Genomic DNA, 56,973 nt, shown 5'->3' with positions numbered 1-56,973 from the left:
CGCGCATGAGATCGGCTTCGGCGGCACGGTGGAAGCCGTGACCATCAGCGAGGCCCGCGTGAAGCATGTGTGGAAGCCGAGCGAGACGGTGCAGGCTGTGGCCTATGACACGCCCATCGTCGGCTGGCGCGGCGCGCATGTGAACACGCTGCGGCTGTGGTCGGCGCGCGCCGTCGATCCGCTGCGCCTCGATGCCTTCAACTCCGGCGACCATGTCGGCGCGCTGGCCAACAAGGTGAAGGCGGAGAGCATCTCCAAGCTGCTCTACCCGTCGGATGAAAGTGCATCGGGCCAGGAGCTGCGGCTGCGGCAGGAATACTTCTTCTCCTCCGCCGCGCTACAGGACCTGATCCGCCGGCATCTGCGCGTCTATGGCGACCTGAGATCCCTGCCTGACCGCGTCTCCATCCAGTTGAACGACACGCACCCCGCCATCGTGGTGGCGGAGCTGCTGCGCATCCTGGTCGACCTGCACGACATCCCCTGGGACGAGGCCTGGCCGATCACCCAGAAGACGATCAGCTACACCAACCACACCTTGCTGCCGGAGGCGCTGGAATCCTGGCCGGTGCCGCTGATGGAACGGCTGCTGCCGCGCCACATGCAGCTGATCTACCTGGTCAACGCCTTCCACCTGGACAGCGTGCGGCTGAAGCACCCGAATGACGGGCGGCTGCTCTCCTCCGTCTCGCTCATTGAGGAAGGGCATGGCCGCCGCGTCCGGATGGGGCACTTGGCGGTGGTCGGCTCCCACAAGGTGAATGGCGTCTCCGCCCTGCATTCGGACCTGCTGAAGCAGACGGTCTTCGCCGATTTTCACCGGCTGTTCCCGGACCGGCTGACCAACAAGACCAACGGCATCACCTTCCGGCGCTGGCTGCAGCAATGCAATCCGGGCCTGACATCGCTGCTGGTGGAGGCCATCGGGCCGGAGGTGCTGGACCGGCCGGAAGCGCTGGCCAAGCTGAAGCCGCTGGCCGGCGACAAGGCGTTCCAGGAGAAATTCGCCGCGGTGAAGCGCGCCAACAAGATGGCGCTGGCCGACCTGGTGAAGGATCGGTTCCAGCTTCGGCTCGACCCCGACGCCATCTTCGACGTGCAGATCAAGCGCATCCACGAATACAAGCGCCAGCTGCTGAACGTGCTGGAAGCCGTCGCGCTGTATGACGAGATCCGCAGCCAGCCGACGCGGGACTGGGCGCCGCGGGTGAAGATCTTCTCGGGCAAGGCGGCCAGCAGCTACCACCGCGCCAAGCTCATCATCAAGCTGGCGCATGACGTCGCGCGCGTGGTGAACAGCGACCCCACCGTGCGCAACCTGCTGAAGATCGTCTTCCTGCCGAACTACAACGTCTCCCTGGCCGAGGTGATCGTGCCGGCCGCCGACCTGTCGGAGCAGATCAGCACGGCGGGGATGGAGGCGTCCGGCACCGGCAACATGAAGTTCGCGCTCAACGGCGCGCTGACCATCGGCACGCTGGACGGCGCCAATGTCGAGATCAAGGAACATGTCGGCGACGACAACATCTTCATCTTCGGCCTGACGACGCCGGAAGTGGAGCAGCGCCGGCGGGAGGGCTGGCAGGGCCAGCGCGCGGTCGAACAGTCCCGCCGCCTGCAGGAGGCGCTGGAGCAGATCGAGGCCGGCGTCTTCTCCCCCGACGATCCCGGGCGGTACCGCGAACTGGTCGGCAACCTCCGCGGCAGCGACTACTTCATGGTGACGGCGGATTTCGACAGCTACTTCGACGCGCAGCGCGCCGTCGCGGAACGCTGGCGCAACCCCGCCGCCTGGTGGACATCGGCGGTGATCAACACCGCCAGCATGGGGTGGTTCTCCTCCGACCGCACCATCGCCGAATATGCGCAGGAGATCTGGAACGTGCCGGTGAAGCGATGAGCATGAAGCGGTGAGGGGTTGAGCATGGAGCCGTGGCGCGCACCGCAGGACGCGGTGGAGGCCCTGCTGGCCGCACGCCACGGCGACCCCTTCGCCATCCTTGGCCCCCATACGGCACCGGGCGGGATCGTCCTCCGCGCCCTGGTGCCGGATATCGAGGACCTGGCCGTGCTGCCCTGGGATGGGGGCGATGCCATCCCCCTGCCCCGCCGCCAGGGCGCCTTCTTCGAGGGGCTGCTGCCGGGCCGGGCGCCACCCTTCGGCTATCGCCTCCGCGCGCGGCACGAAGGGCGGGTCTGGGCCTTCGACGATCCCTACCGCTTCGGGGAGACGCTGGGGCCGCTCGATGACCATCTGGTGGTGGAAGGCACGCACCGCCGTGTGCACCGGCGGCTCGGCGCGCATGTGACGGTGCATGAGGGGGCGGAGGGTACGCGCTTCGCTGTCTGGGCGCCGAACGCCGCGCGGGTTTCCGTCGTCGGCGCCTTCAACGCCTGGGACGGCCGCTGCCATCCCATGCGCAAGCGCGTGGATAGCGGGCTGTGGGAGCTGTTCATCCCCGGCATCGGCGCCGGCGTAGCCTACAAATACGAGATCCTGGCGAAGGATGGCCAGGTGCTGCCGCTGAAGGCGGACCCGCTGGGCCGCGCGGCGGAGCTGCGCCCCTCCACCGCCTCCCTCGTGCCGCGCAACGATGACTTCCCCTGGGATGACGAGGATTTCGTGAAGGCGCGGGCCGTCACGCAATCCCGCCGCGCGGCGATCTCGATCTATGAGGTGCATGCGCCATCCTGGCGGCGGCACCCGGATGGGCGGTTCTATTCCTGGGACGAGCTGATCGGGACGCTGATCCCGCACGTCGCCTGGATGGGCTTCACGCATATCGAGCTGATGCCGGTGATGGAGCATCCCCTCGATGAAAGCTGGGGCTACCAGCCGATCGGGCTGCATGCGCCGACCGCGCGGCTCGGCGACCCCGCGGGCCTCAAGCGCTTCGTCGCCGCCTGCCACGCGCAGGGGATCGGCGTACTGCTGGACTGGGTGCCGGCGCATTTCCCGAAGGATGTGCACGGGCTTTCGCGCTTCGACGGGCAGACGCTGTATGAGGACCCGGACCCGCTGCGCGGCTTCCACAAGGCCTGGGGCACGGCGGTGTTCGACTATGGGCGGAAGGAAGTCGCGGCCTTCCTCGCCTCCAACGCGCTCTACTGGATGGAGGAGTTCCACGCCGACGGGCTTCGCGTCGATGCCGTCTCCACCATGGTGCATCTCGACCACGGGCGCGCCCCGGGGGAGTGGCGCCCCAACGCCGAAGGCGGCACCGAGAACCATGAGGCCGTGGCGTTCCTCCGCCAGGTGAACGCGCTGGTGGAGGAGGAACATCCCGGCGCGGTGATGGTGGCGGAGGAGGCGACCTCCTGGCCCGGCGTGTCGCGCCCCACGGGGGAAGGCGGCCTCGGCTTCCGCTTCAAGTGGAACATGGGGTGGATGAACGACACGCTGCGGTACCTGGCGATCGATCCCATCCACCGCCGCTGGCACCATGACCTCATCACCTTCGGGATGATGTACGCCTTCACCGAGGATTTCGTGCTGCCGCTGAGCCATGACGAGGTGGTGCACGGCAAGGGATCGCTGCTGGGACGCCTGCCCGGCGACGACTGGCAGCGATTCGCGACCTTGCGCGCCTACTACGCAATGATGTGGGCGCATCCCGGCAAGAAGCTGCTCTTCATGGGCGGCGAGATCGCGCAATGGCGCGAATGGTCGGAGGCGCGAGAGATCGACTGGTGGCTGCTGCAATACGCCCCCCACCAGGGCGTGCAGACCCTGGTCCGCGACCTCAACCTTCTGTACCGGTCGACACCAGCCCTGCACGCCAGGGATGCGGAGCCCGAGGGATTTCGCTGGATCAATGCGGATGACGAGGCGCGATCGATCTTTTCCTGGCTCCGCTTCGACGGAGAGGGTGGCGCACCGGTGGCAATGATCTGCAACATGACGCCGGTGCCGCATGCCGGCATCCGCTTCGGCCTGCCGCGCGCGGGCGCCTGGCGTGAAGTGCTGAACACCGATGCCGCCGTCTATGGCGGGTCAGGTGTCGGCAATATGGGGGGCGTGGTGGCGGAACGCGGGGCCTTCCAGGGCTTTCCCGCTTCCGCCACGGTGACGGTGCCGCCGCTCGGCACCATCTGGCTAATGGCGGAGGGTCCGGAGCCCGCGGAAGAGGCGCCGGCGGACGAGAAGGGGGAGAGCGATGCCGACTAGCAGGACCCAGGCGAGTGCGCCCCTGGCGCGGACGGCGATGGCCTTCGTGCTGGCGGGCGGACGGGGCTCGCGCCTCATGGAACTCACGGACCGGCGCGCCAAGCCCGCGGTCTATTTCGGCGGCAAGTCGCGGATCATCGACTTCGCGCTCTCCAACGCCATGAATTCCGGCATCCGGCGCCTGGCGGTGGCCACGCAGTACAAGGCGCACAGCCTGATCCGCCACCTCCAGCGCGGCTGGAACTTCCTGCGGCCGGAGCGGAACGAGACCTTCGACATCCTGCCCGCCAGCCAGCGTGGCGATGGCGCGAACTGGTACCTCGGCACCGCCGACGCCGTGTACCAGAACATCGACATCATCGAGGATCTGGCGCCGCGCCACATGGTGATCCTGGCCGGCGACCACATCTACAAGCAGGATTACGAACACATGCTGCAGCAGCATGTGGAATCCGGCGCCGACGTGACGGTCGGCTGCATCGCGGTGCCGCGCCTGGATGCGCGCGGCTTCGGCGTGATGCATGTGGACCCGGATGGCCGCATCGTCGCCTTCATGGAGAAGCCCAAGGACCCGCCCGGCATTCCGGGGCGGGAGGACCTGGCCCTCGCCTCCATGGGCATCTACGTGTTCGAGACGAAGTTCCTGTTCGACCAGTTGCGGCGCGATGCGGCGGACCCGCAGTCGCAGCGTGATTTCGGGCATGACATCATCCCGTACCTGGTGAAGCACGGGAAAGCCGTGGCGCATCGGTTCGAGCGGTCCTGCGTGCGGTCCCGCGCGGAATCGAAGCCCTATTGGCGCGATGTCGGCACGGTCGATGCCTATTGGGAGGCGAATATCGACCTCACCGACGTGGTGCCGGAACTCGACCTCTATGACCGGGACTGGCCCATCTGGACCTATGCGGAGGTCACGCCGCCGGCGAAGTTCGTGCATGACCTGGACGGACGCCGTGGCGAGGCGATCGCCTCGCTGGTGTCGGGCGGCTGCATCGTCTCCGGCGCCATGGCGCGAAAGTCGCTGATGTTCACGGGCGTGCACCTGCACAGCTTCGCCAAGATCGATGGCGCGGTGATCCTGCCCTATGTCGATGTCGGGCGCGGCGCGCGGCTGACCAATGTCGTGGTGGACCGCGGCGTGAAGATCCCCGAGGGCATGGTCGTCGGCGAGGATCCGGTGGAGGACGCGAAGCGCTTCCGCCGCACGGAAAAGGGCATCTGCCTCATCACCCAGGCGATGCTGGACCGCATCGCGCCGTGAGCGACCACGGGCGCAGGGACAGTGATGCGGGCGCCCGGCATTTGAGGGCATAGAATGAAGGTTCTCTCCGTCGCGTCGGAATGCGTGCCGCTGGTGAAGACCGGTGGGCTGGCCGATGTCGCCGGCGCGCTGCCGGCGGCGCTGGCGGCGGAGGGGGTGAAGGTCACGACCCTGTTGCCGGGCTATCCCGCCGTGATGGCGGCGCTGGGCGGCGGGCGGGCCCTGCGGCGGATCGATGACCTCTTCGGCGGCCCCGCGCGGTTGCAGCGCGGGGAGGCCGCGGGCCTCGACATCATCGCCATCGACGCGCCGCATCTCTTCGCCAGGCCGGGCAACCCGTATCTCGCGCCGCATGGCGGGGAATGGGGCGACAACGGCATCCGCTTCGCCGCCCTCGGCGCCATGGCGGCGCTGCTGGCGACGGGCGGCGTGCGCAACGTGGCCTTCGATGTCGTCCATGCGCATGACTGGCAGGCGGGGCTCGCGCCAGCCTATCTCCGCTTCGGCGCGAAGCGCGTGCCCTCCGTCTTCACCGTCCACAACCTGGCCTTCCAGGGGAAATTCCCGCTCGACCTCTTCCCGCGCCTCGGCCTGCCGCCGCAGGCGCTGTCGGTGGAGGGGCTGGAGTATTTCGGCACCGTCGGTTTTCTCAAATCGGGCCTCTGGTACGCGGACCGCATCACCACCGTCTCCCCCAGCTATGCCGCGGAGATCCGCACGCCGGAGGCCGGCATGGGGCTGGACGGGCTGCTGCGCGGCCGCGCGGGCGCGGTCTCCGGCATCCTGAACGGCATCGACACGGTGGAGTGGGACCCGGCGAAGGACCGCCACCTCGTCGCGAATTTTTCCGCCGAGGCGCTGGAAGGGCGGGCCGCCAACAAGGCGGCGCTGCAACGGCGGCTCGGGCTCGCGGAAGACCCGGACGCGCTGCTGATGGGCTTCGTGGGAAGGCTGACCTGGCAGAAGGGCGTGGACCTGATCCTGGGCGCCATCCCCGCCATCCTCGGATGCGGCGCGCAGCTCGCGCTGCTCGGCAGCGGGGAACGGGGCATCGAGGATGGCGCGCGGGGCGCGGCCTGGGCGCATCCCGGCCGGATCGGCGCCGAGATCGGCTATGATGAGGGCCTGGCCCGGCTGATCTATGGCGGCGCCGATGTCGTGCTGGTGCCGAGCCGGTTCGAGCCCTGCGGCCTCGCCCAGCTCTGCGCGCTGCGCTACGGCGCGGTGCCGCTGGTGGCCCATGTCGGCGGGCTGTCCGACACCGTCGTCGATGCGAATGAGATGGCGCTGGCGCAGGGCGTGGGCACGGGCGTGCATTTCTCCCCGGTGCAGCGGGAGATGCTGGAAGCCGCGGTGTGGCGCATGGCCGGGCTGTGGCGGGACCGCGACGGCTTCGCCCGGCTGCAGGCGAATGCGCTGGCCACCGATGTGTCCTGGACCCGATCCGCGAAGCGCTACGCCACGCTGTATCGCGACGCCATCGCCGATGCAGGCTGAGGCCAGCGCGGGTTTTCACGAGCCGCTCGGCGCGACGCCCGACGCGACGGGGGCGAATTTCGCCTATCCCGCGCCGGGGGCGGAGGCGGTGTTCGTCTGCGTCTTCGACGATGCCGACAGGGAAATCGCACGCATCCGCCTGCCGGGCCGGACCGGCGATGTGCATCACGGCCATGTCGCCGGGATCACCCCCGGCACACGCTACGGCCTGCGGGTGGAGGGGCCGTTCCAGCCCTGGCATGGCCATCGGTTCAACCCGCGAAAACTGCTCGTCGATCCCTGGGCGGTGGCGCTGGACCGGCGCTTCGCGCTGCACCCCGCCCTGTTCGACACGGCGGAGACGCCGGACGATGCAGACAGCGCGCCCTTCATGCCGAAGGCGGTGCTGACGGCGCCGTTGCCGCCCCTCCGCCGCCGCGCGCCGCGCGGGCCGCAGGTGATCTACGAATTGCATGTGAAGGGCTTCACCGCCGTCCATCCCGGCGTGCCGGGCCCGATCCGCGGCACCTTCGCGGGGCTCGGCCATCCCGCCGCCATCGAGCACCTGCGCGGCCTCGGCGTGACCTGCGTGGAGGTGATGCCGGCGGCGGCCTGGATCGATGAGAGGCATTTGCCGCCGCTGGGGCTGACCAACCACTGGGGCTACAACCCGGTGGCGCTGCTGGCGCCCGATCCGAAGCTGGCGCCGGGCGGCATGGCGGAGGTCCGCGCCGCCGTCGCGGCCTTGCAGGCGGCGGGCATCGCGGTGGTGCTGGATGTGGTGCTGAACCACAGCGGGGAAGGCGATCACCTCGGCCCCACTCTGTCGCTGAAGGGGCTGGGGAACGCGGCCTTCCACCGGCTGCGCGGCGATGACCCGCGACGCTACGTGGATGATGCGGGCTGCGGGAACGCGCTGGCGCTGGACCGGCCCTGGGGGCTGCGCCTGGCGATGGATGCGCTGCGGCACTGGGCGCAGCAGGCGGGGCTGGATGGCTTCCGCCTGGACCTGGCGACGACGCTGGCGCGGCGGGAGCATGGCTTCGATGCCGATGCGCCGATGATCCAGGCCATGCGCCAGGACCCCGTGCTGCGCGACCTGCTGATCATCGCGGAGCCCTGGGACATCGGCCGGGACGGCTATCAACTCGGGCGTTTTCCCCCGGGCTGGGGCGAATGGAACGATCGCTTCCGTGACGATGTGCGCCGCTTCTGGCGCGGCGATGGCGGCATGGTGGGGCGGCTTGCGACGCGCATCGCCGGTTCCGCCGATGCGTTCCGCGGGCGGTCTCTGGCGGACAGCGTCAACTTCGTGACGGCGCATGATGGCTTCACGCTGCGCGACCTCGTCAGCTTCACCGCCAAGCGCAACCACGGGAATGGCGAGGACAACCGCGACGGCACCGACGACAACAAATCCTGGAACGGTGGCGCGGAGGGGCCGAGCGATGACGCCGGCATCATCGCGCGCCGCCAGGCCGATGCGCGGGCGCTGCTGGCGACGCTGCTGCTGGCGCGCGGCATGCCGATGCTGGCGATGGGGGATGAGGCCGGGCGCAGCCAGGGCGGCAACAACAACGCCTATGCGCAGGACAACGCGACGACCTGGTTCGACTGGGCTGGCGCGGATGCGGGGCTGATCGACTTCACCCGGCGGCTGGTGGCGGCGCGGATCGCCCATCCCGCGCTGCATGACGGCGCGGCGCTGACCGGGGCGGCGGATGCGGATGGCGTGCCGGATGTCGCCTGGCTGCGGCCGGATGGCGCGCCGATGGATCGCTGGAATGACGGCGATTGCCGCGCGCTGGTCGCGGTGCTGCACAGCTGGGGCGATCGTTGCCTGGTGGCGCTGAATGCCGGCGACGCCGTGCCGCTCGCCCTGCCGCCTCCCCGCCCCGGCCATGCGTGGCGCCTGCTGGCCGACAGCAGCGCGCCGGCGGCGACATCCCTGCCCGGGGTGCTGCCGGCCCGCGCCGTGCTGCTGCTGGCGGAGGAAGCGCGCCGCGCCCCCGCCCCCGGCGACGACCCCGCGCTGCTGGCGCGGCTGGCCCGCGCGGCGGGCATCGCTCCGGTCTGGCACGAGATTTCGGGCCAGCGGCATGAGGTGCCGGCGGAGACGCTCCGCGCGCTGCTCCAGGCCATGGGCCTGCCCGCGGGCAGCACGGCGGAGCGGCGCGACAGCCTGGCGCGGCTCTCCGCGGCGCGGGCGCTGCCGGCTTCCGTCACCCTGCGCGCCGGCGACACGCTGCCGATGGCGCTGGCACACCGCCCGGTGATGCTCCGCATCGCCTGCGAGGATGGCAGCGAGCATCGCGTGGCGGTGCCGCCGGAGGCCGGGGAGACGCGGCGCCTGACGCGCCCCGATGGCTCCGCCGCCGCGGACCGCCTGGTGGCGCTGCCGCCGCTGCCGGAAGGGCGGCATGTCCTGTTCGATGAGGCCGCGCCGGATCGGCGCTGCCTGCTGACCGTGGCACCCGCGCGCTGCTTCCTGCCGCCGCTGCTGGACCGGCCGCGCTTCGGCATCGCCGCCCAGATCTATGCGCTGCGCGGCGCGGCAGACCAGGGGATCGGGGATTTCAGCGCGGTGGCGGAACTGGCGCGGGTGGCGCGGGACCAGGGGGCGGCGCTGCTGGGCCTCAGCCCGCCGCACGCGCTCTCGCCCATCGATCGCAGCCGGGCCAGCCCCTACCACCCCAGCGACCGCCGCTTCCTCGACCCGATCTTTATCAGTGTCTCCGCATTGCCGGGCGGCCACGCGCTGGGCGGGCTGGCGGCGGGTGCCAGCGTGGATCACGCGGCGGTCTGGACCGCCAAGCGCGCCGTGCTGCGCGCGGCCTGGGAAGCCGGGCCGCGCGGCGACCTGCCCGCGCCGGGCAGCGCGCTGGCGCGGTTCTGCACCTACGTCGCCATCGCGGAACAGCAGGGCCACACCGATGCGCGGCGCTGGCCCGCCGGGCTCAGCCATGGCGATGACAGCGGCATCGCGGATTTCGCCGCGCGCCACGCCGATGCCGTGGGCTTCGCCGCCTTCTGCCAGCGCCTGGCGGATGAGCAACTGGCGGAAGCCGGGCGCGCCGGGGCCGGGCTCTACCGCGACCTCGCCGTGGGGGCCGCACCGGACGGGGCGGAGATCTGGTCCGGCGATGCGCGCTTCCTGCCCGGCTTCTCCGTCGGCGCGCCGCCCGATCCCTTCAGCGCGGAGGGGCAGGTCTGGGCCCTGCCACCGCCCGATCCGCGCCACGCGATGGAAACCGGCCACGCCGCCTTCGCCGGGCTGATCCGGGCCAATATGCGCCACGCCGCGGCGCTGCGGGTGGACCATGTGCTCGGCCTGCGGCGCCTGTTCCTGGTGCCGGAGGGTGCCCGCGGGTCGGAGGGCGCCTACCTCGCCTATCCCTTCGCCGACATGCTCGGCCAGCTCGCCTTGGAAAGCACCCGCGCGCGCTGCCTGGTGGTGGGGGAGGACCTCGGCACGGTGCCGGAGGGGATCGGCCAGGCGCTGCAATCCGCCGATGTGCTGTCCTACCGCGTGCTGTGGTTCGAGAAGGAGGGCGCGCGCTTCAAGCCCCCCGCGCACTACCCGCCGCGCGCCGCCGCCTGCGTCGCGACGCATGATCTGGCAACGCTGGCGGGTTTCTGGACCGGCGCGGACCTCGATGAACGGGAAGGCCTGGGGCTGCTCGCCGATCCGGAGGCGGAGCGCGCGGCCCGCGCAGCAGACCGCGCCGCGCTCTGCACGCTGCTGGCGGCGGAGGCGCTGCTGCCGGCGGGCGCGGGGCCGGATGGCCCGATGGATGATGCCCTGGCCGCCGCGATCCACGCGCTGGTGGCGCGCACGCCTTCCGCCCTGATGCTGGTGCAGGCGGAGGATCTGGCCGGCGAGAGCATTGCCGTGAACCTGCCCGGCACCGACCGCGAACGCCCGAACTGGCGCCGCCGCCTGCCCGTGCCCGTCGCGCAGCTGGCGGCGCTGCCGCGCGCGCAGTCGATCCTTGCAACCCTGCGCGGCGCCCGCCCCGGCTAGGCCCCGCCTCACCCCCGTTGCACACTGCCGGAATCACGGGGGAGGGATCGCGCGATGTCGGCCGAAGGTCAGGAACGTTTCCAGACGCTGCATGAACTGGTGAAGGGCGCGAAGATCCGCCTCAACGCCAATATCTGGGACTACCTCGTCGGCGCGACCGAGACCGAGACGACGATGCAGCGCAACCGCGCCTCGCTCGATGCCTGGGCCTTCCGGCCACGGGTGCTGCGGGATGTCAGCACGGTGGACTGTACCGGCGATTTCCTCGGCAAGCGGCGCATCCGGCTGCCGGTGGCGCTCGCGCCTGTGGGCTCGCTCGACAGCTTCGATCCGGGTGGCGCCGCGACGGCGGGGCGGGCGGCTTCGGCCTTCGGGGTGCCGATCATCGTCAGCAGCGTGACGGAGCCGGGGCTGGAGGGCTCCGCCGCCGCGAACCCGGACGGGCCGAAGATCTTCCAGCTCTATGTCCGCGGCGGGCCGGACTTCATCGACAGCCACATCAAGCGGGCGATGGACAGCGGCTACGATGCCTTCGCCATCACGGTCGACACCGCCCATTACAGCCGCCGCGAACGCGACATCGCCAAGCGCTTCGTCAAGCACTGGCGGGCGCGAAGCGAGGGGATGAACCACCAGGCCGCCCTGTCCTGGGCCGATATCGCGCGCGTCCGCGCCGCCCATCCGAACGTCAAGCTGATCCTCAAGGGCATCGGCACCGCGGAGGATGCGGTGATGGCCGTCGAGCACGGGATCGATGTCGTCTACGTCTCCAACCACGGCGGCCGGCAGCTGGACCATGGGCGCGGGTCGCTGGCCGTGCTGCCGGAGGTGGTGGAGGCCGTGGGCGGCCGCGCGCGAGTGTGGATGGATGGCGGCATCAGCCGGGGCACGGATCTGGTGAAGGCCATCATCCTCGGCGCCGAACTGGTCGGCATCGGGCGGCTCTACTGCTACGGCCTGGCGGCGGCGGGGCAGGATGGCGTGCGGCGCGTGCTGGAACTGCTGGAGGATGAGGTGCAAACCTGCCTCGGCCTGCTCGGCGCCGCCAGCTTCGCGCAGGCGGATCGATCCATGCTGCATCCGGTGGCGCCGGTCACGATGCCGCATGTGCATTCCGCCTTCCCCCTGCTGGCGGAGCCGCATCGGGGGTATTGAACCGGGCGACCTTGCGGGGGGCGGCGCCGGGGTGGAATAGTCCGTGGCGCACAACCGGAGGCGGCCTCCCCGCTGCTGGCGCCTTGCGCCACCGCCTGCCCGCGACGACACCGAGGATCCGTGCGCCCCCATCGCCCCTCTGCCCCTGCCGCCGGTCGCTGCCTGGTCGTCGCCGCGCTTCTGCTGCTGCCGCTGGCGGCGGAGGCGCAGCAGCGCCCGGCCCGCCCCGCGCCGCGCCCGCCGGTCGCCACCCAGCCCCTGCCGGCGCCCCTTCCCGTGGCGCCGCCGCCGCTGGAACGCCGCATCGGGCTGGATGAACTCGGGCTGGAGGCCGGTCTCGCCTTCGGCACCGCGGGGCGGGAAGTGGCCTTCGCCATGCCGCGGGACATGCCGGGCCTGGCCGCCCGCGCCAGCCTGGGCTTCGACCTCGTCGCCCCCTTCGCCGGCCGCCAGGCGGTCGAGGTCTGGGCCAATGGACGGGTGCTGGCCAGCCGCGCCTTCGCGGAAGGCGAGACGCGCCTGACCATCGACCTGCCCATCCCGGCGGAGGACCTGGCGCGGGACGGCGCGGCGCTGCGCCTCGGCCTGCGGCTGGTGGACCAGGCCGGCGGCGCGCTGGCGACCTTGCGGGCGGACAGCCACCTGGCGCTGCTGCTGCCGGACGGCATGGCACCCTCCGTCGCCACCCTGTTCCGCCTGCTGCCGCGGCAGACCCAGGTGCTGACCCGTCCCGGCCCGCTGCCGGCGACGGAAGCCGCGGCGGCGCTGCGCATCGGCCTGGCGCTCGCGGGGTCGGGGCGGGAGGTGCGGATCGGCTCCGGCGCGCCGCCTGTCATCGAACGCGGGCCGGCGGGACAACGGCTCTGGACCACCGGCGCGGTGGTGGTGGGGCTCGGCCCTTCCGGCGCGGCGGTGCTGGACCTGGACGGAATGCCGGCGCTGGCGCTGGGCGGGCCGCAGCCCGAACGCGCGGCGGGGCTGCTGGACGGGCCGTGGCGGGATGCGGCGGCGGCGCCGACCCTCGGCGTGCGGGATGCCCGCGCGCCGGAGGAAGCGACGGCCGCCCTGCCCTTCGCCGCCCTGCCCTTCGCCGCGCTGCGCGGCGCCACGCTGCCGCAGGAAGGCGCGGCACCGGGCTGGGCGCTGGAATTCGCGCTGCGGGACCTGCCGGGGGGCGGGATGCCCTCCTCCATCGACCTCGCCTTCATGCGCACCCCCGACACCGCCGGGCGCAGCATCGCGACGGCGGTGCTGAACGACACGATGCTGGGCAGCGCGGCGCTGGCGGAGGGCAGCCCGGCCCGCATCAGCCTTCCCATCCCGCCCGCCCTGCTGCGGCTCGACAACCGGCTGGTGGTGACGCTGCAGCGCCCGGGGCCGGGCGGCGTGGCGCAGTTGCTGCCGGACAGCCTGCTCCGGCTTTCCCCCGCGCCACCTTCGCGCGACTTCCTCGGCCTGCCCAGCCGCTTCGCCGGCGGGGTGGAGGTGATCCTGGACGCACCGGAGGGGGGACCGGTGGCGGAGACGCTGAACCCCGTGCTGTGGCTGCTGCGCGGCCTGGTGCCCGCCGCCGCGCCCATCACCGTCTCGGTGCGGGAGGGCACGGCCCCCCCGCGCCCCACAGGCCCCTTCATCGCCATCACGGCGGAACCGCCGGCGGGCAGCCAGCCCGCGCTGCGCTTCGATGCGGGGCGGCTGACCCTGTCGGACCGGGACGGCAGGCCCCTGCTGGACCTGGAAGGCGCGCAGCGCATGATCGCCGCCCAATCGGTGGTGGCGGAGGGGGACCGCCCGGGCCTCTGGCTGCGGCTGCCGACGCTGATGCCCGCGCTGCCCGCCGCGGCGCCGCGGCTGGAACGGGGCGATGTGGCGCTGCTGGATGGGCAGGGCGTGGCCCTCGCCTGGTCCAGCGCCGCGCCCGTGCCGGAAGTCCGGCTGGCCTATGCCGAGGCGCCCAACCCCGCCGCCCCTGCCCCCGCCGCCCCTGCCCCCGCGATGCCGGGGACAGCCCAGGCCGAACGCTCCGCCATCCTGGTCTGGCGGCCCTATGTGCTGGCCGTGCTCTGGGTGCTGGGCTTCGCCCTGGTGGTCCATGCCTTCCTCCATCCACGGCGGGAGGCCGAGGCTTGATCCGTCCCACCCCGGCGCAGGTGGTCTTCATCCACCTGCCAAAGACCGGCGGCTTCGCCCTGCACGCCGCCCTGGCCAGGGCGCTGCCGCCCGACCGCGTGCTGCGCATCGGCGATGAGGTGGAGCACGCCGCCTTCCTCGCCATGGCGCCGGACCAGGTGGCGGGCCAGGCGCTGGTCAGCGGCCATGTCACGGTGAACGAGGCGCTGGAACGCGCCCGGCCCGATGCCCGCTTCGTCACCCTGCTGCGGGACCCCGTGGCGCGCCTGCTCTCCGCCTTCAACTACATGGCCACCTGGCGGGACCACCCGCTGCATGCCGAATTCCGTGACCGGGGGTTCGCCGAATTCATCCGGGAATCGGCCCAGGCCCTGCCCGCGGAAGCCTGCCGGCAACTGACCGGCGCCGGGACGGCGAAGGAGGCGATCCCGATCCTGGAGGGCTGCTACGCCCTGGTCGGCACCACGGCGCGGGTCGATGACGTATCCGCCCTTCTGCATCGCTGGCTGGGCGTGGCGCCGGGCCGGGTGGAGCGGGAGAACGTGACCGCCGGCCAGGGCCGCATCAACCTGGACAGCAGCACCTGCGAATTGCTGCTGGAGGTCACGCGGGAGGACCGCGCGCTGTTCGACCATGTGGCGCTGCGCCATGGCGGGTTGATGAAGCACCCCGGCGTGCCGGGCTGACGGCGCGTCAGCGCGCCTCCAGCAGCCCGGCCATCCCCTCCGCATCCGCCAGGCGCTGCTGCAGCGTGATGCAGAAGCGCGCCAGCGCGGCGCCGTCGATCACCGCGTGATCCATCGCGCCGCCCAGCGACAGCACGCGCCGCGGCGCCCCGCCCGCCACCGCGGGGCGCGTCTCGATCCCGCCCACCGCGATGGAGACGGTGAAGGGATTGGGCGGGAAGGCGACCATGCGGAAATCGAGGCCCGGGCGCTGCAGGCTGGTCAGCCCGATCGTGCCCTGGACGCGGCGCAGCAGATGCGGGTCCGCCGCGATCCGCCGCAGCACCAGCGCGCGCAGCGGCTTCGGCAGGCGCAGCAGGCGGCGGCGGCGCTTCACCTCCTCCGTCTGCGTCAGGTCGCCCTTCAGCGCGGCGCGCAACTCCGCATGGATCGTCATCACATCCTTGGTCTGCGCGGCGCGGATGGTCAGGCCCATGGGCAGGCGGGTGCCATCGGGCTGCTTGCGGTCCACCACCGTCGCCACATCGGCGTCGCGGAAGGCCACCAGCTTCTTCCCGTGGCGGAAGGTCAGCACCCCCGGGTTGCGGGCCGCCGCGAAGCCCACCGCTTCCACCAGCACGGCATGCAGCGACACCGCCTGCCGGTCCTGCCGCCGCAGCGTCGCCAGCCCGTCCATGATGCGGGTGACATCCGCCTCGATCATGCCGTGGAAGGTCAGCGGTCGATGCAGCGACAACATGCCGAGGATGAGGTCGCGCAGCGGCGGCCAGGGCCGTTCCGTGAAGTCGGGCGCCGCGGTCATGCCGCCTGTTCCGTCTGCTTCAGCACGCCATCCTCCATGTGCAGCCGCCGCGTCACCAGGTCGAGGCAGCGCTCGTCATGCGTTCCCATCACCACCGCGCAATCCCGGCCGCGCGTGAGCGCCGCGAGCAGCGTGACGACGGCGCGGCCGCTGGTGCCATCGAGGGAGGCGGTGGGTTCATCCGCCAGCACCAGCGATGGCCGCCGCACCAGCGCCCGTGCCACCGCCACGCGCTGCTGTTCGCCGCCCGACAGAAGCGCGGTGGAATCGCCGCCACGCCCGCCAAGGCCGACCGCCTCCAGCATGGCCAGCGCCGCCGCGCGGTCCCGCGCGCGATCGGCATCGGGCTGGCCATGCAGCGCGGCTTCCACATTCTCCAGCACGCTCAAGGACCGCAGCAGGTGATGGCGCTGGAAGACGAAGCCGATGCGCCGACGCAGCGCGCCCAGCGCCTTCGCCTCCAGCCCGCGGACATCCTGGCCCAGCAGGCGAAGGTCGCCTTCCTCCGGCACGCGCAGCGCGCCCAGCAAGGTCAGGAGCGTGGTCTTGCCCGATCCCGAGGGACCGGTGAGGGCGACGAAATCCCCCGCGCGCAGGTCGAGCGTGATGCCCCGCAGCACGGCGCGGCGCTGCGCCCCGCGGCCGAAGCCGTGGCTGACATCGCGGAGTTCGGCCAGCGGCGCCTTCATCCGAACAGTTCCAGCGGATCGGCGCGACGCAGGCGCAGCACCGCCATCCCCGCGGCCACCACCGCCATGGCGAGGCTGAGGGCCAGCACCATGGTCATGTCCGACCCGTGCAGGCCGATCGGCAGGCGCGTGACCTCCGCCGCCGCGCCGGTGACGGCAAGGGCAAGGCCGAGCGCCGGCAGATAGGTGAGCAACGCGATGGCGACCGCCGCCTGCGCCACCACCGCCGCCAGGAAGGCCGGGCGGTAGCCCTGCGCCAGCAGCACCGCATAGTCCGGCAGGTTGGCATCCACGAGGCCGTTCAGCACCTGGAGGATGAAGACCACGCCCACCGCGACGCCGACCAGCAGCCCCACATTGAAGATCACGCCGATCGGCGTGCGGCTGGCGTAGAAGCGCCGTTCCTCCGCCAGGTAATCCGCCCGGGTCATCACCCGCGCCCGGCCATCCAGCCGCGCGGCGATCGCCACCGCCACGGGCGCCGCCGCCACCCCCGGCTCCAGCCGCACCAGCCCGATCGAGACGCGGTCCAGCGGCACGCCGAGCGTGGCATGGAGCGTCAGGTCGCTCATCAACAGGGTGCCGTCGATGGTGAAGGAGGGGCCGAGGGTGAAGAGGCCCCGCAGGGAGAGCACCGGCGCGAGATCCGCCGTCGGCGCATAGACCGGCAGGCGGACGAAGCCGGCTTCCGCCACCCGCGCCACCACGCCACGGAATTCCTGCCGCGACAGCCGGTCCAGGAAGGCGGTCTCCGGCACGGAGAGGGCTCGCTGCGCCTCGGCCAGGCCCGGCAGGTCGAGCACCCGGGCGGCGGGGTCGATGCCGAGCAGCCAGACGGAGAGGTTGCCCCCCGTCTCCGGGCTGCGGACCTGGCCGCTATAGGCGTAGAGGCTGGCGGTTTCGGCCACCCCCGCGACCCCCGCGGCATCGCGCAGCGCCGCGCGCGGGAACCAGGGGGGGGAGAAGGTGAGCGCGCGATAGCCCGGGCTGACCAGCACCAGATCCGCCGCCAGCGCCCGCGGCAGGGCCAGCGCGCTGTCATACAGCCCGTTCCGGAAACCCACCTGCACCAGCATCAGCATGACCGCGACGGCAACGCCGGCCAGCGCGGCGAGGGAAGCCAGCGCCCGGTAGCGCAGCTGGCGGAAGGCCAGCAGGGCGGCGAAGCGCGCCAATTCCGTCACCTCGGCGCCTTCATGGGCGCGGCGGCGCGAGCGGCAGCCGCACCTCCACCTCCGCCCCCACCACCGGCGGCAGCGCGCCGAGGGGGCTGATCGTGACCTCGACGATCCGGGCATCGCGGCCGACCAGCACGTCCGAACTCGTGCGGCGCTGGCGCATGACCTGGCGGCCGACGCGTTCGACCCGGCCTTCCACCGGCGCGGCCAGCACCCGGCCCGTGATGCGGGCGGCCTGGCCGGGGAGGATGCGCGGCGCATCGGCCTCCTCCACCTCCGCCACCACCACCAGGCGGTCGAGCGCGGCCATCTGGAGGATGCCTTCATCCCCGATGCTCTCCCCGCCCCGGCGCAGCAGCGCCAGCACCGTCCCGGCGAAGGGGGCGCGGATGCTGGCGCGGGCCAGCTCGGCCTCGGCCTCCGCCACCGCGGCGCGCTGCACGGCGGTGCGGGCGGCGGCGGCGAGGCGATCCTCCTGCCGCACCTCGCTGAGCGCGCGGAGTTCGGCTTCCGCCTGGCGCAAGGCGGCCTCCGCGCGGTCCAGCTCCGCCTGGCGCTGTTCCAGCGTGGCCTGGGTGGCGATGCTGGTGGCGCGAAGCGTGACGACGCGGGCGTGTTCCTGCCGCGCGAGGGTCAGCTCCGCCTCCCGCGCCCGGACCAGGGCCCGCTGGGCGAGGATCACGCCGGGCTTGGCCGGGGCGGCGACCTGCGCTTCCTCGGCCAGCGCCAAGGCGAGGCGCGCGCGCGCGGCCTCCGCCTGCGCCGCCGCCACCGCATGGGTATCGAGCAGCGCGACGACCTGGCCGGCGGCGATGTCATCGCCTTCCTGCACCAGCACGCGGCCGAGCACGCTGCGGAAGGGGCCATGCAGGGCGATGACGCGCCCTTCCGGCTCGATCCGCCCGCGGGCGACCAGGCTGGCGGCGGCGGGCTGGGGGCTGGGCTGGGCGGCGGGGGCGGGCCCTTCGCCCTGGGCCAGGACCATCGCGCCCGCCACCACCACCGCGGCCAGCACCAGCAGCAGGGGGCGGCGCGGGGGAGGCGGCGCGGTCATCCGCCCGCGCCCTGCCCCCGGGGCTGGGAGAAATCCGCCGTGAAGTCGAAGCGCAGCAGGTAGCGCGCCTCCCCATCCAGCCAGCGTTCCTGCGTGACCTCCGTCCCGAAGCGGCCATAGGCCGCCAGCGGGCGGCGGCGGGCGGTGCCGTAGCCGTAGCGCAGGCCGCGGGCGCGCAGATCCGCGTAGCAGGCGCGACGGAAGCGCAGCGCGCCGCGCAGGTCGCGCGGGCCGGCCGAGAAGAAGGTCAGCATCTCCGCGATTCCGGGCTCCGCGGGCAGGGTGAAGCCGAAGCGTGCGGCCTGCACGGTGCGGAGCGCCAGGTTCACGGCGAGCCCGCGCTGCACCTCGCCCCCCGCATCCCGCAACACATAGACCACCTGCTCCGCATAGGGCACCGGCGCCGCGATGCGCCCCGCCGCATCGTCCCAGACCCAGAGGCGACGCAGCAGCCCGGCCGGGCGGATGGGTTCGAAGGCGCGGTAGAAGGCCTGTTCATAGGCCCGGATCGCGGAGGGGTCGCCGGTGTCCAGCACCTCGAACCCCGCCAGGGTGGGGGGCGTGATCCTCATGCCAGGGGCACCGCCTTCAACCGGATGGGGCGGTCCGGCGCCAGCGTCGTGCGGCCGCGCATGCCGACGGGCGCCTCCTCCGTCAGTTCAAGCCGGCAGTGCCGCACCATGGCCAGCAGGGCCACCACCAGTTCCAGGTCGGCGAAGTGGTTGCCGATGCATTGGTGCCGGCCCCAGGCATAGGGCAGCAGGTTGCGCCGGTCCGCCGCGGCGGCGCCGAGGAAGCGGTCGGGGCGGAATGCCTCCGGCACCTCCCACAGATCGGGGCTGCGATGGATGGCGAAGATGGAGACGACGACGGTGGTGCCCGCGCGGATGCGGAAGCCGCCGAGATCGTCATCGGCGGCGCAATCGCGGCCCATGTTGTAGACCGGGGGGAAGAGGCGCATCGCCTCCTCCACCACCGCTGCGGCATAGGGCAGGCGTGGCAGGTCGGCGGGCCCGGGCGCGCGGTCGCCCAGCACCGGGGCGGCTTCGTCGCGCAGCGCCTGCGCGACCTGCGGATGGAGGGCCAGGAGGTACATCAGCCAGGTCAGGGCGGTTGCCGTCGTCTCGAACCCCGCGGCGAACAGCGTCTTGAGTTCGTTCAGCAGCGCCTGGCGCGGCAGGGGCGGGTCATCGGGCCGGCCGCGGATGAGCGCGGTGAGAAGGTCATCGGGCTGCGCGTCCGGCGCCGCGAGGCGGCGGTCCAGCGCCTCGCCCAGGAAGGCTTCCAGCGTGCGGCGCGTGGCGTTGACGGCCCGGTTGACCGGCACGGGCACCCAGAGCGGCCAGCGAAGCAGCGACCAGTTGCGGCGCATGAGCTGCGCCAGGCAATCCTGCACCGCGGCCACGAAGGCGCTGCCCTGCCCCTCCCCGATCCGCTGCGACAGCAGCACGCCGCCGATGACGCGAATGGCGATGCGTCCCGCCTGTTCCGCCGCATCGATGGGCGCGCCGGTCCAGCCCGCCAGCGTCTCCCGCATCACCGCATCGGTGGTGGTGGCGAGGGTGCCGAGGCGATCGGCCCGGAAGGAGGGCTGCATCCGGCGGCGGCGGGCGCGCCAGACCTCGCCTTCCGTCGCCAGCAGGCCATCGCCGATGACCGCGCCGAGGTTGCGGTTGATCCGGCCGCGGGGATAGCGGTCCGCGCGCGTGACCAGGACTTCCCGCGCCAGATCGGGGCGCCCGACAGCGACGATGCGCCGCGGGCCGAGCCGGATGCCGACCAGGCCGCCATGGGCCTGCAGGGCGGCGGCGGGAAAGCTGTGCGGTGCGGCCGCCATGGCCGCCAGATGGCCGAGCAGCCCGCCGCCCGGCAACGCGGGAACGTCCGGAACAAGGGCGGCTTGGGGCGCGCGGTTGGTGGCAGGGGTCATTCTGGGGCCAAAATGCCCGAGATCGCCCCGCGGGCATAGCTCAACCGGCACGTGTCGGGATGGTCCCCGGACAGCAATCCAGGTTGATCTGGCGTATCGCCCGCTGCGTCCCGCGGTTACCCGCGCCGGGCCATCGCGTGGCCCAGAAACGAATAAAGCCGCGGCTGATGCCGCGGCTTGCGCAGTAACTCAGGGGTGGGTGATGGCGGACCCGAAGAGATTCGAACTCCTAACCCCCAGATCCGTAGTCTGGTGCTCTATCCAATTGAGCTACGGGTCCGCACGGGGGGCGATTTAGCGGGACGGGCGGGGGGGCGCAACCCCTCCGCCCATCCCTTGTCACCAATTTTACGCCGAGAGCTTTTCCAGCTCCCGCAGCACGGCCTCACCCATCACGGTCGTGCCGACGCGGGCGCGGCCGGTGGACATGATGTCGGCGGTGCGGAGGCCACCGGCCAGCACCTTCTCCACCGCCGTCTCGATCAGCTTCGCATCCTCATCCATGCCGAAGGACAGGCGCAGCAGCATGGCGAAGGACAGGATCTGCGCGCAGGGATTGGCGACACCCTTGCCCGCGATGTCCGGCGCGCTGCCATGGATGGGTTCGTACAGCGCATGCCGCTTGCCGGAAGGCTGCACGGCGCCGAGCGTGGCGGAGGGCAGCATGCCGAGCGAGCCGGTCAGCGCCGCCGCCAGGTCGGACAGCACGTCGCCGAACAAATTGCCGCCGAGGATGACGTCGAACTGCTTCGGGCGGCTCGCCAGCTGCATCGCGCAATTGTCGGCATACATGTGCTGCAGCTCGACATCCGGGTATTCCGCCGCGCCCACTTCGCCGACCACGGCGCGCCAGAGGCGGCCGGACTGCATGACGTTGGCCTTCTCCACGCTGGTCAGCTTGCGGCTACGCTTGCGGGCGATGTCGAAGGCGACGCGCGCGACGCGGGCGATCTCGTCCTCGGAATAGATTTCCGTGTCGATGCCGACGCGCCTTCCCTGCTCATTCACATGGATGCCGCGGGGCTCGCCGAAATAGATGCCGCCCGTCGTCTCCCGCACGATCATGATGTCGAGCCCGCGGACCAGTTCCGGGCGGAGCGCGGAGGCATCGGCGAGCGGGTCGAGCACGACGGCGGGACGCAGGTTGGCAAACAGGCCAAGGTCCTTGCGCAGCCGCAGGATGCCGAGTTCCGGGCGCTGGTCGAAGGGCAGACTGTCCCACTTCGGCCCGCCGACGGAGCCGAACAGCACGGCATCGGCTTCGGCGGCGGCGGCCACCGTCTCATCCGGGCAGGGGCTGCCGGTGGCGTCCAGCGCGGCGCCACCGACGACACCTTCCTTCACCTCGAAGGTCACGGAACGGCGGCGATCCATCCAGTCGATGATGCGGCGCACTTCGCGCATCACCTCGGGGCCGATCCCGTCGCCGGGAAGGATGAGGAGCTTCTTGTTCGCGGGCATGGATGCGGTGGTCCTGGGGACGGTCGTGGAAGTGCGGGGGCCGCGGCCCCCGCCCGATGGTCAGACCTTGGCGTCGTAGAGCCAGGGCTGCGCCGCGCGCTGCTTCGCCTCGAACCCATCGATGGCGGGCGCGTGCTGCATGGTCTGGCCGATATCGTCGAGGCCGTTCAGCAGCAAATGGCGGCGGAAGGGGTCGATGGTGAAGGGGATCTCCTCCCCATTCGGGCGCACCACCACCTGGCGTTCCAGGTCGATGGTGATGCGGGAATTGGCGCCGAGGCGCGCATCCTCCATCAACTGTTCGCAGATCTCCCGCGGCAGCTTCACCGGCAGCACGCCGTTCTTGAAGCTGTTGTTGTGGAAGATGTCCGCGAAATCGGGCGCGATGACGCAGCGGATGCCGAAATCAAGCAGCGCCCAGGGGGCGTGTTCGCGCGAGGAGCCGCAGCCGAAATTCTCGTAGGCGACCAGGATCTCCGCCTGCCGGTAGGGCTCCTGGTTCAGCACGAAATCCGGCTTCTCCGACCCGTCATCCTCGTAGCGCATGTTCGCGAACAGGTGCTTGCCGAGCCCCGTGCGCTGGATGGTCTTCAGGAAGCGGCCGGGGATGATCTTGTCGGTGTCGACATTGGCCAGCGGCATCGGCGCCGCGATGCCGGTGAGCGTGGTGAAGGCCCTCATCTCACACGCCCTCCTTCGGCTGGTAGTCGCGCACATCGACAAAGTGGCCCGCGATCGCCGCCGCCGCCGCCATGGCGGGGGAGACGAGGTGGGTGCGGCCGCCCATGCCCTGGCGCCCCTCGAAGTTGCGGTTGGACGTGCTGGCGCTGCGCTGGCCGGGCTTCAGCTTGTCCGGGTTCATGCCGAGGCACATGGAACACCCGGCTTCCCGCCATTCGAAGCCCGCTTCGAGCAGGATCTTGTCCAGCCCCTCGGCTTCCGCCGCTTCCTTCACCAGGCCGGAGCCCGGCACGACAAGCGCGCGGACATGGGAGGCAACCTTGCGGCCCTTCGCGATGGCGGCGGCGGCGCGGATGTCCTCGATCCGGCTGTTGGTGCAGGAGCCCACGAAGACGACATCGACCTTGAGGTCGGTCAGCTTCTGGCCTGGTGTCAGTCCCATGTAGTCGACCATGCGCTGCACCTGCGCGCGCCGCGCCTCATCCGCGATGTCGGCGGGGTTCGGCACGCTGCCGGTGACCGGCAGCACATCCTCGGGGCTCGTGCCCCAGGTCATCTGCGGGACGATCGTGGCAGCGTCGAGCGTGACTTCCTTGTCGAAGACGGCGCCTTCGTCAGAGGGCAGGGTCTTCCACCAGGCGACGGCGCGGTCATAGGCCTCGCCCTTCGGCGCGAAGGGGCGGCCCTTCACGTAGTCGAAAGTGGTCTGGTCCGGCGCCACCATGCCGGCACGGGCGCCGGCCTCGATCGACATGTTGCAGACCGTCATCCGGCCCGCCATGTCGAGCGCGCGGATCGCCTCGCCGGCGAATTCGATGACATGGCCGGTGCCGCCGGCGGTGCCGATCTTGCCGATGATGGCCAGCACGATGTCCTTGGCGGTGCAGCCCGCGGGCAGCTTGCCGTCCACCCTCACGCGCATGTTCTTCGCGGGCTTCTGCAGCAGCGTCTGGGTGGCGAGCACGTGCTCGACCTCCGACGTGCCGATGCCGAAGGCCAGTGCGCCCATGGCGCCATGGGTGGAGGTGTGGCTGTCGCCGCAGACGATCGTCATGCCGGGCAGGCTCAGGCCCAGTTCCGGGCCGATGACGTGGACGATGCCCTGGCGCTTGTCGGTCAGCGGGATGTAGGGGATGCCGAAGGCCTTGACGTTGGCTTCCAGCGTCTCGACCTGCGTGCGGCTCTCGGGGTCCTCGATGGTGCCGTAGCGGCTGGCATCGGTGGCGATGTTGTGGTCCACGACGGCGATCGTCGCATCCGGGCGGCGCACCTTGCGGCCGGCAAGCCTGAGGCCTTCAAAGGCCTGCGGGCTCGTCACCTCATGCGTGAGGTGCTTGTCGATGTAGAGAACCGCGGTGCCGTCGGGCAGCGCCTCGACGACATGCGCATCCCAGATCTTGTCGAACAACGTACGCGGCTTCGTGGCCGACATTCCCGATTTCCCCCAAGACAAAAGCGCCCCGGCCTGGTGGGCCGGGGCGTTCGGTTAGGCGTTGGCTCAGGCCGTGGCTTCGACCTTCGCCCGCGCCCGCTCCTCGATGCGGGCGGACTTGCCCGTCCGGCCACGCAGGTAATACAGCTTCGCGCGCCGCACCTTGCCGCGGCGCACCACGACGATCTCCGCGACATTCGGGCTGAACAGCGGGAAGACGCGCTCCACGCCCTCGCCATAGGACAGCTTGCGCACGGTGAAGTTGCTGTTCAGGCCGCGGTTGCTGCGGGCGATGCAGACGCCTTCATAGGCCTGGGTGCGGATACGCTCCCCTTCCACGACCTTCACCATGACGCGGAGCGTGTCGCCCGCATCGAATTCCGGCGTGGTGCGGTTGGCCGAGAGCTTCGCCTGCTGGGCGGCCTCGAACTGCTGGAGCAGGTTCATCGGGGTGGTTCCTTCCGTCTGAAGCAATTAGGCGGCGGCCGGGTGGCCGTCCAGCCGCCCCGCCTTTGCCTGTTTGGTTTCCGCGCTAGCGCGGGGGTTGGGTTCCGCGCGAGCGCGGAGAAGATGTTGGTCCCAGAGGTCGGGTCGCCGCGTCCGCGTCGCCGCTTCCGCTTCCGCGCGCCGCCAGCGCGCGACCTCCGCATGGTGGCCGGAGAGCAGCACCTCCGGCACCTTGCGGCCCTGCCATTCGGCGGGCCGCGTGTAGTGGGGGTATTCCAGCAGCCCCTCGGCGCCGTGGCTCTCCTCCTCCGCCGATGCGGCGCCGCCCATGACACCCGGCAGCAGCCGGATGCAGGCGTCGAGCATCAGCAGGGCGGCGGGTTCGCCGCCGGAGAGCACGAAATCGCCGGCCGAGACTTCCAGCATCCCGCGGGCCTCGATCACGCGCTGGTCGACGCCCTCATAGCGGCCGCACAGCACCGTCACGCCAGGCCCCGCCGCCAATTCCCGCACCAGCGCCTGGTCCAGACGGCGCCCGCGGGGCGTCAGGTAGACCAGGGGCGCGCCGGGGTTGCGGCTGGTCGCGGCCTCGCAGGCCACGTCCAGCACATCCGGGCGCATCACCATGCCCGCGCCGCCCCCGAAGGGCGTGTCGTCCACGGTGCGGTGGCGGTCCGTCGCGAAGCTGCGGATATCCAGCGCCTCGATCGCCCAGCGTTCCTCGCGCAGCGCGCGGCCCGCCAGGGACAGGCCGAGCGGCCCCGGAAACATGTCCGGGAACAGCGTCAGGATGGTGGCCCGCCAGGTCATGCCGCCGCCCCCTGCCCTTCGCCGGCCTCGGGCCGCACCAGCACTTCCGCCGGCGGCACCACGGTGATCCGCCCGCCCGCCACATCCACCACCGGCACGCAGGCCCTGGTGAAAGGCAGCAGGAGTTCGCCCGCGCTTCCGTCGATGATGAGGAAGGGCCCCGCGCCGTGATCCTCCACCAGCCGCACCGTGCCGATCGCCACCCCATCCTCCGCGAAGGCCGCGAGGCCCTCGAGGTCACTGAGGTAGAACTCGTCCGGGTCGGAGGGCGGCGGCAATTGGCTGCGTTCCACATACAGCTTCGTGCCGGTCAGCCGGGCGGCGGCGTCGCGATCCGCGACCCCCTCGATCCGGCCGAGCCCGTCAGGCAGCGGCGTGATGCGGAACACCTTGGTGCCGGACTGGTCGGTCAGCGGGCCATAGCTGCCGATGGCGCGAGGGTCGGCGGTGAAGGCATGCAGGCGCACGAGGCCACGCACGCCATGCGGCCGCCCCACCTCCCCCACCAGCACGCGCTGCACCCGCATGACCCGATCCGCCTAGGGCAATCAGCCGCCGGCCGCGGCGCGTTCCTGCGCCTTCTTCTTCGGCGCGGACTGCTTCGGCTGCTCGGCGTACACCGGCATCGGCGCCAGGCCGGCATGGCCCAGGAACTTCGCCACGCGCTCCGTCGGCAGGGCGCCGACGGACTTCCAGTAGGTGATGCGCTCGGCGGACAGGCGCACGCGGTCGGCGTGGTCCGACGGCAGCATCGGGTTGTAGCTGCCCAGCTTCTCGATGAAGCGGCCGTCGCGCGGGCTGCGGCTGTCCGCCACCACGATGTGGTAGTAGGGACGCTTCTTGGCGCCGGCGCGGGCGAGGCGAATCTTGAGGCCCATGAGGGTTACCTTCTCCTGATCGTCTAGAAAGGTCGTCGGTTGCCAGGGACGTTCATCAGAACGGCCTCCGGCCTTGGGGCATGAGGGCAGCAAGTCCACCCCGCATCAGCCCCTTCTGGCCGAGCTTGTTCATCCGCTTCATCATCGCGGACATCTCGTCGAACTGCTTCAGCAGGCGGTTCACGTCCTGCACCGTGGTGCCGGAACCGGCCGCGATGCGCCGCTTGCGCGAGGCCTTCAGCAGGTCGGGGTTGCGTCGCTCCTTCGGCGTCATCGATCCGATGATCGCGGCCTGGCGCTTCAGCACGGTCTGGTCGAGGTTGGCGTTCTCGATCTGCGACTTGATCTTGCCCACGCCCGGCAGCATCCCGAGGATGCCGGACAGCGAGCCCATCTTGCCGATCTGCTTGATCTGCGATGCGTAGTCCTCGAGGTCGAACGACCCCTTCTGCATCTTCTTCGCAAGCTTCTCGGCTTCCGCCTGGTCGATGGTCTCGGCAGCCCTCTCAACGAGGCTGACGATATCCCCCATGCCGAGGATCCGGTTCGCGATGCGATCCGGATGGAAATCCTCCAGCGCGTCCAGCTTCTCACCGGCGCCGAGCAGCTTGATCGGCGCGCCGGTCACGGCCCGCATGGACAGCGCCGCGCCACCGCGCGCATCGCCATCGACGCGCGTCATGACGATGCCGGTGACGCCGACCTTTTCCTGGAACGCCTTGGCGGTATTGACCGCGTCCTGGCCGGTCATCGCATCGACGACCAGCAGCGTCTCATGCGGCTTCACGAACGCCTTCACGTCCGCGACCTCGGCCATCAGCGCCTCGTCGATCGCCAGGCGACCGGCGGTGTCGAGGATGACGATGTCGTAGAGCTCTCGGCGGCCGACATCCATCGCGCGCTCGGCGATCTGCCGCGGCGTCTGGCCGGCGATGATGGGCAGGCCCGTCACCTCCGCCTGGTCGGCGAGCGTCTGCAACTGAAGCTGCGCGGCCGGGCGGTGCACGTCGAGCGACGCCAGCAGCACCTTCTTCCGCTCCCGCGTCCGCAGCCGCAGCGCGATCTTGCCGGAGGTGGTGGTCTTGCCCGAACCCTGGAGGCCGACCATCAGGATGGGGATCGGGGACGGCGCGTTCAGGTCCAGCCCGCGCTTGCCATCGTCACCCTCGCCGCCACCCAGCGCTTCGACCAGCGCGTCGTTGACGATCTTGATGACCTGCTGCGCGGGGGAGACGGAGCGGATGACTTCCTGCCCCACGGCGCGTTCGCGCACGCGGGTCACGAGGTCCTTCACCACGGGCAGGGCGACGTCGGCTTCCAGCAACGCCACGCGAACCTCGCGCAGCGCTTCCTGGACATCGGCATCCGTCAGCGCGCCACGGCGGCGCAGCTTGTCGAAAACCCCTGTCAGCCTGTTGCCCAGCGCCTCGAACATCGCGGCGGGAAATCCCCTAAAAGCCCGTTGAGACCGCCCCAAACGAAATCGCGCCGCTGCGCGAGCCTTCGCGGAGCGACGGAGCCGCACCGCATCAGGCGGGGCGACCGATCAGGTCCAGGGCGGACCGGAGGGTGCGATTAAGGCCGATTGGCGCCCCGGTCAAGCATCCCCGGAAACGGCAAGGCCCGCGCCAGTGATGGCGCGGGCCTTGCCCCGTATCAGAGGCCGGCTGCCGGTTACTTCGGCGCCAGGACCATGATCATCTGCCGGTTCTCGAGCCGCGGCATCTGTTCGACCTTCGTCGTCTCGGCCAGTTCCGTCCGGATCCGGTCCAGCACCTTCAGGCCGAGGTCCTGGTGGGCCATTTCGCGGCCGCGGAAGCGGAGCGTGACCTTCACCTTGTCACCCTCGCCGATGAAGTCCTTCATCTGGCGCATCTTCACGCCGTAATCATGGTCGTCGATATTCGGACGGACCTTGATTTCCTTCAGCTCGACGACCTTCTGGCGCTTGCGCGCCTCGTTGGCCTTCTTCTGCTGCTCGTACTTGTACTTGCCGTAGTCGAGGATCTTGCAGACCGGCGGAATGGCGTTCGGGCTGATCTCGAGCAGGTCGAGCCCGACGTCATAGGCGCGCAGAAGCGCCTCGCGCGCCGACATCACGCCGATCATCTCCCCATCCTGGTCGATCAGGCGGACCTGGGGGACTCGGATATCCTCATTGACCCGCGGGCCGTCTCTCGTCGGCATCTGGGCGGGCATTGGACCACGGGCTATGGCGCTCTCCTGTCGCTGTTCAAGGCTAGTGTCTCATTGTTATGGCGAGTGGGCGGGCCCGGTGCAAGCCGCTGCACTAATGGGCAGGGCCGGACCGGGCCGAAAAATGCCGCTCAGCCGCGGATATCGGGGGGCGTCGCCTCGGCCGAGAGCGTCGCCACCGCCTCCGCAAGCGGCAATTCCACCTGGTCCCGCCCCGGCAGGCGGCGCAGCACCAGCTTGCGCTCCTCCGCCTCCCGCCGCCCGACCACCACCAGCACCGGCACGCGCTGGGCGATGTGGTCGGGGACCTTGCGGTTGATCTTCTCGTTCCGAAGGTCGAGGTCCACCCGCAGCCCGGCCTTTCGCAGCGCCTCCGCCGCTTCCTTCGCGAAGGGGGCGGCATCGTCCACGATGGTCGCCACCACCACCTGCACGGGGGCCAGCCAGAGCGGGAAGCGCCCGGCATGCTGTTCGATCAGGATGCCGAGGAAGCGTTCGAAGCTGCCGAGGATGGCGCGGTGCAGCATGACGGGGCGCTTCCGCGAACCGTCCTCCGCCACGTATTCGGCGTCCAGCCGCTCCGGCAGCACGAAATCCACCTGGAAGGTGCCGCACTGCCAGTCACGGCCGATGGCGTCGCGCAGGACGAATTCCAGCTTCGGGCCGTAGAAGGCGCCCTCCCCCGGGTTCATCTCGTAATCCACGCCGGCCTTGAGGCACGCCTCATGCAGCGCGCCCTCCGCCCGGTCCCAGATGCCGTCATCGCCGGCGCGCTGTTCGGGCCGGTCGCTGAACTTCACCCGGAAGCTCTCGAAGCCGAGGTCCTTGTAGATGCGCGAGAGCAGCGCGGTGAAGCGCACCGCCTCATCCGCGATCTGGTGTTCCTCGCAGAAGATGTGGGCATCGTCCTGCGTGAAGGCGCGCACCCGCATGATGCCGTGCAGCGCGCCCGAGGGCTCATACCGGTGGCAGGCGCCGAATTCGGCCATGCGCAGCGGCAATTCGCGGTAGCTGCGGATGCCCTGGTTGAAGATCAGCACATGGCAGGGGCAGTTCATGGGCTTGAGGGCCAGGAGGCGATGCGCCTCGTCCTGGTCCTCCACCGTCGCCATGAACATGTTCTTCCGGTAGTTCTCCCAATGGCCCGAACGCTCCCAGAGCTTCCGGTCCAGCACCTGGGGGGTCTTCACCTCCTGGTACTCGCCGTCATCCAGGCGGCGGCGCATGTAATCCTCCACCGTGCGGTAGAGCTTCCAGCCCTTGGGGTGCCAGAAGACGCTGCCGGTCGCTTCCTCCTGCAGGTGGAACAGGTTCATTTCCCGCCCGATGCGGCGGTGGTCGCGCTTCTCCGCTTCCTCGATCTGGAGGAGGTGGGCGTCCAGTTCCTTCTGGTCGCGCCAGGCGGTGCCGTAGATGCGGGACAGGACGGGATTGCGGTGGTCGCCCCGCCAATAGGCCCCGGCCACCTTCATCAGCTTGAAGGCCGTGCCGATATCGCCGGTGCCGCGCATATGCGGGCCGCGGCAGAGGTCCACCCAGTCGCCCTGGCTGTAGAGGCTGATGGTCTCCGACGCCGGCAGATCCCGGATCAGCTCGACCTTGAAGCGCTCGCCCTTCGATTCGAACAGGGCGATCGCGTCCTCCCGGCTCACCTCCTGGCGGCGGAAGGGGGCGTTGCGGGCGACGATCTCCCGCATCTTCGCCTCGATCGCGGCGAAATCCTCCGTCGTGAAGGGCTGGTTGCGGGAGAAGTCGTAGTAGAAGCCGTTCTCGATCGACGGGCCGATCGTCACCTGGGTGCCCGGGAACAGTTCCTGTACCGCCTCGGCCAGCACATGGGCGGTGTCGTGGCGGATCAGGTCGAGGGCCTCGGGATCCTTGCGGGTGACGAAGCGCACGGCGGCGTCGCCCGTGATCTCGTGCGACAGGTCGCGCAGCGCGCCGTCCACCTGCATGGCGAGTGCCGCCTTGGCCAGGCCGGGGCCGATGCTGGCGGCGATCGTCGTGCCCGTCACGGGCCCGTCGAAAGCGCGGACGGAACCGTCGGGCAGGGTGATCGCGGGCATGGGGGCAGCGGGCTCCAGGCGTGAAAGGGGGCGGGACCATGGCCAGCCCGGCACGCCGTCGTCAAGGTTGCGGGCTAAAGACCGTTTGAGAAGACTGACGGGTCGGTTTCGCTGGGCTTTTCCGCCCCTGGCCTCGTGCCGGAGGCACGCCTGCGGCATGACGCCGAACTTGCCGATGCAACCAGCATCGGCAAGTCCGGCTCCTGCCAGGGTCGAAAAATCCCTCGCGAACCCTCAGCCGCCAGCATTGTCAAACGATCTCTTAGCGTTGGTGCCGGGGCGGCCAGCCGTGGTTAAGGTAGCCCCCATTGGACGCGTTACGGAGTCGGACCTTCGCATGGCTGATGCCGACAAGCCGCCGCGGGCGGCCCTGTATGTTGATTTCGACAATGTCTTCATGGCGTTGCTGCGGTGGGATGAACGGGCGGCCTATGCCTTCGGCGAAAGGCCCGATGCCTGGTTGGCCTGGCTGGAGGGGCGGGAAGGCGATGGCGCGCCCACCACGCGGCGGACGCTGATCCGGCGCTGCTACCTCAATCCTGGCGGCTACCATGATTTCCAGATGGGCCGCGCCGTGGCGCGCTACCGCCAGCAGCGGGATCTGCGCAACCGGACCTGGTTCGGGGAATTCCGCGCCAATTTCGTGCAGGCGGGGTTCGATATCGTGGACTGCCCGCCCGTCGCCTACCTGAAGAACAGCGCCGACATGAAGATGGCGCTCGATATCCGGGATGCGCTGGACCACAAGACCACCTTCGACGAATTCGTCATCCTGTCGGGGGACAGCGACTTCCTGCCGGCCCTCGCCCGGCTGCGCGCCCATGACCGCCGCATCACCATCCTGGCGCAGAACACCGCCAAGCGCGCCTACCTGGCGGCGGCCGACATCGTGGTCGGCCTCGACGATTTCGCGCATGACGGCATGGGCAATGTCGCCATCGCGCAGGTCGAGCAATCCCCGCCCCGGCCCGAACCGACGCGCCCCGAACCGTCCCGGCCCGACCACCAGCGGCCGGAGCCGGTGCGGGCGGAGGCCCCGCCCGCCCGCGCGCCGGACCTGAGCGGCCTGCGCGCCGCCGCCCTGGCCTGGCTGCGGGAGGCCCTGGCCCGCAGCCCCGCCGGCGCGCTGCGGATGACGGAGGTCGGCAGCCAGATCAGCCGCCACCTCCCCGCCCTCAAGAGCACCAACTACGCCGGCGCCGGTACGCTCGGCGCCCTGATCGAGGAGGCGCGCGACCCCCGGCTGCTGATGACGGGCCCGGCATCCCGCCGCTGGGTCTTCGACCCGGAACGCGGCCCCCCGCCCGGCGACCTGCCGCCCGGCGTGGAGGACCAGCCCGGCCTCGCCACCGAAACCCCGGGGGTGGCGGAGGATGCCCCCGAGGCCGCGGCGGATGCCGCGCCATCCCAGCCCGAACCCGCGGCGACCCCGCCGGCCATCGCGGCGGAGCCCGCGATTCCTGTGGATAGCCCACGGGAACCCGAGCCATCCCAGGTCCTCGCGGAGCCCGCGCCCGCCCCGGAACCGGAACCCGCGCCCCAGGCAGCGGCGGAGCCCGAACCCCCGGCGCAAGCCGCGCCCGAACCCCCGGCGCCCGCCGAGCCCGAACCCGAACCGCCAAGCCGCGAGGCGCTGATGGCGGAGGCCGCGATGCTGGTGCGCGACCTGCTCTGGGGGTCGCGGGACAACAAGGGCCTGGCGCAGGACCTGCCCGCCTTCGCGCCGGCGGAAATCGGTTTCGTCCTGAACGCCATCGGCGCCAGGCAGCCGCTGGAGATGGCCGATCTGCCCGCCGCCGCCGCCGCCATCGCCGCCGATGCCGCCGCGCAGGGGCTGCATGTCTCGGCGCGGGAGGTCACGGCCATCCTCCGCTGGCTGCTGCGCGGCTTCGCCCGGCTGAACGAGGCACCGGCGCCCGACGCCGCCGCCCAGCACGCGCGCCGGCTCTACGCCACGCTCGTCGCCGCCGTGCGTGCGGTGGACGAACCGCTGAGCGAGGCGGAGAAGGAGGCTCTGCGGAACTGGACCCAGGCGGGGGTGGGCTAGCGGGGCACCAGCCCCGGGGGGACGATCAGCGGGGCGCCAGCCCCGGGGTGACGGTTAGCGGGGCACCAGCCCCGCCATGGCCGCGCGCACATCCTCAACTCCCAGCGCGGAAAGGGGCGCGTGGCGCAGCACCGCCACGGCGGGGCCGCGCGGCGCGCAGAGCGCCGGGTCGCTCTCATCCCCGAACAGCGCCAGCGTCGGGCAGCCCGCGGCGGCGATCAGGTGGGTGGGGCCGGTATCGTTGCCGAGCGCGAAGCTCGCCCGCCGCGCCAGCGCCGCCACCTGGGGGATGCTGGTGCGGCCGGCGAGGTCGATCGCGTTGGGCGCGGCGGCGGTGATCTCCGCCGCCAGCGCGGCCTCCGACTTTCCGCCCAGCACCAGGCAGGGCAGGCCGCAGCCGGCGGCGAAGGCGGCGAAGCGATCCGCCGGCCAGCGCTTGCCCGGGCGATGCGGCGACGCCCCCGGCACCAGCAGCGCGAAGCGCGGCGGCAGGGCGAAGTCCGAGAGGTCCGCATCCAGCCAATCCAGCGCCGGCGCGGGGAAGTGGTGGATACCCGCCATTTCCAGCTGGTCCCGCTGGCGTTCCAGCGTGTGCATCACCGTCCGCCGCGGATTGGCATGGGGGTGGGACGCGCCCCAGGCCGTGCCGGACCACCGCGCGCCGAGCCCCACCATCAGCCGGTAGCGGGATGACCGGCCGGAGGTCTGGAGGTCATAGACCCAGTCGAAGCCGGCCCCGCGCAGCCGGCGGGCCAGGCGCAGCACGGCGGGCAGGTCCGTCCAGGCGGGGCGTCCATCCTCCCACACCTCGTCGAACCAGGGGCTGCGCCGGGCCAGCGGCGCGAAGGGCGGCGTCGTCAGCAGCACGATCCGCGCCGCCGGGTGATGCGCCCGGATGGCGGCGAAGGGGCCGAAGGACTGCACGAAATCGCCGAGCGCGCCCAGGCGGATGACGAGGACCGGCCCCACGGTTCCAGGGGCACTCACGGCAGCAATTCCCGATAGACCGCGAGGGTGGCGCGCTGCATGGCGGCGGTGGTGTGGCGCGCGAGCACGGAGGCCCGCCCGGCCAGCGCCACGCCATCACGCTCCGCCGCCGGCATGGCCAGCACGCGCATCAGCGCCGCGGCCAGCGCGGCGGGATCGCCGGGGGCCACGCGCCAGCCCGTGACGCCATCCTCCACCGTCTCCCGCGGTCCGCCGAGATCGGCGGCCACCACCGGGCGGCCCATGGCCTGCGCCTCGATCACCGTGCGGCCGAAGGCCTCGGCATCCGTGCTGGCATGGACAACGACATCCGCCGCCAGCAGCGCCGTGCCAAGCGCCTCGACATGGCCGAGGATACGGACGCGGTCCGCCACGCCGTGCTGGCGGGCCAGCGCCACCAGGCCGGCGCGATACTCGCCCTCTCCCCCGCCACCGGCGAGCACGGCCAGGGCGTTGCCGGGCAGCCTGGCCATCGCCTCGATCAGCACCGCCTGGCCCTTCCAGCGCGTGAGGCGGCCGGGCAGCAGCACCACCGGCCGGTCATCCGGCGCGCCCCAGGCGGCACGCAGCGCGGCCACACGCTCCGCCGGCACCGAATCGGGGTCGAAGCGGCGGGGATCGACGCCGCGATGGATCACCCGCAGCCGGTCCTCCGGCACGCCATGGCGCGCGCGGACCAGTTCCGCGATGAAATGGCTGACCGCGATCACCCGGTCGCCGCGCGCCATGACGGAGTTGTAGAGCCGCTTGCCCGGGAAGCCCTCATTGTAGGCGCCGTGATAGGTGGTGACGAACCCCGCCCCCATGCGCCGCGCCGCCATCAGCGCGGACCAGGCGGGCGCGCGCGACCGGGCATGGATCAGCGCCACCCCTTCCCGCCGCGCCAGCGCCGCCAGCGCGTCCGCATTGCGCCAGATCGCGACCGGCGACTTGGCGCGCAGCGGCAGCGTGACATGCGGGATGCCGAGTGCGTCAAGCTCCGCCACCATCGGCCCGCCCTGGGAGGCGACGATGGCGCGCAGGCCCGCATCGCGGATGGCTTCCGCGATCTCGATCGTGCCTCGCTCCACGCCGCCGGTGACGAGCGCGGGGAGGACCTGCAACACGGCGGGGGGGCTGGCCATCAGCCGCGGTTCCTACCCCCGACGGGCGCGCGCGTGAAGGGTTCAGCCTGGCTCGCGCCGATGCGCGTAGGTCTCGTCCAGCTTCGCGCGGAGGTAGGCGGCCCCGGTGATCGGCGTATACCGGGGCGGGTTGCCCGGCCCCGTGCAGCCGGGCAGCACGGCCACCACCGCATCGGGGTTGGGGTCCAGGAAGAAGGCGGCGGAATAACGCTCGGCCTCCGGCGCGCGGACGCGGTGCGGGGTGGAGGCATAGACGTCATTCGTCCACCGCATCAGGCAATCCCCGATGTTGCAGATGAAGGCGCCGGGAAGCGTCGGCACATCCTCCCACCCCCCGCCGCGGCGCTTCACCTGCAGCCCCGCGACGCCATCGGTCGCCAGCACCGTGACACAGCCATAATCCGTGTGTTCTCCGGCGCCGAGCGGCGCGGCCTGGCCGCTGCCGGCGGGGTAGTGCAGCAGGCGGAGTGTCGCCAGCGGCCGGTCCAGCCGGGCGTCGAAGAAATCCTCCTCGATCCCGAGGTCCAGCGCGAAGCCGCGATGCAGCAGGCGGCCGAGCGACCATGCCGCGTCGAAATGCCCGAGAATGGCGGCGCGGAGGTCGGCGCGCCCCTCGGGCCAGAGGTTCACGCCGCGGAAGGGGATGCCGGCCAGGATCTCCCGGATGGTCCGGTGCCATCACGAGCCCGACATTGAAGGCTTCCTTCCGGTCGGCCGGTTTCGTCGGGTCCAGCTGTTCCTCCGACAGGCCGACATAGCCGCGGTTGTGCGGCGACCGGCGGATGGACAGGGCCTGCTTGTCGGCATCCGGCAGCGCGAAAAGGGCGCGGGCGGCGTCGAACAGGCCGGTGGTGACGGCATCGGGGATGCCGTGGCCGGTGACGAGGAAGAAGCCGGGACCGCGGCAGGCGGCGCCGAGTTCCGCGGCGACCGCGCGACGGGCGCTGGGGTCCGGGTTGCGCAGGCCGGCGATGTCGATGACGGGGACGATGTCGTTCATCCCCGCATCGTGCCGCAGGCGGCCGTCGCCGTCAGCCGCCCTTCACGCCGCCCTGGGTCAGCCCCGCCACGATCTGCTTCTGCGCCACCAGCGTCAGAACCAGCACCGGCGCCGTCACCAGCAGCGCGGCGGCGGAAAGCGGGCCCCAGCTGATCTGTTCGAAGGTCAGCATGTTGTTGACCGCGACAGGCAGGGTCCGCGTCTCCCGCCCCGCCAGCACCATGGCGAAGATGAAGTTGTTCCAGGAGAAGATGAAGGCGAGGATCGTCGCCACCGTGATCCCGGGCCGCGCCAGCGGCAGCGCCACGTGGCGGAAGGCCTGCCAGATGGTCGCGCCATCGACCAGCGCCGCCTCCTCCAGCTCGCCCGGCAGCCCCTCGAAGAAGCCGATCATCACCCAGACCGCGATCGGCACCGTCAGCACCAGGTGGGTGATCAGGATGGGCCAGATCGTGCCCGTCAGCCCGATCCACTGGAACAGCAGGAACAGGGGGATCAGGTAGGACAGCCCCGGGGTGATGCGGGCGATCAGGATCAGCACCGCCGCCTTGGTGGCGCGCATTTTCGCAATGCCATAGCCCGCGGGGATGCCGACCAGCAGCGCGATGCCGGTCGCGCCGAAGCTGACGACGATGCTGTTCCAGGCCTGCAGAAGGAAGTCGTTGCGTTCGAACACCGCGCGGAAATTGTCGAGCGTCGGCGGGCTGGGGATGAAGACCGGCGGGAAGGCGGTGTTGTCGACCTCGTTCTTCAGTGACAGCGACAGCATCCACAGGAAGACCAGCGCCGCCGGCGATACCAGCGCGAGGACCGCCAGCCCGAAGCCCAGATTCTCCAGCCGCCGCTTCCACGGCCGGGCGCGCATGGTGCCGTTCATCACGCCGCGTCCTTGAAGCGTTCGCGCGACCACAGCAGCAGCAGCGCGAGCCCGATGATGAGGATGAAGAACACCACCACCACCGCGCTGGCATAGCCCATGTTGTAGTAGGCGAAGGCGTTCAGATAGAGGAAGATGTTGATCGTCTCGCTCGCCGTCCCCGGCCCGCCCTGGGTGATGACGTAGATGGTGTCGAAGGCCTTCAGGGCGTCGATGGTGCGGATGATGATCGCCACCATCAGGAAGGGCGCCAGCAGCGGCAGGGTGATGTAGCGGAAGGCCTGCCAGCCCGTCGCGCCATCGATCTTCGCGGCCTCATAGGGATCGACCGGCAGGGATGCCAGGCCGCCCAGCACCAGCAGCATCACCAGCGGCGTCCAGTGCCAGACCTCCACCATCACCAGCGTCGGGATCACGGTGGAGGCATCATAGACCCAGAGGCTGGGCGGGATGCCGAACTGGGACAGGATCCAGTTCAGCACGCCGAGCTGCGGGTGGAACATCATCGTCCAGACCAGCGCGACGGCGACCGGCGTCGCCATCATGGGCAGGATGAAGATGGTCCGCGCCAGGCCGCGCAGCGGGAATCTCCGATGGAAGGCCAGCGCCGCCGCGACACCCAGCACCACCGGGATCACCACGGCGAGCGCGGTGAAATACAGGGTGCGCCAGATCGCGCCATGGAAGCGTTCGTCGCCCCACAGCCTTTCGTAATTGGCCAGGCCCACGAAGCTGCGGCCGGAGCCCAGCTTCCATTCGTTCAGGCTCATCCAGAGCGTGAAGATCCAGGGGAAGACGATGACGGCAACCACCACCACCGCGGCGGGCACGACGAAGGGCCAGTAGTGCCGCGCATAGGCCCGCTTGCGCCGGACCCTGTCGGCGGCGGCGCCCGTCAGCGCCGCCGCCTTGCCATCGGGGATGGTGGTGCCGCCAGACATCAGGTCGCGCGCTCGGATTGCTCAAGGATCGGGCGGAAGGCTTCCGTGGCGCGGCGCAACTCCGTCGCCACATCGGCACCGCCGATCGTGTTGGTCAGCGCCGTGCCCAGCGTGTCGCGGAATTCCGTGACGGGCACGATCTCCGGCAGGCCCGGATGGGCGATGCGGGAGGAGGCGATCAGCGTCTCGAAATAGTCGCGGCCGAAGCGGCTGGTGCGGATCGCTTCCTCGTCGCGATAGGGGCTCTGGCGGGCCGGCGCGCCGGCGCCGGCGGTCAGGAAGCGCAGCTGGTTCCGCTTGTTCAGCGCCCATTGCAGATAGAGCCACGCCGCGCCCCGCTTGCGTTCATTGGACCCGGCGCTGATGCCGAGGCCCGTGCCGAACAGCGCGCAATGGTGGCGCGCCGCGCCGCGCGGCACCACGGCATAGCCGACCTTGCCCGCCACGCGGGACCGGGTCGGGTCCTCCAGCGGCGCGGCGAAGCCCACGCCATCCAGCCACATGGCGGCCCGGCCCTGGGAGAAGCTGGTCTGCGCCTCGTTCCAGTTGAAGCCGGCCACGCCCTGCGGCGCGCAGTCCCGCATGATCTTCTTGTAGAATTCGCCGGCCGCGATGGCATCCGGCGTATCCGTCAGCAGGCGCTGGTTGGCGTCCGTGCAGTCCCGCTGCTGCGTGCCCAGCAGGAAGCTGGTGTAGAGTACGACATTGGCGTTGCGCACGCCGCGGCCGACGAAGCCGGCCTGGCCCGCCCGCGCATCCGTCAGGCGCCTGGCGGTCTCGTACATCTCGTCATAGGTGGTCGGCACCTGGACGCCGGCCCGGGCGAAGATTTCCTTGTTGTAGTAGAGGATGAAGTAGTCCGTGAACTCCGGCAGCGTATCCATCCGCCCATCGGCCTGCGTCGAATAGGCCACCGCACCGGCGCCGAAATCGGCGAAGTCGAAATCAGGCGAGGTCAGCGACGCATCGGCGATCATCGGCTTGAGGTCGGCGGTCCAGCGCGCGCGGCCGACCTGGCGCTTGTTGACGTGCAGGCTGATGCCGATGACGTCGAAGCTCGGGCGGCCGGAGGCGAATTCGATGACGAATTTCTGCCGGTGCTGCTGTTCCGGGATGGCTTCGGAGCCGACGCGGATGCCGGTCAGCTCCTCGAACTCCCGCTGGTTCTGGATCAGGATCTGGCTGCGGGGGTTGGCCGTCAGGCTCACCTCGATCCGTTCGCCGGCGAAGCGGCGCCAGTTGAAGGCGCCTTGCGCATCCACCTGGCTGACCAGCGCCGGCGCCGCCAGCATGCCCGCACCACCCAGCAGCGCGCCGCGCCGCGTGATCATCGTCATGGGGTCCCTCCCTCAAGGCTCGAAGCGGCCTGTCTGGCCGGGATGCTCCGCCGAATCAGGGGGCCGGGGCAAGCCCCGCCATGGCGGGGCGGGGTCGTATCGCCATCCGATGCGCGGCCGCGCCCCCTTCCCCATCCCGCCGATGCGGCTAGGCTCGGTCCGAACGGGGAGAGACCAGCCATGCCCATGCCGGGAAGCCTGCCTGACGATTGGAAGGAGGGTGCCTTCGCCCTTCGCCTGCAGACGGCGGAGGGGCCATCCGTCTTCGCGCTGCTCGCCGGTGCCGCCTTCGACATGACACCCGCCTTCGGCACCGCCAGCGCCTGGCTGAACAGCGATGATCCGGTCGCCGCCATCCGCGCCCGCGGCGTGCCCGCGGTGCTGGACCTGCCGGCCGCCATCGCCAACGCCCACCACGCCGCCCGCCACGCCGGCCAGCCCTTCCTGGTCGCGCCCATCGACCTGCAGGCCATCAAGGCCGCGGGCGTGACCTATGTCCGTTCCATGCTGGAACGCGTGATCGAGGAGCGCTGCCGCGGCGATGCCAGCCAGGCGGAGGCGGTGCGGGCGGAGGTCCGCGCCATCATCGGCGATGACCTGGCGAATCTGGTCCCTGGCAGCCGCGAAGCCATGGCGGTCAAGGCCGCCCTGGTCGCCAAGGGCTGGTGGAGCCAGTACCTGGAGGTCGGCATCGGCGCGGATGCGGAGATCTTCACCAAGTCGCCCGTCCTGTCCGCCGTCGGTACCGGCGCCAAGGTCGGCGTGCACCCCATCAGCCACTGGTCGAATCCGGAGCCGGAGGCGGTGATGGTGGTGAATGGCCGCGGCAGGATCGTCGGCGCCACACTCGGCAATGATGTGAACCTGCGGGATGTGGAGGGGCGGTCGGCCCTGCTGCTCGGCCGCGCCAAGGACAACAACGCCTCCTGCGCCCTCGGCCCGCTGATCCGCCTGTTCGATGCCGGCTTCACACTGGAGGATATCCGCCAGGGCGAGATCACCCTGACCATCACGGGCCGCGACGGGTTCGAATTGTCGGAATCCGGCCGCATCGGGTCGATCAGCCGCGACCCCGCCGATATCGTCGGCCAGATGATCGGGCCGCACCACCAGTATCCCGATGGCGCGGTGCTGTTCCTCGGCACGCCCTTCTCCCCCACCAAGGATCGCGGCGCGCCGGGGATGGGCTTCACGCACCAGCCCGGCGACGTGGTGCGCATCGCCTCGCCGCGTCTCGGCGCGCTGGAGAATGAGGTGGACCGCACCGATGAATGCCCGCCCTGGACCTTCGGCATCGGCGCGCTGATGGCCAACCTGGCGCGGCGCGGCCTTCCCCGATGAAGGAGGAAGCAGGCCGCCTCGACGACCGCCTCGCCTGGGCGCGGCTGCCGGGCAAGGGTCCCGGCGTGGTCTTCCTGCCGGGCTTCCGCAGCGACATGCAGGGATCGAAGGCGATCTTCCTGCGGGACCATTGCGCGGCGCGCGGCCAGGCCTTTCTCCGCCTCGACTATTCCGGCCATGGGGAGAGCGACGGGCGGTTCGAGGATGGCACCATCGGGCAATGGGCCGCCGATGCACTGGCGCTGTTCGATGCGCTGACGGAGGGACCGCAGATCCTGGTCGGCTCCTCCATGGGCGGCTGGATCGCGCTGCTGATCGCCCGTCAGCGGGCGGCGCGCCTCGCCGGCCTGATCGGCATCGCGCCGGCGCCCGATTTCACGGAAGCGCTGCTCTGGCCCGCTTTGCCGCCGGAGGCGCGCCAGGCGCTGATGCGCGACGGCATCATCCAGCTGCCGAGCCAGTACGGGGAGCCGACGCCAATAACGCGGGCGCTGATCGAGGACGGCAAGCGCCAGTCGGTGCTGGACGCCCCCATCGACCTGCCCTGCCCCGTCCGCATCCTGCAGGGCATGGCGGACCCTGATGTTCCCTGGCGCCACGCCATCCGCATCCTGGACACGCTGGCGCAGGGCGATGCGCGCGTCATCCTCATCAAGGATGGCGACCACCGCCTGTCCCGGCCCGAAGACCTCCGCCTGCTGGCGGAGACGCTGGACAGCCTGCTGGCGGGGTAGATCCGTCCTCGCGCGCTGCCGTCAGCGCGGGCGGCGCCGGACCCAGGGCCGCCATGCGGCAACCGCCATGCCGGTGACGGTCACGGCTGGGATGACGACCAGGGCGCCGGCCACGGCGGCCATGGTGGCCAGGGTCCGGTCAAGCCGCCATTCGGAGAGTTCCTCCTCGCAGCGGTCGAGGGCCTCCTCCCGCGTGTAGCCGGATGAGCGGTCAAGGCATTCCGTGACGAAGCCCGGGCGTGGCGTCGTCAGGGCGAAGGCGGCGGTGCCCGCGGCTGCCGTGATCAGCGCGGTGAGCGCCAGCGCCTTCCCCGTCGAGGATGGCGGGCGACCCGTTTCATGGCCTCGCGAGCCCGGCACCGCCAGCAGTCACCCCCCCGCCGCCAGGATCGCGGCCAGCCCCTCCCGGTAGGTCGGGCAGCGCCATTCGATGCCGAGTGCCGCCTTGGTCGCCGCATTCGTCACCACGCGATTCTCCGACCAGAAGGACAGCGCCATGGGCGACATGCGCGGCGCCGAATCCTCGAAGGCCAGCGCGGGCGGCGGCGCCATGCCGAGCAGCCGTGCCGCTTCCGTCACCACATCGGCGGAGGCCGCGGGTTCGTCATCCACCAGGTGCAGCACCCGCACCCCATCCGGCCGCCGCGCCGCCGCCACCACGGCGAGTGCGATGTCATCCCGGTGGATGCGGCTGAAGGCGTGGCCGGGCTTCACCACGCGGCGCGCGGTGCCGGCGCGGATTTCGTCCAGCGAAGACCGCCCCGGCCCGTAGATGCCCCCCACCCGGAACAGGTCCAGCGCCCGCCCGCCGGCCGCCAAGCGCCAGGCCTCCTCCGCTACCAGCCGGCGCTTCGACCGATCCTGGCCAGGCGCGGGCGGCGTTGCCTCATCCACCGCGCCGCCACCGCGATCGCCATAGACGCCGGTGGTGGAGAGGTAGCCGATCCAGCGCAGCGCCGGCGCCGCGGCGATGGCGGCGGCATGGACGGCAAGGACCGGGTCCCCGCTTTCCCCCGGCGCGGCGGTGATGACCAGGTGCGTGGCGTTGCGGATCGCCTCCCCCGCCTCGGCGAAGGCCACCACGGCGACGCCGGGCGGCGGAGCCGCGCGCGCGGGGTCGCGCGCCGTGCCCGTCACCGCGAAGCCCGCTTCCAGCGCCTCCGCCGCGATCGCGCCCCCGCTATAGCCAAGGCCCGCCACCACCATCCGGTCCGCCATGCCATCCCCCATGCTGCCCCGCCGATGTGCGCCCCGGTGGCGCGGCTGCAAAGGGGTTGCGGCCCCCGCGATCCTTCCTCCATGGTCGGGCATTAAAAGCAAGACAGGAAACGTCCCCATGCTTCGTCGCCGCCACGCCCTTGCCCTGGCTACCACGGGACTCGCGCTGCCCTGGGCCGGCGCCCGGGCGCAAGCGTTTCCCCAGGACCGGCCGATCCGCGCCGTGGTGAACTTCCCGCCCGGCGGCACGGTGGACACGGTGGCGCGCCTGGTCGCGCCGGTATTGTCGGAGAAGCTCGGCCGGCAGGTGGTGGTGGAGAATCGCGGCGGCGCCTCCGGCCTGATCGGGGCGGAGGCAGTGGTGCGCAGCGCGCCGGATGGCCACACGCTGCTCTTCGCGCTGTCCACCCATGCGGTGAACCCGCACATGGTGCCGCGCATGCCCTTCGACACGCTGGCGGATTTCGCGCCTGTCGGCTTCATCGGCGGCGCGCCGGTGCTGATGGCGGCGCATCCCTCCGCCCCCTTCCGCACCCTGGCCGACGTCATCGCGGCGGGGCGGATCGGGGAAGGCCCGCATTACGGCACCATCGGCAACGGCTCCACCGGCCACCTGATGATGGCGCAGTTGCAGACCCTGACCGGCGCGCGCTTCACCCATGTCCCCTTCCGCGGCGGCGGGCCGGCCGTGCAGGCGGCGCTCGGCGGGCAGGTGCCGCTGGTCATCACCTCCACCGTCGCGGTCGGGCCGCATGTGGCGGCCGGGTCGCTGCGCGGCGTGGCGCTGTCCGGCGCCGAACGCTCCCCGGTCCACCCGACGGTGCCGACGGTGGCGGAGCAGGGCTTCCCGGGCTTCTCCGCCGATAGCTGGGTGGGGGTGCTGGCGCCGGCGCGGACGCCAGACGCCATCGTGGCCCGCATCAATGCGGACCTCGCCGCCACGCTCGCCGATCCGGGAGTGCGGGAAAGGCTGGCCGGCATCGGCATGACGCCCCGGGCCATGGCCCCCGCGGAATTCGGGGCCTTCGTCGCCAGCGAATACGAACGCTGGGGCAAGGTGGTGCGGGAACACCGGATCGTTTCGGACTGAAACCACCGCCGGTTGCGGGGCGCCGGCCGTATCGCGCGACGATTCCCGTCCCGCGCAAGGTGGTATAGAAACACGCCATGCGACGCCCCGCCCGCACCATGCTCCTCGGCGCCTTCGCCGCCGCCGCGCTGGCGGCGCTGGGGGCGTTCACCTGGGTGATGGTGATCCCCAGCCCCGCCCTGACGGCCGAGGAAGTCCTGCCGACGCCGCCGGAACCCCCACGGCTGGACGGCAGCGCCCGCAGCGAGCGCTGCATGACCCTGGCCCGCACCGACGCCGTGGAAGCCCGCAGCTTCGCCGAGGCCTGGGAGGCCGAAGGTGGCGGGGAAGGTGCCCGGCACTGCCTGGCCATCTCCACCCTGGCGCTGGGCGAACCCGCGCTGGCGGCGCGGCAGCTGGAGGGCCTCGCCCGCAATTCCCGCGCCGGCAACGCCGCCCGCGCAGCGGTCTTCGCCCAGGCGACCCAGGCCTGGCTCATGGCCGGCGATGCCGGCCGCGCCTATGCGACCGCAACGCTGGCGCTGACGATCTCACCCGATGATCCGGACCTGCTGACGGATCGCGCCGTCACCCTCGGCTCCCTTTCCCGCTACCGGGAGGCGCTGGAGGATCTGGACCGCGCGCTGACCCTCGATGCGGATCGGACAGAGGCGCTGATGTTCCGCGCCGCCGCCTGGCGGCACCTCGACCGCGTCGACAATGCCGCGCGGGACATCGACCGGGCGCTCGCCCTCGACCCCAACTATGCCGAGGCGCTGCTGGAACGCGGCATCATCCGCCAGCTCCGCGGCGACACCGCCGGGGCGCGGGATGACTGGGAGCGGGCGATCGAGATCGCGCCGGACAGCCCGACGGCGGATTTGGCCGCGCAGAACCTGGCGCTCAACGAGGCCGGGCCCTTCCGGCGTTGACCGCCACGGCATGATCGGCGCGATCACCGCGCTGCTGGTCTGCCAGCTGGCCGGGGAGGTCGCGGTGCGCGCGCTGCCCCTGCCGGTGCCAGGGCCGGTGATCGGCATGGTGATCCTGTTCGGGGCACTGCTCGCGCGCCGGCGGCCTGCGCCGGAGGCGCTGGGCGGCACGGCGGATGGGTTGCTCGCCAATCTCGGGCTGCTCTTCGTGCCGGCGGGTGTCGGCGTGGTGCTGTTCCTGCCCGTGCTGGCGCGGGACTGGGCGCCGCTGTCGCTGGCCGTGCTGGCCGGCACGCTGGCCGCCATCGCCGCGACGGGGCGGGTCGCCCAGGCCTTGCTACCCAAGGAAGCATTACTCCCCAAGGAGGCACCGCTCCCCAGGGACGATCCGTGACCCCGCTGGCGGAGATCTGGGTCTACCTGGCGCAGGAGCCCTTGGCGGCACTGACGGCGACGCTGCTGGCCTGGCTGGCGGCGCTGCGCATCCATGCCTGGTCCGGGCGTCACCCGCTGGCGAATCCGGTGCTGATCGCGGTCGCGTTGCTGGCGGGCGGGCTCCTGGCGGCGGGCATCGACTACCGCGCCTATTTCAGCGGCGCGCAATTCGTCCATTTCCTGCTCGGCCCCGCCACCGTGGCGCTGGCCGTGCCGCTGTATCGGCAATTCGCGCTGGTGCGGCGATCTGCCCTGGCCGCCACGGCCTCCATCGTCCTCGGTGGCGCCTTCGCGGCCCTTGCGGGCATCGGCATCGCGCTCGCACTGGGTGCGGCGCCGGAGGTGGTGGCCAGCCTGGCGCCCCGTTCCGTCACCACCCCCGTCGCCATGGGCATCGCGGAACGCATCGGCGGCCTGCCGAGCCTGACCGCCGTGGTGGTGATCCTGTCCGGCATCGTCGGGGCGGCGCTCGGCCCGGTGGTGCTGGACTGGGCGGGCGTCAGGGATTGGCGGGCACGGGGGATCGCCATCGGCACGGCGTCGCATGGCACCGGCACGGCGCGGGCGCTGAGCGTCAACGCCACCGCGGGTGCCTTCAGCGGCCTGGCGATGGGGCTGAACGCGCTGGCGACGGCGCTGCTGCTGCCGCTGCTCTGGGGCTTCTTCGCGGGGTAGGGCTCAGAAGGGCGCAGGCAGCGGGGTGGCGGGCTGGCGGCCATAGAGCCCGCGACGAAGTTCCGCATGGGCGCGCGCGCCCCAGCCATCAAGCTGATCGACAAGGGCTTGCGGTAGCGAAACGCGGGCGCCCTCGGTCAGGGTCACGCCGCCCGTCGCCGCAGACATGGAGGCGGATGGCGCCACGCGGTACTCGACATTCAGGTAGTGCATCGTCTCGCTGATCAGGAACTGACTGCTGATCCAGTAGGGGGGCAGCCAGCCCGCGCGTCGCTGGCCTTCGTCATAGAGCGCGGCCAGGTAGCCCGGAAGCCCCGGCTGCCGTCCGCCAGCAACCACCACGAGGCCCCGGCAATCCAGGGCCGCGCGCACGGCGGAGGCGACACGGCGCGCGATGGCGCCTTCGTTGAGGCAGATCCCATGCGGTTCCCAATGCACCCCGATTTCCTGCGCCGCCTGGGCGACGATGACCGCCGCGGCGCGGCCCGCGCGTTCCTGCACCAGCACCGCCTGGTGCACCCGGGTCGGCACCATCATGTCGCTGGTGCGCAGGTCATCGACGCCGAGGTGAAGCACCCGCCACGACCCGGGCGGCAGGGGCAGGACCTTGTTCCCGACCGCCAGGCTGCCCTCCACCATCGCACCCGGCGCCTGCGCCTGCGCGTACGGGGAGAGCAACAGCATAGCGACCATGAGCAGAACCCGGACGCTCATACGCAACCCTCGATTGCTTTTCCGGCAATACTCAGGGCAAGGCGATCAGGGCGTCAACGCCGGAATGGCAAGGTTCACTCCGGCCGCGATTGCGGCGGCACCCCCGCCGGCGGCGTGGCCGGTTCCCGCGCGCCGGCGGTGCTCTCGCCGAGGAAGCCCTGCGGCGTCGTGCCCGTCCCCGCGGGCTGGTCGCGGCCCACGGCCGAACCATCCGTACCGCGGTTCACCGCCTGGGGGCTGTCGGTGCGGGGCGGATGCAGGGCCGGCCCGGCATCCCGCCCGATCTCCTCCACCCGCCCGGCCGGCGGGCCACCGGCCTGGGGCGGCGCGACAGGCTGCGCGAGGGCGAGGCCCGGGACAAGGATGGCGGCGAGGAGAAGGCGATGGGTCATGGGGGGCGAAACGTCCGCCCCCCGGCCCGGTTTCTAGAAATCGAGGTCCGCGTAATGCGGCGGCGGCGTCACGCCGCTCACCCGGTCCGCCAGCAGCCCGCGGAAGGACGGGCGCGACTTGACCCGCGCGTACCAGTCCTTCGCGCCGTCGGAGATCGACCAGTCCAGGTCCCCGATATAGTCCAGCGTCGAAAGCTGCGCCGCCGCGGCCAGGTCCGCCAGGCTCAGCGCCGGCCCCGCCAGCCAGGCCCGCGTCTCCGCCAGCCAGCCGATGTATTCGAGATGCGGCTTGAGGTTGGCATAACCCGCGCGGATCGAGGCCGCATCCGGGTTGCCGCGCCCCAGCAGCCGCTTCATCTGCTTCTCGAACAGCAGGTTGCGCGTGACCTCGGCATAGAATTTCTGGTCGAACCAGGCGACGAGGCGCCGCACCTCCGCCCGTTCCGCGAGCGTGCGGCCCAGCAGCGGCATGTCCGGATAGGCCTCGTCCAGGTATTCGCAGATCGCGCTGGAATCGACGATCGACAGGCCATTGGCTTCCTGCAGCACCGGCACCGTGCAGGCCGGGTTCACCGCCAGGAATTCCTCCCGCCGTTCCCAGACCTTCTCCACCCGCAATTCGAAGGGGATCCGCTTCTCCGCGAGGGCGAGCCGGACCTTGCGGGAGAAGGGAGAGAGGGGGAGGTGGTGGAGAATCCGCATGCAGGCTGGCGCTTCGGTTCGGGGATGGGACGCCCTATCGCATGCGGGGCGCGGCGGGCCAACAGCCCGCCTCATCAGGCGCGGCTGGGCGCGCCGTCGAGGGCGATGGCGATGGCGTGCCACATCGGCTTGCGGCGCATCGCGTCATCCAGCGGCAGGGGCCGCGCCCGGGCGCTGTCGCGGCGGCGATGTTCCGGCAGCCGGCCAGCATGGACCCAGCTGTGCCGGTCGCTGAGGCCCCAGGTGACCACGGCGCGGACGGCGCGCTGGGCCAGCGTCGCCTCCAGGAAGCGGCGCACCAAATCGGCGCTGCCGGCATCCCGTGCCGCGACGTCGGCGGGCAACGCGCGGTCATTCACGTCGAGTTCCGTCACCTCGATCGTCAGGCCGAGTTCGGCGACATCGGAGAGGAAATCCTGCCATTCATCGGCCGCGAAGGGCTGCCCGGCCTGGAGATGCGCCTGCACACCCAGCACATCCAGCGGCGCGCCGGCGCGCTTCAGCCCGCGCAGCAGGGCGAGCACGCCCATGCGCTTGCGCCGTGCGGCGACGGTGGCGTGTTCGCAGCCGAAATCATTATAGGCCAGCCGCGCGGCCGGGTCGGCGGTGCGGGCAGCGCGGAAGGCGGCGGGGATGTAGTCGGGACCCAGAACCTCCAGCATCCGGGTGCGGCGCAGCCAGTCGACGCGCCCATCCTCCGCCCGCACGGCTTCGTTCACCACGTCCCAGGTGCCGACGCGCCCGCGCCAGCGGCCGACCGTCGCCTCGATATGGTCCTGCATGGCATTCGCCAGGCCCCGCGCATCGAGCCTGCCCATCCAGGGCGGATCGCTTTCATGCCAGACCAGCGTATGGCCGCGCATCGCCATGCGGTTGACGCGCGCGAATTCCATCAGGCGATCGGGCAGGCGGAAGCGCCGGTCGCCCCGGCTGGGCTCCACCTGGTCCCACTTCATCTCGTATTCCGCGACCAGCAGCCCGCATTCCGCGCGGATCGCCGCGGTGGTGTCGGGTTCCGCCAGCTGGCCGGTATTGAGGGCCGCGCCGAACATCAGCCCCTTGGCTGCGGCCCGCGCATGCAGCCCCGGCCCCGCCGCCGCCTGCGGGATCGGGGGCGGCACCTGCGCGCTGGCACACCCCGCGCCGAGTAGCGCGGGGCTGGCCAGGACGGCCCTTCGGCCGATCACTCCGCGGCGACGGCCGCGGCGTCGGTCATCGGCTTGGGCAGGTACTTCGCGTATTCCTTCGGTACGATGTGCCAGAAATGGCCGCGCTCCGACGCCCAGTCATTCAGGATGCGGGCGGCGAAGGGGCTGCCCGTCTCCTTCACATGGCGCTGCACATGGTCGCGCAGCACCTCCTCCCAATGCGCGCTGCCGCCGAGGCGCTGCCACAGCAGCGTCTCCGGGTTCACGCGCTTCTCGAAGGTGTTGTCGGCGTCGTAGAGGAAGGCCATGCCGCCGGTGAAGCCGGCGCCGAAATTGTCGCCCACGGCACCGAGGATGACGACGCAGCCGCCCGTCATGTACTCGGCCCCGTTGGCGCCGCAGCCTTCCACCACCGCCAGCGCGCCGGAATTGCGCACGGCGAAGCGTTCGCCCGCCTGGCCCGCCGCGAACAGCGCGCCACCGGTCGCGCCGTAGAGGCAGGTATTGCCGATGATCGTGTTCTCCCGCCACACGAGCGAGGAGGACGGCGCCGGCCGCACCACGATGGTGCCGCCCGACAGGCCCTTGCCGACATAGTCATTGGCGTCGCCGAAGACTTCCAGCTTGAGGCCCTTCACAGCGAAGGCGCCCAGCGACTGGCCGGCGGAACCGCGCAGCCGCACGGTCAGGTGCCCGCGCTGCAGCCCCTCCATCCCGAACTTGCGCACGATCTTGGAGGAGATCTTCGTGCCGATGGCGCGATGCGTGTTCCGGATGTTGTAGGCCAGCTGCATCTTCTCGCCACGCTCGAACAGCGCCGCGGCATCGCGGATCATGTCGGCGTCGAGCGTCTCCGGCACCTCGTTCCGGCCTTCCATGGTGCAATAGGCGGCGTGGGCGCCCGCATCCGCCTTGACCAGGAGGGGGTTGAGGTCGAGGTCGTCGAGGTCATCGGAACCGCGCGACACCTGGCGCAGCAGGTCGGTGCGGCCGATCACGTCGGTCAGCTTGCGGAAGCCGAGGCTGGCCAGGATTTCCCGCACCTCCTCCGCCACGAAGGAGAAGAGGTTGATGACCTTCTCCGGCGTGCCGGTGAACTTCTGGCGGAGCGCGTCATCCTGCGTGCAGACGCCGACCGGGCAGGTGTTGGAATGGCACTGCCGCACCATGATGCAGCCCATGGCAACGAGGCTCGCCGTGCCGATGCCGAATTCCTCGGCGCCCAGCATGGCCGCGATCACCACGTCCCGCCCCGTCTTGAGGCCGCCATCGGTGCGCAGCTTCACGCGGTGGCGAAGCCTGTTCAGCATCAGCACCTGGTGGGTTTCGGAAAGCCCCATCTCCCACGGCAGGCCCGCATGCTTGATGGAGGAGACGGGCGACGCCCCCGTGCCGCCGGAATGGCCGGACACCAGGATCGCATCCGCCTTCGCCTTGGCCACGCCCGCCGCGATGGTGCCGATGCCGCTGCGCGCCACCAGCTTCACGCAGACCGTCGCTTCGGGGTTGATCTGCTTCAAATCGTAGATGAGCTGCGCCAGATCCTCGATCGAGTAGATGTCGTGGTGCGGCGGCGGCGAGATCAGCATCACGCCCGGCGTGGAATGCCGCAGCTTGGCGATGAGCTCCGTCACCTTGAAGCCGGGCAACTGCCCGCCCTCACCAGGCTTGGCGCCCTGCGCGACCTTGATCTCGATCTCCTTGCAGTTGTTCAGGTATTCGGCCGTGACGCCGAAGCGGCCCGAGGCGATCTGCTTGATCGCGGAATTGGCGTTGTCGCCATTGCGCCGCGGCTTCGCGCGGGCGGGATCCTCGCCACCCTCGCCGCTGTCGGACCGCGCGCCGATACGGTTCATGGCGATGGAGAGCGTCTCATGCGCCTCCGGGCTCAGCGCACCGAGGGAGATGCCGGGCGCCACCAGGCGCTTGCGGATCTCCGTGATGCTCTCGACTTCCTCCAGGGACACCGGCGTGCGGCCATCGGCGCGGAAATCCAGCAGGTCCCGCAGCGCCACCGGCGGCAGCTTCCGCACGCCATCCGTGTAGCGCTTGAAGGTCTGGTAGCTGTCCGTCTCGACAGCCTTCTGCAGCGTGTGGATCAGGCTGCCGTCGAAGGCGTGGTTCTCGCCGCGCTTCCGCAGCTTGTAGAGGCCGCCGACCGGCAGCGTCACCGCATCCGCGTCCCAGGCCTTGGCATGCAGCGCCAGCACGCGGCGCGCGATGCCGGACAGGCCGATGCCGGAAATGCGGCTGGCGATGCCCGGGAAGAATTCGGCGACGAGCGCGCGGGACAGGCCGATGGCCTCGAAGTTCATGCCGCCGCGATAGGAGCTGATGACGGAGATGCCCATCTTGGACATCACCTTCAGCAGACCCTTGTCCACCGCCTTCTTGTAGCGGGCGACGCAATCCTTCAGCGACAGGCTGCCGAACAGCCCGCGGCGGTGCCGGTCCGCGATGCTTTCCTGCGCGAGATAGGCATTCACCGTCGTCGCACCCGCGCCGATCAGCACGGCGATGTAGTGGACGTCGATGGATTCCGCGCAGCGCACATTGACGGAGGTGAAGGTCCGCAGCGAATGGCGCACGAGATGCGTGTGCACGCCGCCGACCGCCAGGATCATCGGGATGGCCGCGCGCTCGGGCCCCTGCGCCTCATCGGAGAGGATCACATGCGCGCAGCCGCTTCGCACGCCTTCCTCGGCCTCCCGCCGGATGCGCTCGATCGCGCGGCGCAGCCCCTGTTCGCCTTCGGACACCGGGAAGGTCGCGTCCACGGTGCAGACGGTGGCGCCCATATAGGCGCGCATCGCGGCGAATTCCGCATTGGACAGCACGGGGCTGTCCAGCATCAGCATGTCGCACTGGGTCGGGTCCTCATCGAGGATGTTCCCGAGATTGCCGAGCCGCGTCTTCAGCGACATCACCCGCGTCTCACGCAGGCTGTCGATCGGCGGGTTGGTCACCTGGCTGAAGGATTGCCGGAAATAATGGTGCAGGCCGCGATACTGGCCGGACAGCACGGCGATGGGCGTGTCGTCGCCCATGGAGCCCACGGCCTCGCTCGCCTCCTCCACCATCGGGTGCAGGATCGTCTCCAACTCCTCCAGCGTGTAGCCGACGGCCAGCTGGCGGCGGCGCAGCGCCTCGCCGCTCCATTCCGCCTGCTCATCGGCGCCGGCCTTGACGATGCCGTCGATGCGCGTGGTGCGGCGCGTCCAGTCACCGAAGGGCTTGCGGGCGGACAGCGCGTCCTTCAGCTCCGTGTCGCCATAGAATCGGCCGGTCGAGAGATCGACGGCGACGCACTGCCCGGGTCCGACGCGGCCCTTGGCGATGATGCGGTCCTCCGCGATCTTCACCATGCCGGTCTCGGACCCCGTGACCAGCATGTTGTCGGTGGTGATGGTGTAGCGCATCGGGCGCAGGCCGTTGCGGTCCAGCCCTCCGATCGCCCACTTGCCGTCCGTCGCCGCGATCGCCGCCGGGCCGTCCCAGGGCTCCATCACCGCGTTGCAGTAGAGGAAGAACTCCCGGTGCGCCTCCGGCATCGTCGCGTTGTTGCCGAGGCTTTCCGGGATCAGCATCGCCTTGGCCATCGGCGCATCGCGCCCGCCGCGCACCAGCAGCTCGAACACATTGTCGAGCGTCGCGGTGTCCGACCCGCCCGCCTGCACGATCGGCTTCAGATCGTCCATGTAGGCATCGAGCAGGGGATGGGCGAGCCGCGTCTCGTGGCTCTTCATCCAGTTGATGTTGCCGTGGACGGTGTTGATCTCACCGTTATGGGCCAGCGTGCGGAAGGGCTGGGCCAGGCGCCAGGTGGGGAAGGTGTTGGTGGAATAGCGCTGGTGATAGATGGCGAAGCGGCTGACGAAGCGCGTGTCGTTCAGGTCCGGGAAGAAATCCGTCAGGTTCTCCGCCAGGAACATGCCCTTGTAGATGATCGAGCGGCAGGACAGGGAGCACAGGTACAGCTCCGGAATCTGCGCCGCGATGGCCTGCTTCTCGATCCGCCGGCGGATGACGTAGAGGTCCCGCTCATAGGTGTCGTCATCGACGCCACGCGGGTTCCACAGCAGGATCTGCTCGATCTCTGGCCGCGTCGCATTGGCCTTCTCGCCGATGCAGGACACGTCGATCGGCACCTGGCGCCAGGAATAGATGTTGTAGCCGGCGTTCAGGATCTCGGTCTCGACGATCTGGCGGCAGCGTTCCTGCGCGCCGAGGTCGGTCTTCGGCAGGAACACCATGCCGACCGCGATGCGCCCCGGCCGCACGGCATCGCCACCGCGCTGCACGACTTCCGTGAAGAAGTCCTGGGGAATCTCGATATGGATGCCGGCGCCGTCGCCGGTCTTGCCATCGGCATCCACCGCGCCGCGGTGCCACACCGCCTTCAGCGCATCGATGCCGGCCTGCACGACATCCCGCCGCGCCTTGCCATCCAGCGCCGCCACCAGGCCGACGCCGCAGGCGTCATGCTCGGTCAGGTCGACATGGGCGTCCCGCAGCGTGGCCAGGTTGGCCTTGTAGCCTTCGGCGAACTGCGCGCCGGTCTCGAACCCGTTGTCCATGGGGATCACTCCGCCGCCACGGCGAGCGCCGCGGTCTTCTGCTGGATGTAGTTGTGCATGTATTCCGCCGCGTCGCGCCCATCGCGGATCGCCCAGACCACCAGCGACGCCCCGCGCACGATGTCGCCCGCGGCGAAGACGCCGGGCAGGTCCGTCATCATGGTGCGGTGGTTCACCTTCAGCGTGCCCCAGCGCGTCACGGGCAGGGCCGGCTCCTCGAAGGCCTTGGGCAGGTCCTCGGGGTCGAAGCCCAGCGCCATGATGACCAGATCGGCCGGCATGGTGAAGCTGCTGCCGGGAATCGGTTCCACCTGCTGGCGGCCAGAGGCGTCGGGCAGGCCGAGATGCATGCGATGCGCGCGCACGCCATCGACCTTGCCATCGCCCAGGAAGGCTTCCGGCGCGCCGAGCCATTCGAAGGTCACGCCCTCTTCCTCGGCATGGTGCACTTCGCGCATGGAGCCCGGCATGTTGGCCTTGTCGCGGCGATAGAGGCAGGTGACGGAGGTCGCCCCCTGGCGCACCGCGGTGCGGACGCAATCCATGGCGGTGTCGCCGCCGCCGATGACGACCACGCGCTTGCCGGACGCGTTCAGCGCGCCGCTTTCCATGGCGGGCACGACTTCGCCGAGGCCCGCGCGGTTCGACGCGGTCAGGTAGTCCAGCGCCGGCACGATGCCATCGAGCCCAATGCCGGGGGCGGCCATGTCGCGCGCCTTGTAGACGCCGGTCGCGACCAGCACCGCGTCATGCTTCTCGCGGAGTTCCGCCAGCGTGATGTCCTTGCCGACGGCGACGTTCAGGTGGAAGTGGATGCCGCCTTCCTCGAACTGCTTCCAGCGGCGCAGCACCACCTCCTTCTCCAGCTTGAAGTTGGGGATGCCGTAGATCATCAGGCCGCCGACGCGGTCGTAGCGGTCGTAGACATGGACCTGGTAGCCGCGCATGCGCAGCCGCTCCGCCGCCGCCAGGCCGCCGGGGCCGGCGCCGATGATGCCGACGCTCTGCGCCAGTTCGCGGCGCGGAATCGGCGCCTTGACCCAGCCATTCTCCCAGGCGGTGTCGGTGATGTACTTCTCGACCGACCCGATGGTGACGCTGCCGAAGTCCTTCTCAATCACGCAGTTGCCTTCGCAGAGGCGATCCTGCGGGCAGATGCGGCCGCAGATCTCCGGGAAGGTGTTGGTGGCGGAGGCGACCTCATAGGCCTCCTCCAGCCGCCCTTCCGCGGTCAGCTTCAGCCAGTCCGGGATGTTGTTGTTCAGCGGGCAGTGGACGGAGCAGAAGGGCACGCCGCACTGGCTGCAGCGGCTGGCCTGCGTCTTGGCGCCTTCGGGATCGAAGGCCTTGTAGATCTCGTCGAAATCCTCGCGTCGCAGATCCGCCTTCCGCTTTTCCGGCAGGCGTTGGTCGAGGCGCACGAACTGCAGCATCCGGTCGGCCATGGTGGCGACGCTCCCTTGGGGCGAGACGAGGCACGCGGCCCCCTCCCATCCCCCGGGCACCGCGTGTGGCCCCTCTACCGCACTGAAAACCAGGACGCGAGTCCGAAATGCATTAATAAGGTAGCATTGCTGACCCAATTTCCACTGATCCAATTCACCCCCTCAACCACCGGGGCGAAGGAGGCGATAATCAGGTCCGCTGCGGCCCCATCCTCAGGCCGCCGCCAGGTCACGCCGCCCGCCGCCCGGGCGGAACCGCCGCAGATAGCCCGGCACCACCGCCTCCACCGAGGTCGGGGCAATGCCGAGATCGGCAAGGCCGGGCATCCCCTGCCCCACCACATTGTCGCGGCCAAGCAGCTTCAACTGGTCCGTGGTCACGGCGGGGTTGGGCAGCTTCTCCAGCAGGCGGGCCTGGAAGCCCATCAGCCCCATCGGCATGTCCACCATCCGCTTGGTCCGCCGCGTCGTATCCAGGATGAAGCGCAGCACGTCGCGCATGCTCATCACCCGCGGCCCGCCGAGTTCATAGGTGCGGCCGGCGGCGTCCTCGCGCTCCACCGCCGCCATGACAGCATCGGCGACATCGCCCACGAAGACCGGCTGGAACTTCGTGTCGCCGGAGACGACGGGCATGAAGGGCAGCAGCCGCGCCATGCCGGCGAATCGATTGAAGAAATTGTCCTCGGCCCCGAAGATCACGGACGGCCGCAGGATGGTCGCCGCCGGGAAGGCGGCGCGCAGCGCGGCCTCCCCCCGCCCCTTGCTGCTGGCATAGAGGCTGTCGCTGGCCGCATCGGCGCCGATGGCGGAGACATGGACCAGCCGCCGCACCCCCGCCGCCGCCGCGGCTTGCGCGACGATGCCCGGCCCCTTGGCCTGCACCGTGTCGAAATCCCCGTGCAGGATGCCGACCAGGTTCACCACCACATCGGCGCCTTCCACCGCGCGGGCCACCGCGGCGGCATCCGTCACCGCGGCGCGCAGCGGCACGATCTGGCCGACCCGGCCCTGGGTGCAGAGGAAGCGCGCCGCCAGCGGGTCCCGCCCCGCGATGCGGACGATGTAGTCCTGCGACGCCAGGCGCTGCACCACGTAGCGTCCGATGAAACCGGCGCCGCCGAACACCGTCGCCACCTTGCGATCCGCCGTGCGCATGATCCGTCACTCCGTCAGGGAAATCCGTGCCGGACCATATGGGGGCTCCCCTGCCCCGCCAAGCATCGGAAACAGTCCACAACTTGTCGCACCCCCCCCGCTTGACGCCCCCGTCCCCGGCCCGTAAATCGCCTCTCGCTGAACGACGCCTCCTGCCCAGGTGGTGGAATTGGTAGACGCGCTGGCTTCAGGTGCCAGTGACCGCAAGGTCGTGAAGGTTCGAGTCCTTTCCTGGGCACCACTACCACGCGGGCAACCGTCGTTTTCTGGCAATTTGGCTGACGGTTGGTGCATGCGGGTTCGGCACGAGGGTAGTTATCGGCCCGACGCCCGCACGTGAAGACCTGCCGCATCCAGCCCCACCCATGCTTTTCCCGGCTGCCATCGGCCTCCATGACGCCGATGTACCGGGCCGCCTGGAGCGCTGTCAGGATTCGCGGCAGGAGCGCCTGCCCCTCGCTCCGCCGGCGGGACAGCAACGCCTGAAGCGCCGCCCGGATCATCGCCCCGCACTGGCCGTCCGGGGTGAGGTCGGGGTAGAGCGCCCCGGTCATTCAGGGCGTTCAGCACCCGCTGCCGGATCGTCCCGGCCGCGGCCTGGCCCATGTTGAGCCCGCAATCCAGCAGCCACCCCGCGACCTCGGGGCTGATGGGCTCAATTCGGTCGAAGGCCGGCTGGGTCCAGTACCGGGCGCGGTAAATCTCCATCGCCTCCGCCCTGGCCATCTCCCGCATGGCGCCGCGGTACCCGAAGGCTCGCGCCACCGCGATCGTGATGCCGTGGTTGGTCTCGCCGCCGCGGTCGGTCGGGTCGTTCGAGTATCCCCTTTCCATCAGGGCCACCCGCGCCATGGTCGCCTCGAACAGGTTGGTCATGGCCGCGCGCTCCCGCCGGTGGCCGCCGCTCCGGCCTTGAGGATGATTCCCTGCAGCACGTCCGGCGGCGGGTGCCCCAGCGCCGCCATCGTGGCAGGCAGCCTGTCCCGCAGCACGGTCACGCCGGCAGCCAGGTCGGGCACCAGGCCGCGGGCAATCTACGCCGCCACCGTCTCCGCCGCCGCCACACGGGCGTTGCGGCTCGCCAGCAACCGCTCACGCAGCACCTCGATCGCCACCGGCACCAGCGCCCGCGCGGCGACCGTCAGCGCCATCAGCACCAGCGTAGCGTTACCCAGGTCGGTCCAGTCCATGCCAGCCTCCTTCAGCGCTCCTGCCGGGCGATCGCGTTCTTGATATCGTTCAGGGTCTCGGCATGCGCCTTCAGTCGCTCGTCCATCCACGCAAGCGCGCCCGAGATGCGGCGGCTATCCATCATCTGCGCCGTGTCGGCCAGGCGAAGGTCAGCGATCATGGCGGCGTGCTGGTCCACCCTGACGGATAGCCGCCCGGCCCACCACACCATGCCGGCGGTCTGTACGGCGACCGCCAGGATGAGGGCGATGGGGACTCGCTTGTCCAACTGCCAGGGCCCCGGTCATCGGGGTTCGGCGGTGCGGTGGCACTCATACCAACGCCCTCAACGGTTGACCTGTGCGTAGTCGCGGGTGGCGATGGAGGTGATGCGGCTTGGATCGTTGATGAGGGCGTTCCAGGCAT

At 70.9% G+C, this 56,973-nt stretch carries 49 protein-coding genes, 2 tRNA genes and 3 pseudogenes (1 of these 54 only partly in view); 16 read left to right on the top strand and 38 right to left on the bottom strand.

Translation table 11 applies throughout. From position 1 onward, the window contains the following. From BM041_RS25695 to BM041_RS25660, 8 genes are all read left to right on the top strand, one after another. Positions 1-1,900: the 3' portion of a glycogen/starch/alpha-glucan phosphorylase gene (locus BM041_RS25695; RefSeq protein ID WP_092962780.1), read on the top strand. The gene continues 581 nt to the left of window position 1, outside the view; 1,900 of the gene's 2,481 nt are visible here — the last part of the coding sequence; its start codon lies off the left edge, out of view; its stop codon occupies positions 1,898-1,900. A gap of 24 nt (positions 1,901-1,924) precedes the next feature. After that, positions 1,925-4,168 carry a 1,4-alpha-glucan branching protein GlgB gene (gene glgB / locus BM041_RS25690; protein ID WP_092962779.1) on the top strand — a complete coding sequence of 748 codons (2,244 nt, stop codon included), beginning with the start codon at positions 1,925-1,927 and terminating at the stop codon, positions 4,166-4,168. Further along, positions 4,158-5,429 carry a glucose-1-phosphate adenylyltransferase gene (gene glgC, locus BM041_RS25685; protein ID WP_092962778.1) on the top strand — a complete coding sequence of 424 codons (1,272 nt, stop codon included), beginning with the start codon at positions 4,158-4,160 and terminating at the stop codon, positions 5,427-5,429. The genes glgB and glgC overlap by 11 nt, the downstream gene beginning before the upstream one ends. A 54-nt stretch (positions 5,430-5,483) precedes the next feature. After that, positions 5,484-6,926 (top strand): glycogen synthase GlgA, encoded by a 1,443-nt coding sequence (gene glgA / locus BM041_RS25680; protein WP_092962777.1) that lies wholly within the window; start codon positions 5,484-5,486, stop codon positions 6,924-6,926. Beyond that, positions 6,916-10,929: a glycogen debranching protein GlgX gene (gene glgX / locus BM041_RS25675; RefSeq protein ID WP_092962776.1), complete on the top strand. Its 4,014-nt coding sequence runs from the start codon at positions 6,916-6,918 to the stop codon at positions 10,927-10,929. Before glgA ends, glgX begins: the two co-directional genes overlap by 11 nt. 54 nt (positions 10,930-10,983) lie before the next feature. Then, entirely contained in the window at positions 10,984-12,084 is a 1,101-nt protein-coding gene (locus BM041_RS25670; protein ID WP_092962775.1) for an alpha-hydroxy acid oxidase, read from the top strand. A gap of 120 nt (positions 12,085-12,204) precedes the next feature. Further along, entirely contained in the window at positions 12,205-14,214 is a 2,010-nt protein-coding gene (locus tag BM041_RS25665) for a hypothetical protein (protein ID WP_092962774.1), read from the top strand. Then, positions 14,211-14,900, top strand: coding sequence for a sulfotransferase family protein (locus BM041_RS25660; protein ID WP_092962773.1), 690 nt, complete (start codon positions 14,211-14,213; stop codon positions 14,898-14,900). Before BM041_RS25665 ends, BM041_RS25660 begins: the two co-directional genes overlap by 4 nt. 7 nt (positions 14,901-14,907) lie before the next feature. On the opposite strand, the gene BM041_RS25655 is transcribed toward BM041_RS25660, so the two are convergent. The 17 genes from BM041_RS25655 to thrS form a co-directional block, all read right to left on the bottom strand. Continuing rightward, positions 14,908-15,702: a 2-oxo acid dehydrogenase subunit E2 gene (locus BM041_RS25655; RefSeq protein ID WP_092962772.1), complete on the bottom strand. Its 795-nt coding sequence runs from the start codon at positions 15,700-15,702 to the stop codon at positions 14,908-14,910. Further along, entirely contained in the window at positions 15,699-16,391 is a 693-nt protein-coding gene (locus BM041_RS25650; protein WP_092962771.1) for an ABC transporter ATP-binding protein, read from the bottom strand. The genes BM041_RS25655 and BM041_RS25650 overlap by 4 nt, the downstream gene beginning before the upstream one ends. Next, a complete protein-coding gene (locus tag BM041_RS25645; RefSeq protein WP_092962770.1) occupies positions 16,388-17,575 on the bottom strand; it encodes an FtsX-like permease family protein in 1,188 nt (395 codons plus the stop codon). The genes BM041_RS25650 and BM041_RS25645 overlap by 4 nt, the downstream gene beginning before the upstream one ends. A 10-nt stretch (positions 17,576-17,585) precedes the next feature. Beyond that, positions 17,586-18,623: an efflux RND transporter periplasmic adaptor subunit gene (locus BM041_RS25640; protein WP_092962769.1), complete on the bottom strand. Its 1,038-nt coding sequence runs from the start codon at positions 18,621-18,623 to the stop codon at positions 17,586-17,588. Beyond that, a complete protein-coding gene (locus tag BM041_RS25635; protein WP_092962768.1) occupies positions 18,620-19,195 on the bottom strand; it encodes a hypothetical protein in 576 nt (191 codons plus the stop codon). The genes BM041_RS25640 and BM041_RS25635 overlap by 4 nt, the downstream gene beginning before the upstream one ends. Next, positions 19,192-20,553 carry a cytochrome P450 gene (locus BM041_RS25630; RefSeq protein ID WP_092962767.1) on the bottom strand — a complete coding sequence of 454 codons (1,362 nt, stop codon included), beginning with the start codon at positions 20,551-20,553 and terminating at the stop codon, positions 19,192-19,194. Before BM041_RS25630 ends, BM041_RS25635 begins: the two co-directional genes overlap by 4 nt. A 203-nt stretch (positions 20,554-20,756) precedes the next feature. After that, positions 20,757-20,833 (bottom strand) — tRNA-Arg (locus BM041_RS25625). A 68-nt stretch (positions 20,834-20,901) separates the two neighbouring features. Further along, positions 20,902-22,014: a 3-isopropylmalate dehydrogenase gene (leuB, locus tag BM041_RS25620; protein ID WP_092962766.1), complete on the bottom strand. Its 1,113-nt coding sequence runs from the start codon at positions 22,012-22,014 to the stop codon at positions 20,902-20,904. 60 nt (positions 22,015-22,074) lie between these two features. Then, positions 22,075-22,695, bottom strand: coding sequence for a 3-isopropylmalate dehydratase small subunit (leuD, locus tag BM041_RS25615; protein ID WP_092962765.1), 621 nt, complete (start codon positions 22,693-22,695; stop codon positions 22,075-22,077). Between the two features lies 1 nt (position 22,696). Continuing rightward, positions 22,697-24,127 carry a 3-isopropylmalate dehydratase large subunit gene (gene leuC / locus BM041_RS25610; protein WP_092962764.1) on the bottom strand — a complete coding sequence of 477 codons (1,431 nt, stop codon included), beginning with the start codon at positions 24,125-24,127 and terminating at the stop codon, positions 22,697-22,699. Between the two features lie 66 nt (positions 24,128-24,193). Beyond that, positions 24,194-24,574 carry a 50S ribosomal protein L19 gene (rplS, locus tag BM041_RS25605; protein WP_092962763.1) on the bottom strand — a complete coding sequence of 127 codons (381 nt, stop codon included), beginning with the start codon at positions 24,572-24,574 and terminating at the stop codon, positions 24,194-24,196. Positions 24,575-24,601: 27 nt separating this feature from the next. After that, on the bottom strand, positions 24,602-25,384 hold the full coding sequence (gene trmD / locus BM041_RS25600; RefSeq protein ID WP_092962762.1) for a tRNA (guanosine(37)-N1)-methyltransferase TrmD: 783 nt from the start codon (positions 25,382-25,384) through the stop codon (positions 24,602-24,604). Continuing rightward, positions 25,381-25,911: a ribosome maturation factor RimM gene (gene rimM, locus BM041_RS25595; RefSeq protein WP_092962761.1), complete on the bottom strand. Its 531-nt coding sequence runs from the start codon at positions 25,909-25,911 to the stop codon at positions 25,381-25,383. Before rimM ends, trmD begins: the two co-directional genes overlap by 4 nt. A 21-nt stretch (positions 25,912-25,932) precedes the next feature. Next, positions 25,933-26,262, bottom strand: a complete 330-nt coding sequence (gene rpsP / locus BM041_RS25590) for a 30S ribosomal protein S16 (RefSeq protein ID WP_092962760.1) — start codon at positions 26,260-26,262, stop codon at positions 25,933-25,935. A 55-nt stretch (positions 26,263-26,317) separates the two neighbouring features. Further along, the gene (gene ffh, locus BM041_RS25585; protein ID WP_092962759.1) at positions 26,318-27,697 is read right to left on the bottom strand and encodes a signal recognition particle protein; all 1,380 of its coding nucleotides are present in this window, start codon (positions 27,695-27,697) and stop codon (positions 26,318-26,320) included. A gap of 239 nt (positions 27,698-27,936) precedes the next feature. Continuing rightward, positions 27,937-28,461 carry a translation initiation factor IF-3 gene (gene infC / locus BM041_RS25580; RefSeq protein ID WP_092962758.1) on the bottom strand — a complete coding sequence of 175 codons (525 nt, stop codon included), beginning with the start codon at positions 28,459-28,461 and terminating at the stop codon, positions 27,937-27,939. Positions 28,462-28,589: 128 nt separating this feature from the next. After that, entirely contained in the window at positions 28,590-30,524 is a 1,935-nt protein-coding gene (gene thrS, locus BM041_RS25575) for a threonine--tRNA ligase (RefSeq protein ID WP_092962757.1), read from the bottom strand. Between the two features lie 337 nt (positions 30,525-30,861). Between thrS and BM041_RS25570 the strand changes: the two genes are divergently transcribed. Then, the gene (locus BM041_RS25570; protein ID WP_175534179.1) at positions 30,862-32,571 is read left to right on the top strand and encodes an NYN domain-containing protein; all 1,710 of its coding nucleotides are present in this window, start codon (positions 30,862-30,864) and stop codon (positions 32,569-32,571) included. A 54-nt stretch (positions 32,572-32,625) separates the two neighbouring features. Here BM041_RS25570 and BM041_RS25565 read toward each other — a convergent pair whose 3' ends face one another. The 7 genes and pseudogenes from BM041_RS25565 to BM041_RS25540 form a co-directional block, all read right to left on the bottom strand. Continuing rightward, on the bottom strand, positions 32,626-33,558 hold the full coding sequence (locus BM041_RS25565; RefSeq protein ID WP_245762273.1) for a glycosyltransferase family 9 protein: 933 nt from the start codon (positions 33,556-33,558) through the stop codon (positions 32,626-32,628). Next, positions 33,555-34,682 carry a glycosyltransferase family 4 protein gene (locus tag BM041_RS25560; protein WP_092962755.1) on the bottom strand — a complete coding sequence of 376 codons (1,128 nt, stop codon included), beginning with the start codon at positions 34,680-34,682 and terminating at the stop codon, positions 33,555-33,557. Before BM041_RS25560 ends, BM041_RS25565 begins: the two co-directional genes overlap by 4 nt. A 42-nt stretch (positions 34,683-34,724) precedes the next feature. Then, positions 34,725-35,312 (bottom strand): isopenicillin N synthase family dioxygenase, encoded by a 588-nt coding sequence (locus tag BM041_RS31590; protein WP_245762272.1) that lies wholly within the window; start codon positions 35,310-35,312, stop codon positions 34,725-34,727. Positions 35,313-35,397: 85 nt separating this feature from the next. Beyond that, a pseudogene (locus BM041_RS31585) lies at positions 35,398-35,682 on the bottom strand (2-oxoglutarate and iron-dependent oxygenase domain-containing protein); the annotation flags it as partial. Between the two features lie 31 nt (positions 35,683-35,713). Continuing rightward, positions 35,714-36,559 carry a carbohydrate ABC transporter permease gene (locus BM041_RS25550; protein ID WP_245762271.1) on the bottom strand — a complete coding sequence of 282 codons (846 nt, stop codon included), beginning with the start codon at positions 36,557-36,559 and terminating at the stop codon, positions 35,714-35,716. Beyond that, on the bottom strand, positions 36,559-37,500 hold the full coding sequence (locus BM041_RS25545; RefSeq protein WP_092962754.1) for a carbohydrate ABC transporter permease: 942 nt from the start codon (positions 37,498-37,500) through the stop codon (positions 36,559-36,561). The genes BM041_RS25550 and BM041_RS25545 overlap by 1 nt, the downstream gene beginning before the upstream one ends. Further along, positions 37,500-38,837 (bottom strand): extracellular solute-binding protein, encoded by a 1,338-nt coding sequence (locus BM041_RS25540; RefSeq protein WP_092962753.1) that lies wholly within the window; start codon positions 38,835-38,837, stop codon positions 37,500-37,502. Before BM041_RS25540 ends, BM041_RS25545 begins: the two co-directional genes overlap by 1 nt. 180 nt (positions 38,838-39,017) lie before the next feature. On the opposite strand from BM041_RS25540, the gene BM041_RS25535 reads away from it, so the two are divergent. Together BM041_RS25535 and BM041_RS25530 are read left to right on the top strand one after the other, a co-directional pair. Then, positions 39,018-40,178, top strand: a complete 1,161-nt coding sequence (locus tag BM041_RS25535; RefSeq protein WP_092962752.1) for a fumarylacetoacetate hydrolase family protein — start codon at positions 39,018-39,020, stop codon at positions 40,176-40,178. Continuing rightward, positions 40,175-40,912 (top strand): alpha/beta hydrolase, encoded by a 738-nt coding sequence (locus BM041_RS25530; protein WP_092962751.1) that lies wholly within the window; start codon positions 40,175-40,177, stop codon positions 40,910-40,912. Before BM041_RS25535 ends, BM041_RS25530 begins: the two co-directional genes overlap by 4 nt. Positions 40,913-40,933: 21 nt before the next feature. On the opposite strand, the gene BM041_RS25525 is transcribed toward BM041_RS25530, so the two are convergent. Next, the gene (locus tag BM041_RS25525; RefSeq protein WP_092962750.1) at positions 40,934-41,272 is read right to left on the bottom strand and encodes a hypothetical protein; all 339 of its coding nucleotides are present in this window, start codon (positions 41,270-41,272) and stop codon (positions 40,934-40,936) included. A 9-nt stretch (positions 41,273-41,281) separates the two neighbouring features. Next, positions 41,282-42,130: a Rossmann-fold NAD(P)-binding domain-containing protein gene (locus BM041_RS25520; RefSeq protein ID WP_092962749.1), complete on the bottom strand. Its 849-nt coding sequence runs from the start codon at positions 42,128-42,130 to the stop codon at positions 41,282-41,284. 118 nt (positions 42,131-42,248) lie between these two features. Between BM041_RS25520 and BM041_RS25515 the strand changes: the two genes are divergently transcribed. The 4 genes from BM041_RS25515 (at position 42,249) to BM041_RS25500 (ending at position 45,241) form a co-directional block, all read left to right on the top strand. Then, the gene (locus tag BM041_RS25515; RefSeq protein ID WP_175534178.1) at positions 42,249-43,220 is read left to right on the top strand and encodes a Bug family tripartite tricarboxylate transporter substrate binding protein; all 972 of its coding nucleotides are present in this window, start codon (positions 42,249-42,251) and stop codon (positions 43,218-43,220) included. Positions 43,221-43,297: 77 nt separating this feature from the next. Continuing rightward, the gene (locus tag BM041_RS25510) at positions 43,298-44,131 is read left to right on the top strand and encodes a tetratricopeptide repeat protein (RefSeq protein ID WP_245762270.1); all 834 of its coding nucleotides are present in this window, start codon (positions 43,298-43,300) and stop codon (positions 44,129-44,131) included. 10 nt (positions 44,132-44,141) lie between these two features. Further along, the gene (locus tag BM041_RS25505; protein WP_092962747.1) at positions 44,142-44,525 is read left to right on the top strand and encodes a CidA/LrgA family protein; all 384 of its coding nucleotides are present in this window, start codon (positions 44,142-44,144) and stop codon (positions 44,523-44,525) included. Next, positions 44,522-45,241 carry an LrgB family protein gene (locus BM041_RS25500; RefSeq protein ID WP_092962746.1) on the top strand — a complete coding sequence of 240 codons (720 nt, stop codon included), beginning with the start codon at positions 44,522-44,524 and terminating at the stop codon, positions 45,239-45,241. Before BM041_RS25505 ends, BM041_RS25500 begins: the two co-directional genes overlap by 4 nt. 3 nt (positions 45,242-45,244) lie before the next feature. On the opposite strand, the gene BM041_RS25495 is transcribed toward BM041_RS25500, so the two are convergent. The 7 genes from BM041_RS25495 to BM041_RS25465 all read right to left on the bottom strand — a co-directional run bounded on the left by BM041_RS25495 (position 45,245) and on the right by BM041_RS25465 (position 55,377). Further along, on the bottom strand, positions 45,245-45,934 hold the full coding sequence (locus tag BM041_RS25495; protein ID WP_139226179.1) for a hypothetical protein: 690 nt from the start codon (positions 45,932-45,934) through the stop codon (positions 45,245-45,247). A 95-nt stretch (positions 45,935-46,029) separates the two neighbouring features. Then, a complete protein-coding gene (locus BM041_RS25490) occupies positions 46,030-46,347 on the bottom strand; it encodes a hypothetical protein (protein WP_092962744.1) in 318 nt (105 codons plus the stop codon). 33 nt (positions 46,348-46,380) lie between these two features. Further along, the gene (gene fzlA, locus BM041_RS25485; RefSeq protein WP_092962743.1) at positions 46,381-47,049 is read right to left on the bottom strand and encodes an FtsZ-binding protein FzlA; all 669 of its coding nucleotides are present in this window, start codon (positions 47,047-47,049) and stop codon (positions 46,381-46,383) included. Positions 47,050-47,123: 74 nt separating this feature from the next. After that, a complete protein-coding gene (locus BM041_RS25480; protein ID WP_092962742.1) occupies positions 47,124-48,236 on the bottom strand; it encodes an endo-1,4-beta-xylanase in 1,113 nt (370 codons plus the stop codon). After that, positions 48,233-52,774 (bottom strand): glutamate synthase large subunit, encoded by a 4,542-nt coding sequence (gene gltB / locus BM041_RS25475; RefSeq protein ID WP_092962741.1) that lies wholly within the window; start codon positions 52,772-52,774, stop codon positions 48,233-48,235. The genes BM041_RS25480 and gltB overlap by 4 nt, the downstream gene beginning before the upstream one ends. A gap of 5 nt (positions 52,775-52,779) precedes the next feature. Next, complete coding sequence (locus BM041_RS25470) at positions 52,780-54,219, bottom strand: NAD(P)-dependent oxidoreductase (RefSeq protein WP_092962740.1); 1,440 nt, start codon at positions 54,217-54,219, stop codon at positions 52,780-52,782. 213 nt (positions 54,220-54,432) lie between these two features. Then, entirely contained in the window at positions 54,433-55,377 is a 945-nt protein-coding gene (locus BM041_RS25465) for a complex I NDUFA9 subunit family protein (RefSeq protein WP_092962739.1), read from the bottom strand. Between the two features lie 154 nt (positions 55,378-55,531). Between BM041_RS25465 and BM041_RS25460 the strand changes: the two genes are divergently transcribed. Continuing rightward, a tRNA-Leu gene (locus BM041_RS25460) sits at positions 55,532-55,618 on the top strand. Between the two features lie 163 nt (positions 55,619-55,781). Here BM041_RS25460 and BM041_RS32105 read toward each other — a convergent pair. From BM041_RS32105 to BM041_RS31020, 5 genes and pseudogenes are all read right to left on the bottom strand, one after another. Beyond that, positions 55,782-55,880: pseudogene (locus tag BM041_RS32105) on the bottom strand (hypothetical protein); the annotation flags it as partial. A gap of 109 nt (positions 55,881-55,989) precedes the next feature. Then, a pseudogene (locus BM041_RS32100) lies at positions 55,990-56,211 on the bottom strand (glycosyl hydrolase 108 family protein); the annotation flags it as partial. A gap of 38 nt (positions 56,212-56,249) precedes the next feature. Next, positions 56,250-56,396 (bottom strand): hypothetical protein, encoded by a 147-nt coding sequence (locus BM041_RS30810; RefSeq protein WP_175534176.1) that lies wholly within the window; start codon positions 56,394-56,396, stop codon positions 56,250-56,252. Positions 56,397-56,411: 15 nt separating this feature from the next. Continuing rightward, positions 56,412-56,567: a hypothetical protein gene (locus BM041_RS30805; RefSeq protein WP_175534175.1), complete on the bottom strand. Its 156-nt coding sequence runs from the start codon at positions 56,565-56,567 to the stop codon at positions 56,412-56,414. 11 nt (positions 56,568-56,578) lie between these two features. Then, entirely contained in the window at positions 56,579-56,728 is a 150-nt protein-coding gene (locus BM041_RS31020; RefSeq protein WP_217648845.1) for a hypothetical protein, read from the bottom strand. Positions 56,729-56,973: the final 245 nt, after the last annotated feature.

It is taken from the genome of Falsiroseomonas stagni DSM 19981 (assembly GCF_900114315.1).
GTDB lineage: Bacteria > Pseudomonadota > Alphaproteobacteria > Acetobacterales > Acetobacteraceae > Falsiroseomonas > Falsiroseomonas stagni.
This window is presented reverse-complemented; position numbering and strand designations above follow the sequence as displayed.

Coding starts and splice junctions, on each gene's coding strand:
- BM041_RS31020 (WP_217648845.1), bottom strand. CDS start 56,728: ATGATCGCTGACCTTCGCCTGGCCGACACGGCGCAGATGATGGATAGC.
- fzlA (WP_092962743.1), bottom strand. CDS start 47,049: ATGCGGATTCTCCACCACCTCCCCCTCTCTCCCTTCTCCCGCAAGGTC.
- trmD (WP_092962762.1), bottom strand. CDS start 25,384: ATGACCTGGCGGGCCACCATCCTGACGCTGTTCCCGGACATGTTTCCG.
- rimM (WP_092962761.1), bottom strand. CDS start 25,911: ATGCGGGTGCAGCGCGTGCTGGTGGGGGAGGTGGGGCGGCCGCATGGC.
- BM041_RS25635 (WP_092962768.1), bottom strand. CDS start 19,195: ATGAGGATCACGCCCCCCACCCTGGCGGGGTTCGAGGTGCTGGACACC.
- rplS (WP_092962763.1), bottom strand. CDS start 24,574: ATGAACCTGCTCCAGCAGTTCGAGGCCGCCCAGCAGGCGAAGCTCTCG.
- BM041_RS25465 (WP_092962739.1), bottom strand. CDS start 55,377: ATGCGCACGGCGGATCGCAAGGTGGCGACGGTGTTCGGCGGCGCCGGT.
- BM041_RS25570 (WP_175534179.1), top strand. CDS start 30,862: ATGGCTGATGCCGACAAGCCGCCGCGGGCGGCCCTGTATGTTGATTTC.
- leuD (WP_092962765.1), bottom strand. CDS start 22,695: ATGAGGGCCTTCACCACGCTCACCGGCATCGCGGCGCCGATGCCGCTG.
- glgB (WP_092962779.1), top strand. CDS start 1,925: ATGGAGCCGTGGCGCGCACCGCAGGACGCGGTGGAGGCCCTGCTGGCC.
- thrS (WP_092962757.1), bottom strand. CDS start 30,524: ATGCCCGCGATCACCCTGCCCGACGGTTCCGTCCGCGCTTTCGACGGG.
- BM041_RS25630 (WP_092962767.1), bottom strand. CDS start 20,553: ATGACCCCTGCCACCAACCGCGCGCCCCAAGCCGCCCTTGTTCCGGAC.
- BM041_RS25495 (WP_139226179.1), bottom strand. CDS start 45,934: ATGGTCGCTATGCTGTTGCTCTCCCCGTACGCGCAGGCGCAGGCGCCG.
- BM041_RS25640 (WP_092962769.1), bottom strand. CDS start 18,623: ATGACCGCGCCGCCTCCCCCGCGCCGCCCCCTGCTGCTGGTGCTGGCC.
- leuB (WP_092962766.1), bottom strand. CDS start 22,014: ATGCCCGCGAACAAGAAGCTCCTCATCCTTCCCGGCGACGGGATCGGC.
- BM041_RS25520 (WP_092962749.1), bottom strand. CDS start 42,130: ATGGCGGACCGGATGGTGGTGGCGGGCCTTGGCTATAGCGGGGGCGCG.
- BM041_RS25650 (WP_092962771.1), bottom strand. CDS start 16,391: ATGAAGGCGCCGCTGGCCGAACTCCGCGATGTCAGCCACGGCTTCGGC.
- glgA (WP_092962777.1), top strand. CDS start 5,484: ATGAAGGTTCTCTCCGTCGCGTCGGAATGCGTGCCGCTGGTGAAGACC.
- BM041_RS25510 (WP_245762270.1), top strand. CDS start 43,298: ATGCGACGCCCCGCCCGCACCATGCTCCTCGGCGCCTTCGCCGCCGCC.
- leuC (WP_092962764.1), bottom strand. CDS start 24,127: ATGTCGGCCACGAAGCCGCGTACGTTGTTCGACAAGATCTGGGATGCG.
- BM041_RS25560 (WP_092962755.1), bottom strand. CDS start 34,682: ATGGCCAGCCCCCCCGCCGTGTTGCAGGTCCTCCCCGCGCTCGTCACC.
- BM041_RS25470 (WP_092962740.1), bottom strand. CDS start 54,219: ATGGCCGACCGGATGCTGCAGTTCGTGCGCCTCGACCAACGCCTGCCG.
- glgX (WP_092962776.1), top strand. CDS start 6,916: ATGCAGGCTGAGGCCAGCGCGGGTTTTCACGAGCCGCTCGGCGCGACG.
- BM041_RS25535 (WP_092962752.1), top strand. CDS start 39,018: ATGCCCATGCCGGGAAGCCTGCCTGACGATTGGAAGGAGGGTGCCTTC.
- BM041_RS25490 (WP_092962744.1), bottom strand. CDS start 46,347: ATGACCCATCGCCTTCTCCTCGCCGCCATCCTTGTCCCGGGCCTCGCC.
- BM041_RS25530 (WP_092962751.1), top strand. CDS start 40,175: ATGAAGGAGGAAGCAGGCCGCCTCGACGACCGCCTCGCCTGGGCGCGG.
- infC (WP_092962758.1), bottom strand. CDS start 28,461: ATGCCCGCCCAGATGCCGACGAGAGACGGCCCGCGGGTCAATGAGGAT.
- BM041_RS25515 (WP_175534178.1), top strand. CDS start 42,249: ATGCTTCGTCGCCGCCACGCCCTTGCCCTGGCTACCACGGGACTCGCG.
- BM041_RS25550 (WP_245762271.1), bottom strand. CDS start 36,559: ATGAACGGCACCATGCGCGCCCGGCCGTGGAAGCGGCGGCTGGAGAAT.
- BM041_RS25505 (WP_092962747.1), top strand. CDS start 44,142: ATGATCGGCGCGATCACCGCGCTGCTGGTCTGCCAGCTGGCCGGGGAG.
- BM041_RS25655 (WP_092962772.1), bottom strand. CDS start 15,702: ATGACCGCGGCGCCCGACTTCACGGAACGGCCCTGGCCGCCGCTGCGC.
- rpsP (WP_092962760.1), bottom strand. CDS start 26,262: ATGGGCCTCAAGATTCGCCTCGCCCGCGCCGGCGCCAAGAAGCGTCCC.
- glgC (WP_092962778.1), top strand. CDS start 4,158: ATGCCGACTAGCAGGACCCAGGCGAGTGCGCCCCTGGCGCGGACGGCG.
- BM041_RS25540 (WP_092962753.1), bottom strand. CDS start 38,837: ATGACGATGATCACGCGGCGCGGCGCGCTGCTGGGTGGTGCGGGCATG.
- BM041_RS25545 (WP_092962754.1), bottom strand. CDS start 37,500: ATGTCTGGCGGCACCACCATCCCCGATGGCAAGGCGGCGGCGCTGACG.
- BM041_RS30805 (WP_175534175.1), bottom strand. CDS start 56,567: ATGGACTGGACCGACCTGGGTAACGCTACGCTGGTGCTGATGGCGCTG.
- gltB (WP_092962741.1), bottom strand. CDS start 52,774: ATGGACAACGGGTTCGAGACCGGCGCGCAGTTCGCCGAAGGCTACAAG.
- ffh (WP_092962759.1), bottom strand. CDS start 27,697: ATGTTCGAGGCGCTGGGCAACAGGCTGACAGGGGTTTTCGACAAGCTG.
- BM041_RS25670 (WP_092962775.1), top strand. CDS start 10,984: ATGTCGGCCGAAGGTCAGGAACGTTTCCAGACGCTGCATGAACTGGTG.